Source organism: Chitinophaga sp. 01L420 (assembly GCF_056399985.1).
In genome coordinates, this window is the sequence record NZ_JBFTSK010000008.1 from 230,090 (window position 1) to 287,760 (window position 57,671).

The 57,671-nt window shown below is 45.8% G+C and carries 45 protein-coding genes (2 of these 45 running past the window's edge); 17 read left to right on the plus strand and 28 right to left on the minus strand.

The window, feature by feature from the left end:
* Positions 1-674: the start of a family 20 glycosylhydrolase gene (locus AC1DP6_RS10990; RefSeq protein ID WP_477054835.1), read on the minus strand. It extends 1,939 nt beyond the left edge of the window; the window shows 674 of its 2,613 coding nt (coding positions 1-674); its start codon is at positions 672-674; the stop codon falls past the left edge of the window.
* A gap of 302 nt (positions 675-976) precedes the next feature.
* Between AC1DP6_RS10990 and AC1DP6_RS10995 the strand changes: the two genes are divergently transcribed.
* Positions 977-2,560 (plus strand): FMN-binding glutamate synthase family protein, encoded by a 1,584-nt coding sequence (locus AC1DP6_RS10995; RefSeq protein ID WP_477054836.1) that lies wholly within the window; start codon positions 977-979, stop codon positions 2,558-2,560.
* A gap of 125 nt (positions 2,561-2,685) precedes the next feature.
* Here the strand turns inward: AC1DP6_RS10995 and AC1DP6_RS11000 are convergent, their stop codons facing one another.
* From AC1DP6_RS11000 to AC1DP6_RS11025, 6 genes are all read right to left on the minus strand, one after another.
* Positions 2,686-3,450: an amidohydrolase family protein gene (locus AC1DP6_RS11000; RefSeq protein WP_477021345.1), complete on the minus strand. Its 765-nt coding sequence runs from the start codon at positions 3,448-3,450 to the stop codon at positions 2,686-2,688.
* Between the two features lie 59 nt (positions 3,451-3,509).
* Complete coding sequence (pgl, locus tag AC1DP6_RS11005) at positions 3,510-4,235, minus strand: 6-phosphogluconolactonase (protein WP_441572765.1); 726 nt, start codon at positions 4,233-4,235, stop codon at positions 3,510-3,512.
* 85 nt (positions 4,236-4,320) lie between these two features.
* A complete protein-coding gene (zwf, locus tag AC1DP6_RS11010; protein ID WP_477054837.1) occupies positions 4,321-5,826 on the minus strand; it encodes a glucose-6-phosphate dehydrogenase in 1,506 nt (501 codons plus the stop codon).
* A gap of 24 nt (positions 5,827-5,850) precedes the next feature.
* On the minus strand, positions 5,851-7,269 hold the full coding sequence (gndA, locus tag AC1DP6_RS11015) for an NADP-dependent phosphogluconate dehydrogenase (RefSeq protein WP_477054838.1): 1,419 nt from the start codon (positions 7,267-7,269) through the stop codon (positions 5,851-5,853).
* A gap of 171 nt (positions 7,270-7,440) precedes the next feature.
* Entirely contained in the window at positions 7,441-10,020 is a 2,580-nt protein-coding gene (locus tag AC1DP6_RS11020) for a phosphoenolpyruvate carboxylase (protein WP_477054839.1), read from the minus strand.
* A 276-nt stretch (positions 10,021-10,296) separates the two neighbouring features.
* Entirely contained in the window at positions 10,297-11,139 is an 843-nt protein-coding gene (locus AC1DP6_RS11025; RefSeq protein WP_477054840.1) for an energy transducer TonB, read from the minus strand.
* Between the two features lie 812 nt (positions 11,140-11,951).
* On the opposite strand from AC1DP6_RS11025, the gene AC1DP6_RS11030 reads away from it, so the two are divergent.
* Together AC1DP6_RS11030 and AC1DP6_RS11035 are read left to right on the plus strand one after the other, a co-directional pair.
* Positions 11,952-12,206 carry a hypothetical protein gene (locus AC1DP6_RS11030; RefSeq protein ID WP_477054841.1) on the plus strand — a complete coding sequence of 85 codons (255 nt, stop codon included), beginning with the start codon at positions 11,952-11,954 and terminating at the stop codon, positions 12,204-12,206.
* A gap of 165 nt (positions 12,207-12,371) precedes the next feature.
* Positions 12,372-13,202, plus strand: coding sequence for a YitT family protein (locus AC1DP6_RS11035; protein ID WP_441572771.1), 831 nt, complete (start codon positions 12,372-12,374; stop codon positions 13,200-13,202).
* Between the two features lie 44 nt (positions 13,203-13,246).
* Here AC1DP6_RS11035 and AC1DP6_RS11040 read toward each other — a convergent pair whose 3' ends face one another.
* The gene (locus AC1DP6_RS11040; RefSeq protein ID WP_477054842.1) at positions 13,247-14,302 is read right to left on the minus strand and encodes a cellulase family glycosylhydrolase; all 1,056 of its coding nucleotides are present in this window, start codon (positions 14,300-14,302) and stop codon (positions 13,247-13,249) included.
* A gap of 186 nt (positions 14,303-14,488) precedes the next feature.
* On the opposite strand from AC1DP6_RS11040, the gene AC1DP6_RS11045 reads away from it, so the two are divergent.
* Both AC1DP6_RS11045 and AC1DP6_RS11050 read left to right on the plus strand, forming a co-directional pair.
* Complete coding sequence (locus AC1DP6_RS11045) at positions 14,489-15,610, plus strand: acyltransferase family protein (protein WP_477054843.1); 1,122 nt, start codon at positions 14,489-14,491, stop codon at positions 15,608-15,610.
* 115 nt (positions 15,611-15,725) lie between these two features.
* Entirely contained in the window at positions 15,726-16,511 is a 786-nt protein-coding gene (locus AC1DP6_RS11050) for an SDR family oxidoreductase (protein WP_477054844.1), read from the plus strand.
* 122 nt (positions 16,512-16,633) lie between these two features.
* Here the strand turns inward: AC1DP6_RS11050 and AC1DP6_RS11055 are convergent, their stop codons facing one another.
* The 7 genes from AC1DP6_RS11055 to AC1DP6_RS11085 all read right to left on the minus strand — a co-directional run bounded on the left by AC1DP6_RS11055 (position 16,634) and on the right by AC1DP6_RS11085 (position 26,591).
* The gene (locus tag AC1DP6_RS11055; protein WP_477054845.1) at positions 16,634-17,758 is read right to left on the minus strand and encodes a redoxin domain-containing protein; all 1,125 of its coding nucleotides are present in this window, start codon (positions 17,756-17,758) and stop codon (positions 16,634-16,636) included.
* A 3-nt stretch (positions 17,759-17,761) separates the two neighbouring features.
* The gene (locus AC1DP6_RS11060) at positions 17,762-18,919 is read right to left on the minus strand and encodes a redoxin family protein (RefSeq protein ID WP_477054846.1); all 1,158 of its coding nucleotides are present in this window, start codon (positions 18,917-18,919) and stop codon (positions 17,762-17,764) included.
* A gap of 29 nt (positions 18,920-18,948) precedes the next feature.
* Positions 18,949-20,367: a RagB/SusD family nutrient uptake outer membrane protein gene (locus tag AC1DP6_RS11065; RefSeq protein WP_477054847.1), complete on the minus strand. Its 1,419-nt coding sequence runs from the start codon at positions 20,365-20,367 to the stop codon at positions 18,949-18,951.
* A gap of 49 nt (positions 20,368-20,416) precedes the next feature.
* Positions 20,417-23,989, minus strand: coding sequence for a SusC/RagA family TonB-linked outer membrane protein (locus AC1DP6_RS11070; protein ID WP_477054848.1), 3,573 nt, complete (start codon positions 23,987-23,989; stop codon positions 20,417-20,419).
* Positions 23,990-24,132: 143 nt separating this feature from the next.
* Positions 24,133-25,173: a FecR family protein gene (locus AC1DP6_RS11075; protein ID WP_477054849.1), complete on the minus strand. Its 1,041-nt coding sequence runs from the start codon at positions 25,171-25,173 to the stop codon at positions 24,133-24,135.
* Positions 25,174-25,241: 68 nt separating this feature from the next.
* Positions 25,242-25,865: an RNA polymerase sigma factor gene (locus AC1DP6_RS11080; RefSeq protein WP_477054850.1), complete on the minus strand. Its 624-nt coding sequence runs from the start codon at positions 25,863-25,865 to the stop codon at positions 25,242-25,244.
* Between the two features lie 99 nt (positions 25,866-25,964).
* Positions 25,965-26,591, minus strand: coding sequence for a hypothetical protein (locus tag AC1DP6_RS11085; protein WP_477021330.1), 627 nt, complete (start codon positions 26,589-26,591; stop codon positions 25,965-25,967).
* A gap of 181 nt (positions 26,592-26,772) precedes the next feature.
* On the opposite strand from AC1DP6_RS11085, the gene AC1DP6_RS11090 reads away from it, so the two are divergent.
* Positions 26,773-28,005, plus strand: coding sequence for a glycoside hydrolase family 88/105 protein (locus tag AC1DP6_RS11090; protein ID WP_477054851.1), 1,233 nt, complete (start codon positions 26,773-26,775; stop codon positions 28,003-28,005).
* Positions 28,006-28,111: 106 nt separating this feature from the next.
* Here the strand turns inward: AC1DP6_RS11090 and AC1DP6_RS11095 are convergent, their stop codons facing one another.
* The 4 genes from AC1DP6_RS11095 to AC1DP6_RS11110 all read right to left on the minus strand — a co-directional run bounded on the left by AC1DP6_RS11095 (position 28,112) and on the right by AC1DP6_RS11110 (position 34,414).
* Positions 28,112-29,548, minus strand: a complete 1,437-nt coding sequence (locus AC1DP6_RS11095) for a SusD/RagB family nutrient-binding outer membrane lipoprotein (RefSeq protein ID WP_477021328.1) — start codon at positions 29,546-29,548, stop codon at positions 28,112-28,114.
* A 13-nt stretch (positions 29,549-29,561) separates the two neighbouring features.
* On the minus strand, positions 29,562-32,744 hold the full coding sequence (locus AC1DP6_RS11100) for a SusC/RagA family TonB-linked outer membrane protein (protein WP_477054852.1): 3,183 nt from the start codon (positions 32,742-32,744) through the stop codon (positions 29,562-29,564).
* 252 nt (positions 32,745-32,996) lie between these two features.
* Positions 32,997-33,398, minus strand: a complete 402-nt coding sequence (locus AC1DP6_RS11105) for a hypothetical protein (protein WP_477021326.1) — start codon at positions 33,396-33,398, stop codon at positions 32,997-32,999.
* A 182-nt stretch (positions 33,399-33,580) separates the two neighbouring features.
* Positions 33,581-34,414, minus strand: a complete 834-nt coding sequence (locus AC1DP6_RS11110; protein ID WP_477054853.1) for an N-acetylmuramoyl-L-alanine amidase — start codon at positions 34,412-34,414, stop codon at positions 33,581-33,583.
* Positions 34,415-34,567: 153 nt separating this feature from the next.
* On the opposite strand from AC1DP6_RS11110, the gene AC1DP6_RS11115 reads away from it, so the two are divergent.
* Both AC1DP6_RS11115 and AC1DP6_RS11120 read left to right on the plus strand, forming a co-directional pair.
* Positions 34,568-35,449, plus strand: a complete 882-nt coding sequence (locus AC1DP6_RS11115) for a lysophospholipid acyltransferase family protein (RefSeq protein WP_477054854.1) — start codon at positions 34,568-34,570, stop codon at positions 35,447-35,449.
* Positions 35,450-35,498: 49 nt separating this feature from the next.
* A complete protein-coding gene (locus AC1DP6_RS11120) occupies positions 35,499-36,530 on the plus strand; it encodes a fatty acid desaturase family protein (protein WP_477054855.1) in 1,032 nt (343 codons plus the stop codon).
* On the opposite strand, the gene AC1DP6_RS11125 is transcribed toward AC1DP6_RS11120, so the two are convergent.
* Both AC1DP6_RS11125 and AC1DP6_RS11130 read right to left on the minus strand, forming a co-directional pair.
* The gene (locus AC1DP6_RS11125) at positions 36,478-37,182 is read right to left on the minus strand and encodes a DJ-1/PfpI family protein (protein WP_477054856.1); all 705 of its coding nucleotides are present in this window, start codon (positions 37,180-37,182) and stop codon (positions 36,478-36,480) included. The two genes, AC1DP6_RS11120 and AC1DP6_RS11125, sit on opposite strands and share 53 nt — an antisense overlap.
* A 169-nt stretch (positions 37,183-37,351) precedes the next feature.
* Positions 37,352-38,248 carry an aldo/keto reductase gene (locus AC1DP6_RS11130; RefSeq protein WP_477054857.1) on the minus strand — a complete coding sequence of 299 codons (897 nt, stop codon included), beginning with the start codon at positions 38,246-38,248 and terminating at the stop codon, positions 37,352-37,354.
* Between the two features lie 1,531 nt (positions 38,249-39,779).
* On the opposite strand from AC1DP6_RS11130, the gene AC1DP6_RS11135 reads away from it, so the two are divergent.
* Complete coding sequence (locus AC1DP6_RS11135) at positions 39,780-40,733, plus strand: ADP-ribosylglycohydrolase family protein (protein WP_477054858.1); 954 nt, start codon at positions 39,780-39,782, stop codon at positions 40,731-40,733.
* A 136-nt stretch (positions 40,734-40,869) separates the two neighbouring features.
* Positions 40,870-41,721, plus strand: coding sequence for a DUF6515 family protein (locus AC1DP6_RS11140; RefSeq protein WP_477054859.1), 852 nt, complete (start codon positions 40,870-40,872; stop codon positions 41,719-41,721).
* Positions 41,722-41,828: 107 nt separating this feature from the next.
* On the opposite strand, the gene AC1DP6_RS11145 is transcribed toward AC1DP6_RS11140, so the two are convergent.
* Positions 41,829-43,526, minus strand: a complete 1,698-nt coding sequence (locus tag AC1DP6_RS11145) for a TPM domain-containing protein (protein WP_477054860.1) — start codon at positions 43,524-43,526, stop codon at positions 41,829-41,831.
* 77 nt (positions 43,527-43,603) lie between these two features.
* Between AC1DP6_RS11145 and AC1DP6_RS11150 the strand changes: the two genes are divergently transcribed.
* The 3 genes from AC1DP6_RS11150 to AC1DP6_RS11160 all read left to right on the plus strand — a co-directional run bounded on the left by AC1DP6_RS11150 (position 43,604) and on the right by AC1DP6_RS11160 (position 45,906).
* Entirely contained in the window at positions 43,604-44,128 is a 525-nt protein-coding gene (locus AC1DP6_RS11150) for a hypothetical protein (protein ID WP_477054861.1), read from the plus strand.
* A gap of 177 nt (positions 44,129-44,305) precedes the next feature.
* Positions 44,306-45,406, plus strand: coding sequence for a hypothetical protein (locus tag AC1DP6_RS11155; RefSeq protein WP_477054862.1), 1,101 nt, complete (start codon positions 44,306-44,308; stop codon positions 45,404-45,406).
* A gap of 35 nt (positions 45,407-45,441) precedes the next feature.
* Positions 45,442-45,906 carry a VOC family protein gene (locus AC1DP6_RS11160; RefSeq protein WP_477054863.1) on the plus strand — a complete coding sequence of 155 codons (465 nt, stop codon included), beginning with the start codon at positions 45,442-45,444 and terminating at the stop codon, positions 45,904-45,906.
* Between the two features lie 2 nt (positions 45,907-45,908).
* Here AC1DP6_RS11160 and AC1DP6_RS11165 read toward each other — a convergent pair whose 3' ends face one another.
* Together AC1DP6_RS11165 and AC1DP6_RS11170 are read right to left on the minus strand one after the other, a co-directional pair.
* A complete protein-coding gene (locus tag AC1DP6_RS11165; RefSeq protein WP_477054864.1) occupies positions 45,909-46,643 on the minus strand; it encodes a tetratricopeptide repeat protein in 735 nt (244 codons plus the stop codon).
* Between the two features lie 3 nt (positions 46,644-46,646).
* Positions 46,647-47,204 carry an RNA polymerase sigma factor gene (locus AC1DP6_RS11170; RefSeq protein WP_477021313.1) on the minus strand — a complete coding sequence of 186 codons (558 nt, stop codon included), beginning with the start codon at positions 47,202-47,204 and terminating at the stop codon, positions 46,647-46,649.
* A gap of 150 nt (positions 47,205-47,354) precedes the next feature.
* On the opposite strand from AC1DP6_RS11170, the gene AC1DP6_RS11175 reads away from it, so the two are divergent.
* The 4 genes from AC1DP6_RS11175 to AC1DP6_RS11190 all read left to right on the plus strand — a co-directional run bounded on the left by AC1DP6_RS11175 (position 47,355) and on the right by AC1DP6_RS11190 (position 54,022).
* Complete coding sequence (locus AC1DP6_RS11175) at positions 47,355-48,464, plus strand: hypothetical protein (RefSeq protein ID WP_477054865.1); 1,110 nt, start codon at positions 47,355-47,357, stop codon at positions 48,462-48,464.
* Between the two features lie 106 nt (positions 48,465-48,570).
* Positions 48,571-50,559 (plus strand): PKD domain-containing protein, encoded by a 1,989-nt coding sequence (locus AC1DP6_RS11180; protein WP_477054866.1) that lies wholly within the window; start codon positions 48,571-48,573, stop codon positions 50,557-50,559.
* Positions 50,560-50,584: 25 nt separating this feature from the next.
* Complete coding sequence (locus AC1DP6_RS11185) at positions 50,585-53,254, plus strand: CHAT domain-containing protein (protein ID WP_477054867.1); 2,670 nt, start codon at positions 50,585-50,587, stop codon at positions 53,252-53,254.
* 120 nt (positions 53,255-53,374) lie between these two features.
* Entirely contained in the window at positions 53,375-54,022 is a 648-nt protein-coding gene (locus AC1DP6_RS11190; protein ID WP_477054868.1) for a DUF5710 domain-containing protein, read from the plus strand.
* Between the two features lie 20 nt (positions 54,023-54,042).
* On the opposite strand, the gene AC1DP6_RS11195 is transcribed toward AC1DP6_RS11190, so the two are convergent.
* The 4 genes from AC1DP6_RS11195 to AC1DP6_RS11210 form a co-directional block, all read right to left on the minus strand.
* Positions 54,043-54,783, minus strand: a complete 741-nt coding sequence (locus AC1DP6_RS11195) for a hypothetical protein (RefSeq protein WP_477054869.1) — start codon at positions 54,781-54,783, stop codon at positions 54,043-54,045.
* Positions 54,784-54,811: 28 nt separating this feature from the next.
* A complete protein-coding gene (locus AC1DP6_RS11200; protein ID WP_477054870.1) occupies positions 54,812-55,666 on the minus strand; it encodes a tetratricopeptide repeat protein in 855 nt (284 codons plus the stop codon).
* A gap of 77 nt (positions 55,667-55,743) precedes the next feature.
* Positions 55,744-56,715, minus strand: coding sequence for an endonuclease/exonuclease/phosphatase family protein (locus AC1DP6_RS11205; protein ID WP_477054871.1), 972 nt, complete (start codon positions 56,713-56,715; stop codon positions 55,744-55,746).
* A 224-nt stretch (positions 56,716-56,939) separates the two neighbouring features.
* On the minus strand, positions 56,940-57,671 hold the 3' portion of the coding sequence (locus AC1DP6_RS11210) for a M48 family metallopeptidase (protein WP_477054872.1). It continues 75 nt past the right edge of the window; 732 of the gene's 807 nt are visible here — the last part of the coding sequence; its start codon lies beyond the right edge, outside the window; the stop codon is at positions 56,940-56,942.

Sequence of the window (57,671 nt, forward strand, 5' to 3'; positions counted from 1 at the left end):
TCCGCTTTAATAACAGGAAATGCATCCAGTACCAGGCTATTGCCGGCAGTGGTATAAGATACCGGGGTTGGAAATACCAGCGGCAACTGTGCCACCGGAATATCTTTTACTGCGGTATTCTGTTTAAATATATCCGTGGGCGTTACTACCGCTGTTTTGTCGCCGGGATAGCGCATTAGCTGTTTAGCGGTGGTAGAAGGACGAATAATATAATCTTTAATCGGTACGCCTTTTTCCGGCTGTGCATCCCAAACGAGATACAAACCTGCCGGAGCATCTGTAAAATTCACGGCCCAGGCATCGCCGGTGATCCCCAGTTTGAGGGAGTCGCCGGGAGCAATACCATTAAAGCCATCAGCGGGTGTAAAACGGTACAGGTCACCGTTAATATGTTCTACTTTCACATGACCAGGCAATTCGCCGGGTGTTACCATCCTTACAAAATTGAAATACAGTTGCCATCCTTTAGCTGGAAAGGGCTTGTTGGTGGTATTTACAAAAGTAAAAGCCGACAGGAAGTTGTCCTGCCCCTGGTAGTGGTTTTCCACCACTTCCCAGCTGGTTTTCAGACGTGAAACATCATAGGGGGATTGTTGTGCCAGTACAACTGCTACAGTACTGAACAGGAGCATACCCGTTGCTATCAACTTACCAAGATAATTGTATCTTTTCATGTTGTGGATTGATTAGAGAATTGGCTTATTTTGAAAGATAATAAAATAATTTAAAAACTAGCGGTTGATTAATTTGATCAACGGGATTTTTGGGATAAACGGAGAGAAAGGAAAGTTGGCGTGCGAGTTTGGGGATACGGCGATAAAACAATCACCATCCGGCCTCCGAAATAAAACAGATTTAACAAATTTATCTGACGTGCGTTAATTAGTTTTATAGGACAATGCAGCATAATAGATAAGGAAGTATTCAACGATCTCCCTCGGCGGGGAGCATTAAAAAATTACAAAAATCTCGTTCCATGGTTAAAGCATTTATCGGATTTTCATGTGTGAGCTTAGCTATTGTCATCGGCTTAGGCTTATTTTTTCCCTGGGTATTCTGGCTATTGATCCTTGTAGTACCTATTGTAATAATGGGCGTACTGGATATGCTTCAAACGAAACATGCCATTATCCGCAACTACCCGGTAGTAGGCCGTGCGCGTTACTGGATGGAAGCATTGCGCCCAAAAATTTACCAGTATTTTGTAGAGAGTGATATAGATGGCAGCCCGATCAACCGGGTAGATCGTTCCACCATTTACCAGCGGGCCAAGCGGGAACTGGATTCCCAACCCTTTGGCACCCAGTTCAATGTGTATGCAGAAGGTTATGAGTGGATGGCGCATTCTATTCAGCCACAGAATTTTGATAACCTGGAGAAGGACCCTCGCGTAACATTTGGCGGGAAAGACTGTAAACAGCCCTATTCCGGCAGTATCCTGAATGTAAGCGCTATGAGTTACGGATCGCTTAGTTCCAACGCCGTACAGGCCTTAAATGGCGGCGCTAAGATCGGGAACTTTGCACATAACACCGGCGAAGGCGGGATCAGTGATTTTCACCTGAAACAGGGTGGTGACATTATCTGGCAGATAGGTACTGGTTATTTTGGTTGCCGGGAAGAAGATGGTAATTTTTCTGATAGTCTTTTTGCAGAAAAAAGTGCGCTGCCGCAAATTAAAATGATAGAACTGAAAATTTCCCAGGGCGCCAAACCTGGCCATGGTGGTATATTACCTGCCGCCAAAAACACACCGGAGATTGCAGAAATCCGTCATGTGAAACCTTATACAACGGTATTCTCTCCTCCTTATCATAAAGCATTCGGCAGTCCGCGGGAAATGATGCTGTTTATACAGCGCCTGCGGGAACTGAGCAAGGGTAAACCTGTTGGCTTCAAACTATGTATAGGCCAACCGCGGGAGTTTTATTCCATCTGCAAAGCGATGGTAGAAACAGATATCTATCCCGATTTTATTACGGTAGATGGTGGAGAAGGTGGTACAGGTGCAGCGCCGCCTGAATTCTCCAACTCTGTGGGTATGCCACTGATGGATGGACTCTCCTTTGTGCATGATACGCTGACGGGTTTTAATATCCGTCATCATATGAAAATCATTGCTTCCGGCAAAATACTGACGGGCTATCATATGCTCCGTGCCATGGCGCTGGGCGCCGATACCTGCAACAGTGCCCGTGCCATGATGATGGCGCTGGGATGTATCCAGGCATTGGTATGCAATACCAATAAATGTCCTACCGGCGTGGCTACCCAGGACAAATGGTTATCCGCCGGGCTGGTAGTAGACGATAAAAAACACCGCGTGGCCAACTATCACCGCGACACTATTGAGAGTGCCATAGAACTGGCTGGTGCAGCCGGTTTACGGGACCCGCATGATATTACAAGACGGCATATTTTCCGCCGCGTATTTATGAACCAGGTGAAAACTTTTGAAGAAATTTATCCGAGTACAATGCCAGGTGCTTTATTGAACGGGCAAATGCCGGAACATCTGAAAAAAGAAATGGAAACAGTGGGGATTGATAACTGGGGATAAAGAGGAATTACGAATTACGAATTACGAATTACGGCTTTGTGAGTAGACAGTAAACACGGGTATTATCCGATGTTATCTACTCACAAAGCCGTAATTCGTAATTCGTAATTCGTAATTCTTAATTCTTAATTCTTTCCTACAGGTTTATATAATGCCAGTGCATTTTCCCTGCATATTTTCGCTGCAATATCCGTTGGAAAATTGTTAAGGATCAACTGCAGGTCTGTTGCTGCGAATGGTCGAGGAGCTCTGGTAGAAGGCAGATCTGTACCAAATAACAGTGCGCCGGCATTGATAGCGGTTATCTGGCGCATGGCCGTTAGCACGTCAAAATCACAGCGGCTGAAACCAGTAGCTTTCACCCTGGCTCCTTTTTCTACCAGTGGCAATAAATATTTGAGTCCTGCTTTGGATAATCCCAGGTGATCGATCACTACTGCGGGTAATTTATGCAGTGTGGTAGATAATCCAGGTAGCTGGCGGGAGTCCACATATAATTCCACATGCCATTTCACGAGATCATATACACGTAATCCCAGTTGTTCCAGGAATTTTACACTTTCAGAACCTCCGCGTTGCACATTAAACCTGACGGCACGTATGCCCGCGTTATGGAGGGCGATAATTTCCTCATCGGTTGTACTGGCTGGTATCTGTGTAACGCCAACATAACCGGGTCCCAGTTGCTTCAGTGCTTCCAGCAAATACGCCTGATCGAATCCCTGGAAGGAACCTGATACCACTGCACCACCTTGTATATTCAACGGCCCTACCTGTTGCTGATAGTCGGCAACAGAAAAATCTGCTGGCAAATACCCTTCGTTAGGCTGCAATGGGAACCGGTGATCAATGATATGCAGGTGTGCGTCAAATACGGGCTTATCAAACATAATCTCATCGTTGTTGTTACAGTCACAAGCTACAGAAAATAGCTGAAAGCAGAAAGCACCTAAATCTCCATCGCGCCGGCAGCCGCTTCGTCCACAAACCAGTGTAATTCACCTTCTTCCGGTCTGATGAGCTGGGAAGGGAATTTCTCCGCATCAAAAGTACCTTCAATCACATTTTTCAGTGTAATGGCCTTATTGGCGCCGGTGGTGAGAAATACTACGCAGGCTGCCCTGTTGACTACTGGTGCAGTTAAAGTAATGCGGTACATGTTCTGTGCTTCCAGGAAAAATGCTTTTACCCAGGCTTTTTGCTCCTTTACTACTGGCGTACCGGGAAACAGGGACAGGGTATGTCCATCATCTCCCATACCCAGTAATACCAGGTCAAAAGTGGTATCTTCTTTTCCGAAATAGGATTTCAGGACTTTTTCATACTCCTCCGCGGATGCTTCCGGACCAATATCTGTGCGCATCACGTGGATATTTTCAGGATTAACCCCTACTTTATCCAGCAGCTCCAGGTAGGCCATACGGGCATTATTGCGTTCATCTTCAAAGGGTACATCTCTTTCATCTCCCCAGAAAAAATGTATTTTTTCCCATGGAATAACCATGTTATAAGGGGCTTTGGCCAGCAGGCTATATAATTGTTTAGGGGTACTGCCTCCGGATAATACAAAGGTAAAACGCTCCTGTGTTTGTAGTACTTCCAGTATGTAGTTGCTGATCCATGCAGCTACGTTTTCACTCAGTTGTGCAGGATCTTTGGCGATGTGTAGTTCCATAAGAAGAATGGAATTACGAATTACGAATTACGAATTACGGTCCTTCGCGGATATCCGTAATTCGTAATTCGTAATTCGTAATTCTTTATTTAGTGGGTAAATTAATCCAGGTATGACCATCACGGGCAACGAGTGCATCTGCATCATCGGGGCCCCATGAATCTGGTGCATAGTTCGGGAAGTCCTGCGGAGTGCGGTTTTCCCATGTTTCCAGGATAGGCATAATCACTTTCCAGGCGGCATCTACCTGGTCGCCGCGCATGAACAGGGTAGCATCACCTTCCATTACGTCCAGCAGCAGTGTTTCATATGCTTCCGGTGCATGTTCGCCATTGGCGGCATCGTAGTTAAAGGTCATATCTACCGGGTCCAGTGTCATGGTTTGTCCCGGGCGTTTTGCCTGGAAGCGGATCCGTATATCCATTTCCGGCTGGATGCTGATGGTGAGCCTGTTAGGGCGCCATGTTTGTGCAGCTTCCATCGGGAAGGAATAAGGAGGTGCCTCCTTAAAGGTGATAATGATATTGGTGGCTTTCTGGTGCAGGTATTTTCCGGTACGTACATAGATCGGAACACCCTGCCAGCGCCAGTTGTCGATATAAAACTTAACTGCTGCGTACGTATCAATGTTGGATTTGGGATCCACGCCTTTCTCCTCACGATAGCCAGGCACTTTATCCCCTTTCATCCAGCCGGCAGAATACTGTCCGCGAACCGCGTGCTCATGCACCTTATCCGGTGTGATACGACGGATGGCATTCAGTACATCCACTTTTTTGTTACGCACTTCATTGGCATCGAAAGATACCGGTGCTTCCATGGCCAGGATACACATGATCTGCAGAATATGGTTCTGCACCATATCACGCAGGGCTCCTGCCCTTTCGTAGTAACCGCCACGACCTTCCAGGCCTACGCTTTCAGCAGCAGTGATCTGGATGTTATCAATGTAGTTGCGGTTCCATACGGGTTCGAACAAGGCGTTCGCAAAGCGGAAAGCCAGAATATTCTGAATCGTTTCTTTACCGAGATAGTGATCTATACGATAAATCTGTTCTTCTGTAAATTTCTTTGACAGCAGTTCGTTCAGTTCATGTGCACTTTGCAGGTCATGACCGAAAGGCTTTTCCACCACAATGCGGGTGCAATGTTTATCCGTACACAGGTTCAGCTCACCCAAACGGGTAGCAATATTAGGTACCAGTTGTGGTGCTACTGCCAGGTAAAAGATGACGGTAGGATGTACGCCCCATTCTGCTTCTTTGGTGGTAACAAAATCGGTGATTTTGCTATAGGAAGCAGGATCTTCTGCATCCATCTGCAGATAAGTAACATGATTGCTGAAATCTTTCCAGTGACCATTCTGCTCGCCCTTCCGACGGGAAAACTTACTGATCCCTTCCAACAAATGTTTATTATAATCTTCGTTGCTGTAAGGGCTACGGCCTAAACCTGCTATTGCAAACTGCTCAGGCATCCACTCATCTAAAAAAAGATTGTATAACGCAGGCGTTAGTTTCCGGTAGTTTAAATCGCCACTGCCTCCGAATATAAAAAGGATGGAAGCAGGCGGGCGTTTATGGATCTGCATAATTTTAATTAAAGATGAACATGTTTAGTGTTGCTGCCACTCCGTGTGAAAAGTGCCAGGCATATCAATACGCTGATAAGTATGCGCACCAAAATAATCGCGTTGTGCCTGTATCAGGTTAGTAGGCATACGACTGGTACGGAAAGCATCGAAATAAGACAATGCAGACATGAAGCCACCCACCGCCACACCTGCGGCGGCAGCCTGTGATACTACACTGCGGGTGTTGCTTTCTACTGACTGTACCAGGTAAGCTACGCCTTCATCCAGCAGGATATTTCCCAGGTCAGCATTTTTCTGGTAGGCTTGTGTAAATACTTCCAGCAGGGTAGAACGGATGATACATCCGCCTCTCCATACTTTCACCACTTCCGGTAATGGAATTTCCATTTTCAGATCAGCAGATGCTTCACGCAGCATGGCCAATCCCTGTGCATAGCTCAGGATGGTAGCGAAATACAGGGCATCATGCACCTGTTTGATCCACATTTCAGCAGGAACGTGCAGGGTATTTTCCGGTGCTTTGTACAACGCCTCGGCCTGTAAACGCTGTTCTTTATAACCAGAGAGCGTACGCATGGCTACCGCTGTATCAATAACAGGTACTGCCACCGGGAGTTCCATCGCATCCTGTGAAGTCCATTTGCCGGTACCTTTGGAACCTGCTTTATCGGAAATCACATCTACCAGGCGTTTGTCTGTTTTATCGTCATCCTGCAGGAAAATATCTGCAGTAATTTCTACGAGGAAAGACTGTAAAGCGCCCTGGTTCCAGCTTTTGAACACTTCATGTAACTGGTCGTTGTTCAGTCCGGCGCCTTTTTGTAACAAGGCATAGCTTTCACTGATCAGTTGCATGATGGCATATTCAATACCATTATGTACCATTTTCACATAGTGGCCGGCGCCTTCTTTACCAAGATATGCTACGCAGGGAACATCCTTTACTTTGGCAGCAATTGCTTCCAGCATAGGTTTCACCTTGGCATATGCATCGAGATCGCCTCCAGGCATAATGCTGGGGCCTGTACGGGCACCCTGCTCACCACCGGAAACACCCATACCCATAAAATGGATACCTTTCGGACGGAGTTCCTGCACACGGCGCAAGGTGTCGGTGTAGTGGGAGTTACCACCATCTATCACCACGTCGCCCTGCTCCAGCAGCGGCAACAGGGATGCGATTACGTCATCTACCGGTTGACCCGCTGGTACCAGCATCATCAATTTGCGGGGACGCTCCAGCAACTGTACCATAGTGGCCAGCTCTGCTACGCCTTTAACAGTAGTACCGGGGGTGGCGGCTGCTTCCAGTGCGCTGTTCTTGGCAGCGTCTTTATCAAAGCCGATAACGGAAAAGCCATGATCTGCCATATTCAGCAACAGGTTTCTACCCATTACGCCGAGGCCAATCATTCCAAAGTCATATAAGCTGTTTGCCATATATAGAGAAGTTACTTAAGGAGGTGTAAAAGTATGGAAGAATTACGAAATAAGAATTACGAATTAGGAATTACGAATTACGGATTTGTGGGAAGATAATAGCGGATGACCTTCGCGTTTACTATCCTCCTACAAATCCGTAATTCGTAATTCCTAATTCGTAATTCTTTTTTACGCCGAGTTTCTGCCCGCGTTAATAATACCGAAAGAACAACGCATGATGAGCTTTTCGTAGGTTTCTCTGCCATGACCGTTGTCGGCATGTGAATCCAGCTCACGGATGCGGGTAAGCGCATATTGCTGCGTAGTGAGCAAAGGCAACACAATCCTTTCCCTCATCTGAATAGAAAGCAGGTCAATAGGGCTGCCTCCCATCAGTTCAGACTCATTGGTGAGCCGGAGCAGGTATTTTTTTGCGAGTTCAAATTCACTATTGATCATCTGCCACACTTCTCCGTACTGCGGATGCTGGGCCAGGTAAGCTGTCAGCGGGAAATAACTTTTCTTCATCGCCATTTCACAGTTATCCAGCAAGGTTCTGAAAAACAGGGAATGTTTGTACAAAGCGGCTATATCTTCCCATTTACCTTGTTTATCCAACTGCTCCAGTGCACTGCCCACACCGTAATACCCTGGTACATTTTGTTTCAGCTGACTCCACGCGCCTACATAAGGTACTGCCCTCAGGTCATTGAGATTGAGTTTGGCAGAGGCATTACGTTTGCTCGGGCGGCTGCCGATATTGGCTTCCGCATAGTAACGCAGCGGACTGGCATGATCCAGGTACGCCAGGAAGTGCGGATGTGTTTTTAATTTGTTGTAAGACTTATATCCTTCATCCGCCAGTAATTGCAACAGGTCTTCTTCTGCTTTGCTCAGGGTTACATCACGGGAAGAAAACAGTTCATTGCTGATACCGGCATGAATCAGCTGTTCCATATTGAATTGTGCCGCATCCACGGTACCAAAGTTAGAGCTGATGGTCTGGCCCTGAATGGTTTGCTGAATTTCTTTATTGGCAATATTTCTACCCATAGAGGCATAGAACTGATGCGTTTTCCCACCACCACGTGCCGGAGGACCTCCCCTGCCATCGAAGAACACCACGCTGATACCATAGTCTTTGGATATTTTGGTCAGTTCCTCTTTTGCTTTGTAGATGCTCCAGTTGGCCATCAGGTAACCACCATCTTTGGTACCATCTGAGAAGCCCAGCATAATGGTTTGTTTACACTGGCGACGGCGCAGGTGCTCACGGTATTCTTTATTTTCATACAGCAGCTTCATCACCTGTCCGGCATGACGAAGGTCATCGATCGTTTCAAACAACGGTACAATGTCTACTGTGATTTCTTCCTTCTTCCAGCCGCTGAGCAGGAACATACCGTATACTTCCATCACATTGAGTACGCTGGTACTGTGACTGATAATATAACGGTTACATCCTTCTTCCCCGTTGGCAGCCTGTATTTCTTTAATGCCGGCAATGGTTTGCAACGTATCCTGGTGCAATGGATTTTCCAGCACCATCGGATCTATTGCTGCTGGAACATTTAGCAGTGCATCGATCTTTGCGTTCTCGTCAAGCGAAGTATAGTTACCTGGTAAGGCATCGGTTTTAGCGGCCACGGCTTCCAGCACAGCTTCGTGTACTGAGCTGTCCTGGCGTATATCCAGGGAGGCAAAGAACAATCCGAAGATTTCTACTTTGCTGATCAGGTTTTCCACGAGATGTACAAACAGGCCGTTGTGGTCGGCGATGATGGTACGGCGTATATCCGACAACGTATCCAGGATTTCCTGGCGGCTGATATCCGCTTTATGGCCGGGAATAAAGAGATTGCGGGATAATTTTGATTCCAGTGCAGCCACTACATTTTCTACACCTTTAAAGGTAAGGCGACGGCGCAGGTTACGTACTTCGCGGAAATAACATTTCATCACGGAAGAGCGCAGCGCGGCAGCCACTTCCAGGGTGGTAGGCGCTTTTACAAACGGGTTACCGTCCCGGTCACCGCCAGGCCAGAAGCCCATACGGATCAGGGAATTATCACTGCTGATCGCACCGGGAAACTGTGCCCGGATAGACGAGAGGATACGGCCGGCTGACTGGTAAAATATATTTTCGAGGAACCACACCAGACTGATAGCCTCATCATACGGCGTGGGTTTTTCTTTTTTGAAGAAAGGTGTTTTACCCAGCTGCTGCAGGTACATATTTACCTGGCTGGTATTTTCATCGATGAGGGCTTTAGACAGGTCGTTGATAATGCCCAATACCTCGCTCGGATAAAACTGGGTAGGATGCGCGGTAAGTACGAGTCGTACGGAAAAATCTTTCAGTTTCTGGGTCAGCTGTTCCTGGGCTTGTTCCTGTATTACTTCTGATTGCAGGTGGCGCAGGGTTCCGGCGCCTTGCAGGTCGCGGATATTACGGAAGGCTGCATCTTCGAGTGCATCAAATAATACGACTTGTCTTTCTGCATACTGCACAAAGCGGAATAACAGGTCCGTCCGCTGTTTTTCTTCGGTATAGGTAGTATACTGCTGAAAAAAGGAATCCATAATTTCCTGCGGGCTGTTGCCCTTGGCGTATCCTTCTTCGCAGTGAAGCAGGAACAGGGACAGGAAGATACCTGTCTTTTCCACCCGGTGGAAAGGCAATGAGGTGAAGAGACTATTATACAGCTGAAACTTTGTACCAACGAGGTTTTTGAACTGTTGCAGCGAATTATTTACCGGCGCTTCCATACTAATTATCCGTTTATAGTGCTAAAGAAGAAGACTAAGCGGTCGTGAAATTAATAATTATTACGGTAATTTTTGAGTTTTTTGATTTTTGTTTGATATATATACAGAAAGTTTGAATATTATCAAATAAAATGACCTAAAAAAGCCAATCCCGGCCACTTTTATGTGAGCCGGGACTGGTATCAGGAATTAGAATGCGCAGGTTAAATGGATGTAAGCCGGATTAACAGGAATAAAAATTAATGTGTTGATAACATAGTCATCGCGTAAAGGCCACTATTGATTGAGCTGAAACCGGATCGGCAGGTTAAAGAATACGGCCACATTTTGTCCGTTTTGTCTGCCAGGTTTCCATTTGGACATATTGCTAACTACTCTTATTGCTTCGTCTTCGAGGCCACCACCTTTGGGAGCACCTACTGTTTTCACATTGCTGATGCTACCATCGCGGTTCACCACAAACTGAACAAAAACGGTTCCCTGTATTTCATTTTCCTGGGCAACATGAGGGTACTTCATATTTTTGCTAAGATATTTCATCAGTGCGGTTTCTCCACCAGGATACTCCGGCATGATTTCTACGAAAATCATAGGGCCGCTTGCATCAGGTGCCACTGCTTCAGATTTTACAACGCCTGTTCCACCACGGTCACTGGTGCCCAGATCTATATTATTGATGTCTCCATCTGCACCTTCTCTATTTTCAACAGCGATTGCTTTGTTACCGATATCAGCCATCCGTGGAGGCATTTCCTCCGGCGCAACATCTCCGGCAACAATCTTTGGATCTACATAACTAACTGCAGCTACTGCTGGTGGCGGTGTATTCTGAACTGGTGGTGGCGGTGGGATTACCGGGTCAGGATCAGGTAATTTTATATCATCCAGTTTGATTACCTCCTTAGTAAACACCGGAGGATGTACATTTCCGGCAGCCATCAATGTGTTGTTCAACACATAGCCACCAATCATTACTAACATAATAGAAGCGGTACCTATTATTGCATTGCGAACGCGTTTGTCGTAACGACTGCGGAGTTCATAGGCCCCATAATCTTTATTCCTTCCATAGAAGAGAATGTCGAGGAATTCATTCCCCGGGATCTTAGTTGAGTCCATAGTAATTTGTTTTTTAATTAGATGTTACAGTGAAATACTTTCCATAAGGTTTATGAAAATATTTTTTCCGGGAGAGGGGAAACGCAATGGTGTATATAATATAAGCGCGTGTGGACCGCAGTAGTTAGCAGGGCGCAACCATATATATCAGAAAGATGAAGAAAACAACAGTGATGACTATACGGCAAATGAAAAATAAAATGGTATTATAACGTCAATGGATATATGATAATTAATAAAAACGGGCAAACAAATCATACAGGGTATACCCAAAATAGAAGTCCCGACACGTGTCGGGACTTGCTGGCACTGGGGACCTTACCTGGAAACAAGTGGTTCCTTCTATTTTAATTAGGCTTTCCGAAAAAGGTATAGACGTACACGTTACTTCGTGTAGGTTGACCGCTCCCGGATGAATGTCTTGAATAACGGTTGGTTGGGAAGCAGTCTTAAATCAGTTTATATACTTCAGTTTTCGGGGCCGCCACCAACAAAACCCACCAGAATTGTTTGAGGCAACGCCCCTTTGAACTGAAGTCGATCGTTTAATTTCATTGGATAGTAACGAATGCTATTCCGTTCCGGATACAAGCACAAAGCGTGTATCCGTAAACGTTATATTATCTTTCATGGCTGTTTGACCTGGCTTACCCAATAAGTAAGTCATCATTAAACAACGGTTATATAGTTTCATATTAAATACAATGAGAGAGGTAATGATTAAGATTCCGGTTGAAAATGCCAGGAGGATGCGGGTAAGTACGTTGCGGATAAATTTACCACCAATAAATTTTGCAATATACCGTCCCCGCATGCCAGGCCAGGCACTCTATTTACAGCTTACAGAACGCAAGATTTTGTCATCAACAGCAGCTACTACAACAGGAGCGGGCCGTTTGGATGTAACGGGAACAGGTGATATTTACCACGTTTTTTTGCGTGTGGGAACGCATTCCACTAGTCAGCGTGTGCCTTTTCATAGTGTATTTTTATTTACACGTTTTTTCAATAATGATGGCAGCAACACCTTGCTGGTGGATCAAAGGATGCCGGAAGCGTTTGCCTGATGCTTCCCTTATAGTGGTAGATTTTATTAGTCTACTGAATTGGTAGACAAATATACATCGAGTTTTATTAATTCCAAATTATTGAATGACTTTTTTGTACTTTTTTTTTCTTTACCCGGGATACCGCCGGTGATGAGGAGTAGGACAAAAGCGTATTTTTGCGGCATGAAAGAGCATGTGAAAAATATTTTACTCATTGTGGCAGGTGCCCTGATCTTCGCGGTCGGCATCAACTACCTGGCTATCCCCAACAAATTATCCGAGGGGGGCGTAATTGGTATTACCATTGTGACTTATTACTACTGGGGGTGGTCACCAGGAGTTACGAACCTTATTATTAACGCCATCCTGATCGTTACCGGCTATAAACTGCTGGATAAACGAAGCATGGTATATACGATACTGGGCATCTTTTTTTGCTCCCTGTTTCTGTATCTCACCGAAAACAAACTAACACCCGTTACCACCAACCCTTTACTGGCTGCTATCTTCGCGGGGCTCCTGGTGGGCATCGGCATAGGACTGGTATTTTTGTCGGGAGGCACCACCGGCGGCTCTGCTATTGTGGCGCGGTTATTCAATAAATACCTGGGCTGGACACTGGGYAACGCCATGCTCATTTTTGATATCGTAGTGATACTGGCATCTTCCTTTATTATTGGTATAGAAAAAACCATGTATACTTTCATTGCGGTATACATAGGCGCCAGAACAGTCGACTATATCGTGGATGGGTTGAATACCAAACGTGCAATTACTATCATCTCCAACCATACAGATGCTATTGCGCAAAAGATTACCGGTGAAATGAAACGCGGCGCCACCGTATTACACGGACATGGCGCCTATACACACGATCCCAAAGAAGTGCTGTATGTGATCATTGGTAAACAGGAGCTGATGCGCCTGAAATCACTGGTGCAGGAAACCGATTCCGAAGCCTTTGTGGTAATACACGAAGTGCATGAGGTATTAGGGAGAGGCTTTTCTAAATAATAATATATCGGCATTCGGATAGGGACATCACCCTATCCGAATGCCTACTTCGCTGTTAGCCCTCGTATCACTTTCACTTCTGCCTCATTGTAAGGCGTTCCATCTTTCCGGAAAATATCATGATACCATAGCTCAGGTTCACTCCCGTCCGGTACCGGCATCCCCTGTGCATACATGGTATTGGTTTTACCGGCTACCAATCCCCAGCTATAGGCGCCAATATTTTCCTTTTTCAGTAATGGCATAATATTATCAAAACGGCTGCCCAGCAGACGGGCCATGTATTCTGTGCAAAGCAGCGGCCGCGCAAACGATCGCAGGTTGTTGATATCCTGCTGATGCATGTCAGGCGGCAGATAGTTGTGATAGGTAATCACATCGGAATGTTCCTCCTGGAATTCGTTCAATACTTTCAGGTCCGGGTTCCAGATGCCTACCGTTAAAGGTTGTGCGGGGTTTATCTCCCGGCTCCAGCGAAACACTTCTTCCAGAAGTGGTAAACTTTTAGTCCCCGCTCCAAAGCTTCCGGGTTCATTATACAGGTCCCAGAGTAATACCCGTGGATCTTTACCAAACGTGCGGAGTATATCTTTTACATATCTCTCCAAAGTATCTGCCAGCGCAGGATTGGTAAAGATGGCAATTCCCGGATCCTGCACCCAACGGGAATTATGTATCCCCGGAATGGGCGGCGGTTGCTTGCCGGCATCATACACATTATTCCAGCAATCATCAAAAAACACCAGTGCAGTGGACATATGGTGCCTGTCTGCAATAGAGAGGTAAGTGCGGATACGTTGTTTAAATCCGGCGGCATCTTCCACCCAGGGCAGGTGGTGGAGGTATACCCTCATCGAATTCAAGCCAATACCTTCGGCATATCCCAGTTCCCGGTCAATGGTAGCGGAATCAAAAGTGGCCGCCTGCCACATTTCCAGCTGGTTGACCGCCGTACTTGGAATAAAATTACATCCCCGCAACCAGCCTTTGGACGCATACCAGTTGTTGGCTTTTTCGGGCGACCAGGTATCGGTGGGTGTTTGTTTACAGGCAGTGAGTAACAGGGTTAAACCACATACTGCCATCATCATGTTGTGCATAGGGCAAGGTTTAAGGGGCTATCTAAAAATAGTCAATTTTCCCGTCCGGGGGTAGTCATTATGACCGCTCATACATTTTTCTTCGACATTTCATATTTGGATTTTGATTTTTAGATGTATATATTGTAGGCGCTCAACGCTCTTTTTTCATTCCTTACCATCTTATCAACCAATAATTAAAGGGAAATGACACAAAGCTCTCAACGCTTTTTACCGCTGGACGTATTCCGCGGCATGACCGTTTGTTTCATGATCATAGTGAACACAGGCGGTACAGGTGGAACATACTGGCCACTCGATCATGCTTCCTGGCATGGGTGGACTCCCACCGACCTCGTTTTCCCTTCTTTTCTCTTTGCTGTAGGCAATGCCATGAGCTTCAGTATGAGAAAATATGAACAACTGGGAAATTCAGCGGTGCTTGGAAAGATTTTCAAGCGCACCCTGATCATTTTCCTGCTGGGATACCTGATGTACTGGTTTCCTTTTGTTCAACAAACCGATCACGGCATCGAATTCAAACCTTTTGATCATACCCGTATCCTGGGTGTACTGCAACGTATTGCCCTTTGTTATGGTATTGCCTCCCTGTTAATCCATTACTGTTCAAAGAAAGTGGTATGGGGCGTCAGCGCCCTGTTCCTGCTGGGCTATTGGGCCATACTATGGTATTGCGGCACACCTGGTGATCAGTACGGCATTAACGGCAACGCCGGTATACTGCTCGACAAACTGGTGCTTGGTGATAACCACATGTACCACGGCGAGGGCATTGCCTTTGATCCGGAAGGCCTACTCAGCACCATTCCTGCGGTGGTGAATGTAATAGCGGGTTATTATACCGGACTATTTGTACAGCAGCAAGGCAGAACAAAACCAGGGCTCATGCGCATGATCATGGCCGGCATCATCCTCTTTGCCCTGGCCTACGCCTGGAATACGGTGTTCCCTATCAACAAAAAACTCTGGACCAGCTCTTATGTACTGCTAACAATAAGTATAGATCTGTTCCTGTTATCCTTACTCATCTTTGTGATTGATATTATCGGCTTTACAAAAGGCACCGGCTTCTTTACCGTATTCGGTAAAAATCCACTGTTCCTTTACCTGCTATCGGAAATCATGGCCATTCTGTTTGGCGTGTTTACTGTTGGCGGCGCCACCCTTTATCAATGGATCAACGATACGATCTTTCAACCACTCTCACCCGGCAAGTTCGGGTCACTGCTCTTCTCGCTGGCCTTTATGCTCACCTGCTGGCTGGTAGGGTACATACTGGATAAGCGTAAGATTTACGTGCGGGTGTAGTTAGAGAAAATACATTACTCAAAAGCAGCGAAGCAGGTGTATCCTGTCTTCGCTGCTTTTTTTTGCTGCTGACCACTGTAAAAAAATCCATTAAATTGTACACAAAACATATCCAATGGACCTCTCACTGAAAGGAAAAACAGCGCTGGTGTGCGGCAGCTCACAGGGCATAGGATTAGCTACAGCAGAAGAACTGGCGTTATTGGGCGCCACCTGTGTGTTATTAGCCAGGAATGAAGACCGGTTGAAAAAGGTGTTATCTACCCTGAGCACCGCTCATGAACAACAACACCGTTATGTGATAGCCGACTTTTCAGATGTAGCGCAGGTAACGGCTGTTGCGGCCAGCGTAGCCGAACAGGGACCCGTTCATATACTCATTAATAATACCGGCGGACCTGCTGCCGGACCTATTATAGAAGCCAATGCTGCTGCCTTTACCGCCGCATTTTCACAACACCTGCTCTGCAACCAGGCATTGGCGCAGGCATTAGTACCCGGCATGATGGCCGCCGGATATGGCCGCATTATTAATATTATTTCTACTTCCGTAAAAACACCGATAAAAAACCTGGGCGTATCCAATACTACCCGCTGGGCAGTTGCTGCCTGGTCTAAAACACTGGCTACAGAGCTGGCCCCATACGGTATTACCGTCAACAATGTGTTACCAGGTTCTACCTCCACGGCAAGACTGGAAGGATTATTCAACAGCAGTGCTGCTGTCAGAAATGTTTCCAGGGAAGTAATTGAAGCAGAGTGGCTGAAAGAAATTCCAATGCAACGATTTGGAGAGGCCCGCGAAATAGCTGCCCTGGCGGCGTTTCTCGCCTCCCCTGCTGCTGCATATATTACAGGTACCAGCACCGCAGTAGATGGTGGTAAAACTCCGGTGATGTAAAGAGAATTACGAATTACAAATTACGAATTACGGATTTGTGAGCAGATATATGCGATGCTGACCTTCGCGTTTACTATCTACTCACAAATCCGTAATTCGTAATTTGTAATTCGTAATTCTTCTTATTTCAATACTTCAGCCAACTTAGCGGCCAGTTTATCTCCGCGCAGATTTTTTGCAATAATGACGCCGTTAGGATCCAGTAACAGATTCTGTGGCACTGCTGTAACGCCGTAGGCCTTTGCGACTTCATTGTTCCAGCCTTTCAGATCACTTACATGCAGCCATGGCAACTGATCATCGTTAATCGCTTTGATCCAGGGCGCTTTTTTTTCATCCAGGGAGATGGCGATAATCTCAAAGTTTTTGTGGTGGTATTCCGCATAGGCTTTACGTACATTAGGATTTTCTGCTCTGCAGGGTCCGCACCAGCTGGCCCAGAAATCTACCAGCACATATTTACCTTTGAGAGATGCCAATGTAATCGCCTGCCCGGTTGTATCGGCCTGCGTAAACGGCAAAGCGGCATGACCTATCGCCGTTTTTTTGGCGATATCCAACTTGGCCGCCAGCTCCTTTCCTCTCACTGAATTACGGAAGCTCGCATCCAAACCATTGAACAATGGTTCGAAAGTATCCGGGTTAATGATGCCGCCGCGTTCCTTCACCAGGTGCCAGCTTACAAAAGAAGCCGGATGCGCTTTGATAAACGCCAGCTCTCCTTCTTCCACTTTATTAAACAAAGGCAGACAAATTTTGCGGATGGAATCCACCGCCGCATTATTTTTCTGGAGAAACTGCTTTTTCATTTGTACCGTTAGCGGCTCCAGCTGATCTGTAACTGGTTTCAGCTGCTGCTCCAACAACAGGAAATCTGTTTGAGCGGCGGCACCCTTGATCACCGCATGACTTATATTGCCGTTACCGGTTACTGTAAAATCTCCTTTTTCCAGGAAGAATTCCTTCTTGTCGGCAAACAACATTTTCTCGATAGAAAAAATGCCATCATMATCCAGGGCTTTGAGTTTGAGCGTAGCATTAGCCGGTTCTCCAATGGTGCCCTGCATTTCAAAAGATCCGTTTTTTGTGATCGCAGAATCTTCTACTGAGGTTTTATCAATACGATAACTGAGCATCACTTTTGTTTCTTTATCAAGACCGCTGATAGTCCCTTTGATGGTATACTTCCCCTGAGCGGCCACTCCCGTAGCAGCGAGCAGGGAGGCCATTGCAATGATATATTTCATGTGTTATTTTTTAAAGAGCCCTGTTAATTTTTCTGTTAACCCTTCTGCTTCCTGCCMTACATATCTCCCTATAATTTTACCTTCTTTATCCAACAGAATTTTAGTGGGGAAAGCGGTTATACCGTAGGCTTTTACAGCGTCAAACTTTTCTATCCCGATGTTATTAAGGACCTGTATCCACGGAAGTCCATCTTCTGCGATGGCTTTTTTCCAAACGGCAGTAGCATCATCGCCCTGTTCCTGTGCAATACCTACTATTTCAAAACCGGCGCTTTTGTATTGGTTATACAATTCTTTCAAATGCGGATGGCTTTTACGGCAAGGGCCGCACCAGCTACCCCAGAAATCGAGCAACACATATTTTCCCTGCAACGCCTGCAGGTTTACCGGATTGCCGTTGATATCTGTTTTATTCAGCGGAATAGCCGTTTTACCTATGCTGGTTGCTTTGCTGGCAGCCAGTTTATCTTCGATTCTTTTGGCGTATTCAGAAGTTTTATGAGCAGCATCCAGCTGGTTGTAAGTGGCCTCCAACTTTGCCAGGTCCAGGCTATTTACCATATTAGCCAGGAAGTAAATGCTCACCAATGATTTGGGGTGAGATTGAATAAAGGTCGTTTGCAGTTTATCCTGTTCCACGCTGAGTTGTTCCCGCAGTTCACGGCTTTGGGCTTTTAGCGCCGGCTGATGGGCAGCAACCGTATCTTTGTAAGACAGCAATGTAGCCTGCCAGTTCCGGTCTGTAATCGCCGCTTCCTTTGCTTTAATGCTATTCCAGTCGTTATTCTCCTGTCCTCCTTTTACGGAAGCTTTATAGATAGCGTTCGCGTCGCCGGTAATGCGGATAAGATCATTGGAAAGAAAGAATTCCAGCCCTGGCGAAGGAATATAACCATGATCAGTTTTTATATTCAGCGCCATGTTACGCGTAATAAAATGGCATAGTACCGGATGATTCACTTTCCCTTTAAAAGTAACCACGCCTTTTTCGGTGGTGTAATTGCTATCTATTACAAAGTCTTTCCCATCCATGTAAGCCATCAGGAATTTAGCATCCCCTGCATTTTTCAATGCGGCCTTAATGGTATATCCCTGCTGGGCGCTGGCATACAGGGAGCCCGCCATGAGCATCAGCGCTCCTGCTATCTTTTTATAATTCATATGTTATGATTTTCTCTTTAAGCCATTGATTAAGGATTGTTTTCCATTCCCGGATTCAGCATTAAAATCTTAGGTGGTATTTTGAGGGTCAGACGTTCTTTCGGTAAAGTAAAAGTAGCCGTACCCAGTTGATGGGTATACGTTACATTTTTAAACAGTGGATCAGTAGAAAGACGGCGCATATCAAACCAGCGCACTCCTGTACAGGCGTATTCACGCAGGCGCTCATCGATCACAAAGCGTATCAGGTCATCTTTGGTAGTAGCATCCACACCTGCTTTGGCAGCAGGTAAGCGGTTACTGCGCAGTGTAACCAGATCGGTGGTAGCGCCGGTCAGATCGCCGGTACGGGCTTTACATTCCGCCAGCATCAGGTATAAGCCGGGAAGAGAAGGCCCCATATTCACGCTAAATGGAGAATTATGCAACGGATAAGGCAATTTAGTCCCACCAGTAAAATAGTCTGCCGCATAATAAAACTTCAGGCGCTGATCGGCCGGATCAAATTTTGCAGCAGCCGATGGGCTGATCATACCTGCGTTTGAAAAAATAAAATTCAACAGGCTCACCTGTTTCAGATAAATATTCTCCTGATTATCAAATGCCGTAGGCATATTAAAAGCGCCAAAACTCGGCATCACCGGCGAGGTCCACAACGGCATCACTTTGTTATAGTCGTAAAACTGGATAGGCACTGTACTATTGGCCAGCGATGTTTTACATTGTTGTAAAGCTGCCAATGCCAGGTCGTATTTGCCCATGTTTAAATACACTTGCCCAAGTATATAATACCCGGCAGATTTGCCCATGCGCAGGCGCATAGGCGTAATCTCCGGCAGGTCTGGAATGGCGGATACCAGTTCATTTACCACAAAATCATATACTTCCTGTACACGCGCTCTTTTAAATCCGGAGGCTACTGCATTGGCGGTTGTCACCAATGGTACCCCCGGATCTGTGGCTGCTGTGGCCGGATCATAGGGTTTTGCAAAATAATTTAACAGCATAAAATGCATCAATGCACGCCCTACTCTTGCTTCTGCCAATAATTGTTTTTTCTTTTGCAGATTATCATCTGCAACATCCATTACATGATTAGCGATCACGTTATACGTATAGTTCTGCCCGTAGAAAGCGCCCCATTCTATGGCATCGGCGTCCGGCAGGTAGACGTTATTTTTCCAGGTATAGCCGTTAAGGTAAGAAAGATCCAATAGCGACAGGTACCCTGAATCTGTGATCATATCATCTCCCATCATCACACACATATCGGCCCCTCCTTTGATAATATAACTACCATCTGCGTTCTGCGCCACATCATTATAGTTAATCAGGTTGGTGCTGTTGAGCAATCCGTTATACTGGTCAAGTGTTCGCGGCGTATCCTTTCCTTTGGGCACTACCTCCAGGAATTTGGTACACGACGCCATCATCATGCCACCTGCCATCAAGGCTATATATATGCTGTTTGTTGATCATGTTACTTGGTTTTTACAATTATTTAAACCTGACGTTTACCCCTACAGTAAAGAAAGGCTTCATGGCAGGAGCTCTTGTGGCATACATCAGTTTGAAATACTCCGGATCTATATCGTCCTTATTCGCCTTCCATAACATCACATTGTTTAACTGTGTATAGATGCGGAAACTCTCCATTCCGGCGTGATCGACAACACGGGCAGGCAGGTTCCAGGCCAGCGTGAGGTCGCGGAGCTTAACGTAGTCTGCACTCACAATATTGATATCTGCCTTGTTATACAGATCAGTGGACCTGCGGGCGATATCCTGTGATCCCAGGGCCACATAAGCAGGAATATTTGTTTTAGCTTCATCTCCCGGCTGTTTCCAGCGATCTTCAAAAGAAGTCGGAATGTTGGCGGTGAGCCTGCCGGAATAAAAAGTATTCACATCTCTGCGCATCTGGTAGCCCAGGTTATAGATAACCAGGAAAGACAAATCAAAACTTCCGTAACGGAAGCTATTGGTGATACCACCATACCAGGCTGGCTGTGATATGCCGGCATAATTAAGATCTGCGGCTGTAATACCTGAAGTATTTTTCAGCGTTTTACCATTGGCGGTAGTTATCTGCGGATCGCCCGTAGCATCCAATCCCGCCCATTTATATGCAAAGAAGCTGTAAGCAGGATATCCTTCTACAAATCCTACGTTTGCTTTATTAGAAGGAGTCAACGGGCTGGTACGGTTTAACTTCAGCACTTTGTTTTTATTATAGCCCAACGTCAGCAAAGTATTCCAGGAGAAGCGGCCCTTGGCGATGTTGCGGCTGTTGAGCTGCACATCAATCCCTTTGTTCATCATATCTCCCAGGTTGGCATATCCATAGTACCAGCCAGCCGTTCTGTCTAATGGCTGTGAGCCCAGCAAGTCAATGGTTTTCTTTTGATATACATCTATAGCACCACTTAAGCGGCTGTTAAACAAGTCGAAATCCACACCCACATTCACCATTTTTGTACGTTCCCAGGTCAGCATTTTATTCCCCGGCAGCAAAGGACGGTAACCTATTCCCATGCCATTAAACAAAGGGCTGCTTTCTGCTATTACAATATCCTGCGAGCTACCTGAACCAGGCAGAGGTGCGTTACCGCCTAAACCATATGTCAGGCGCAGGTTCAAACGGTTCACCGATTTCACCGCAAAGAAAGCTTCGTTACTGATAATCCAGCCGGCCCCCGCAGACCAGATAGGTTTATACTGCTGACTTTTTTCTGTGCCAAAAAGATTGGACTGGTCCATACGTATGCTACCATTCAGGTTGTATCGTTGTTTATACGTATAGGCGCCATTGGCATACAGCGAGAAAAATCGGGTTTCAATTTCACTGACCGAAACAGGCTGGCTGGTCAATGTACTTTTGGTCGCGCTGTTATTCCCGATCACCGGATTAGTGACACCATTTAACTGTAATGATTTCTCATCATACACATTATACGTCTGGGTTTGAAAATCAAATCCACGGCGGGTAGAGGAAAAAGAACGGGTACGGTCGCCACGCACTTCGGTACCGGCTAGGAAGGTGAGCTGATGCGCTTTAAAACTATTGTCATACATCAGTTGATTACGTACCGTCCAGGAAATATTCTGTGAATTGGACGATTGATATTGACCACCTGATTCAGGAAGAAAATATACCGGTTTAGCTCCGGGCGTAGTAGGTGCCTGTGTGAAGTGTACCAGCTCATACCTTGTCTGATATGATTTCTGGTCATAAAACGTATATCCGTTATTATTAACCTGCTGGTATTGGAAACGACCATCATAGGTTAACCCTTTTGCTAATTTTATATTCAAACCGGTGTTTACCCGCACAGCTCCTGAAGTAGTGGCATTATTGCTGGTGTAGCCGGATTCTTTCAACGGAATATAGTTGAGGTTCAGTGCACTTTTCGTTTCCGCGGTTTGGCGATAGGGCTGATACATTTTCAAATACGCCTGGGATAAAGGCGTTCCATCGGCATCCGCCAGCATAGCATAAGGTAAATAGGTATTCAGGTCGGGAAGAGTAGGAATGATGAAACGGGTGTTCTTCTGTTGTGACAGGTTCACCGTCATATCTGCTTTCACATTTTTACTAAAAGCGAAATCCTGACGCAGGTTCATCTGGTAACGGTTCAGGGAAGACTTATCGTTATTCTGTTGGTTGGTATAAGCCAGTGAACCGTAGTAGGAATGAAACTGACTACCGCCGGTAAAAGACAAACTATGATTCGTCAACAGCGCCGGCTGTTGCAGGTACTGATCAATCTGGCCACGATTATTCAGTGAAGCCAACGAATCCATCCTGGCATCTGCAACTGATTGCGGAATAAAGCCATTACTCAGATCGTATAATATTCGCTCATGTGGATATACAATAGGATCTGAATTACCAACACCAGGTGTGGTAACCGTCTTCCAGGGATAAGCCGTTGCATTAAATATCTCTTTTGCGGCATTCATGAACTGAGTGGAATTCATTTTATGCTGGTAATCATAATCCGGCAATCCTTTAAAAGAAACGAAACCATCATAATTCATTTTGATGCGGCGGTTCAGATCTTTCCCTTTGCGGGTGGTGATTACCACCACACCGTTAGCAGCGTTGGCGCCCCAGATAGAAGCAGCCGTAGCATCTTTTAGGAAAGTGATACTTTCAACATCGTTGGGGTTAACAAAGTTGGTAATATAATCATTGGACATGGGCACATTATCGACTACAAACAGCGGCATTCTGCTGGCGTTTACACTGGAGACACCTCTTATCAGGAATTTATCCGCACCGGTACTGTTGTTCACGGCAAACCCCGGTACAAGGCCTTCCAGGCGGTCTACCACACTCATACTCCCCGATTTTTGCTGTAGCTGTGCGCCCTCTACTTTCGTAAAAGATCCCGCACTTCTTTCTTTTGAAATAGTTTGGTAACCGGTAACTACTACCTGCTGTAACAGGGAGATATTGGGTGTGAGAATTATTTCCAGGTAAGACTTGTCTCCCACCTCCAATGTTTTAGGCATAAACCCCATACAGCTGATCAGCAGTATGGGATTGCTTTCTGTAACCGCCAATGTAAATTCTCCTTTGGCATTGGTGTTGGAACCTGCCTGCAGATTTTTCAGCATAACTGTTACGCCTGGCACCGCGTTATGGGCTTCATCAAATACTTTTCCTTTGATAATGCGTTCCTGTTTGGCAGGAGCAGGTTGCTGATTAATTACCACCAGGTTGGTTTCCGTACTGCTAAATCCGAGTCCGGTACCCAGCAGAACTTCTTTTAGTACATCCGTTAACGTTACATTGTCCACATCAATGGAAATGCGTTTGTCTGCCGGAATAATATTATTCCCATATACAAAGCGCAGATTCGACTGTTGTTCAATGGCGCTGAAAACCTTTGTCAGCGGAACTTTCTTCAAGTGTAGGGATAAACGGATGTTTTGATGAAGCTTGGTAGCGAAGGCGTGAATACTACAGAGTAACAGCAGCAGCATGGTCATTTTGGTAACACGACAAATAATGCTCCTGCCGGAATGCACCATACGTGCAGTCCGTGGACTGATTTTTTTCATACATTTAGTTGGTTAATGTCCATAATGGGAAACAGACGCCCGGCAAAAGCCCTGTTTCCTTTACTTAACTGGAGGGAGCGCTCAGGCGTTCCCTTTTACTGTTTAGAAAATGGTTGGTCTTGATAAGTTGTCATCTTCTTTTTTTATTGGCTGATAAATATTTCATTGTTCTCAATTCTGTAATTAAATGGCACAGAGGCTTGCATGGCCTTCAATGCCTGTTCTACTGTTTCTTTCTCAAACGTGGCGGTATACCTGTATTTATTAGCAATCGTACTATCGACTTTAATTTTCACACCATACCATCTGCTCATTTCCACGGCGGCAGTACCTAACGGCATATCAGTAAGTACAAGGCGATTGCGCKTCCAGGAAGTTTCTACCGCAGCACTATCGCGCGGACTCAGCACCACATTGCCGATGGTGGCCGATGGTGCGGTAATATGACTCGCTGCCACCACCCCGATCACAATTTTTTGCGTCGGTTGCAGGATGATTTTCCGGTTTTGTTCACCGTGAATGGTGACTTCCACTTTTCCCTTGATCAGGGCGGTTTCTACCACTTTGTCTTCCGGGTAGGCGCGTACATTGAAAGAAGTTCCCAGTACGCGTATATCCATTTTCTTTGTGTGTACAATAAAGGGCTTGTTAGCCGCTGCTGCTACGTCAAAGAAGGCTTCCCCGACCAATGTAACTTCGCGGGCTTCTTTATTAAAATGTTGGGCGATGGTAATATGACTATTGGCATTCAACATTACGCTGGTGCCATCCGGGAGCTGAAAAGATTTTCTTTCGCCAGACAGACTGCTGTAATTCCGGATGCGGTTTTGTTTTTTGTATTGGTATACTGCAAATCCTGCGATATTGATCAGCAGAGCTATCACTGCGGCGCGGGCCAGTATTTTCCACACCGGCGATATCCTTCTGACAGGCGTTGTAGCCAGGTGTTGCTGGAAAGCTTGTTCAAAACGCTGGCGTTGCTGCGAGAAAGATTGGGCCGTAATATTGCCGTTCAGCATATAATATAAGGCTTTCGCCTCTTTCACTGCTGCCTGTTTTTCCGGATGTGCTATGATCCAGGATTCCCAGAAGCTGACAGCACGGGCATCTGTGCCGGTACAGTACCGGCAGAAAGAAGGCTCCTGTAAAAAATCTTCACTATGGTAGTCCTGAAAATCAGACATAAAACATCCATCCTTTTTCTATAGAGAACACGGGTTGTTCTTTTTACTACTGTAAAACAATATTTTTTTTATTGAAGGGTCAACATGAATAGAACAAGGAGGGGAATGCTGTACAGATAAGTATAGTCCTCGCCGTCGGTACTGAGTTCTGCCCTCAAAATTTTGATGGCATCGTGGATACTATTATAGACGGTTCGTTTTGTTACATTACAAATAACAGCTATCTCATCATAATCTCTGTCTTCAAAATAGCGCAGGCGCAGCAGCTCCAGTTGCCGGGGAGCCAGTTTGGCCAGCGCTTTTTCCAGACGCTGTTTCAATACTTTATCGGATTGTGCGGAAATCAGCAGCTGTTCATAAGCTACTTCTGTTTGTTCCCGGCCGGCTTCAAAAGCGTGGTGTCGCTGTTCCCGGCGGCGGTCGGCTTTCATTTCAGCCATCAGTTTATGACGGATGCAGGTGAGCAGGTAGGCGCGTACATTTTCTACTTCGGGCAATGTGTTGCGTTTGTCCCACAGGTCCAGCAATACCTGGGTAATACATTCTGAAGCCCGTTCCCGGTTGCCGGTGAGCTTCACCCCATAATTAAACATGCCTATATAATGCGCATCATATAACAGCAGCATTGCGGCCTGCTGGCCGTTCAGCAGCATTCTCCATGCACCCTCCATATGTAACCCTTCCGAAAGCATTATCATCAAAAATAAGGAAAGGAATCACGATTTGTTCACCTGGAACAAAATATCCGGAGATGTATCAGCTTTTGAAGATGCGGTTGAGGCGACCCGTTATTAACAGGGAATAAAGTTCACCACGCGTGCCAGCTTTCCGTTTTCGAAATATAGCTGCACGCTGCTGTCGCTGTCTTTACTATAAGAGTCCCGGAGGGTAACCATATCTGATTTTCCTTCATTTTCCGCCTGTAATACGGCATTTGGAAACATTTTTTTCACGTCTTCCCAGGTGGTATTACGGGAGAAGGATACCTTACCCAAAGTCAGTATCTGATTCGTTGTAAACACGAATTCCTCGCAGGCAATGGAATCCCTGCAGAGTTCAAACGTAGAACCTTCTTTATAAAAATAGCTGAAGTCCTCGTCGAACTGTGACCCGCAGATGTCTTCATTCTGAGTAGAAACAATACTGTCTGCCGCTCCGATGCTGCTTTCCAGGCGTTGCCGGTTAGTAAACAGGGGCACTTTGTTATTGATCAGTGCCTTTGAAAACTCGAATACTTCCACCTGCTCCCAGGAAATGTTACGGCTGCGGTGGGGCTCCTGCATAGAGTCATCTGCTGCGGTGAGTGGTTGAATGGTTTCTGAGGGTGCTGCTACCGGCATCGTATCCGGCTCTTCCGGTTTATTCTGATGACAGGCGGACAGGATGGTTACCGTTAGGAATAAAAATACGCTTTTCATGATCGTTACTTCTTCGTGGGGTCAATACCGTTTTTTCAGCATGACCCGATTAAACTAAAACTAATCATTCTCAAACACATAATTAAAATAATTTATATAGATGACCAATTATTTTTTATGCAATCGTTTGCACAAATGATGAAAGCGCACTATATTGTTAAGCATAAACCACGTACTATTTATGAAAAAACTGACATTCCTGTTATACCTGGGACTGGCCACACCCTTTGCCGGCCGTACGCAGGACAACTCCGCAGATGCTGCGGTGGTAAAAAAAGTAGCAGATTACGCCATTGCACACGCTGCCTTCAAGTTTACAGGTGATAACAACCAGAGCTGGAATACCAGCAAGGAAATTCCGGACGGCGTCAAAGCCTCCATCTCAGATCACCTGAGTGAATGGCACTACCCCAATGGCGTATTAAACATTGCCATGATAGATTTGGGTAATTACCTCAAAGACGAAAAATACAATGCGTTTGCGCAGAAACATGTGGCATTTGCATTCGACAACTATGCTTATTTCGAAGCACTCAGCAAAAAAGGCGTGAAATACAAAAACTTTCCATTCAATCAGCTGATCAATACCCGGGTGCTGGATGATTGCGGCTCCATGGGGGCCAGTCTGCTGGATGTATATAATACCGTAAAAAGAAACGATTACAGGGCCTATATCGACAAAGCAGCCAATCATATCAGCAAGATACAGGAAAGGCTGCCTGATGGCACGTTATGCCGGCCAAACCCCTATAAATGGACCTTGTGGGGAGATGACCTGTATATGAGTGTGCCCTTTCTCGCACGCATGGGAAAGCTCACCAACAACAACGCCTACTTTGACGATGCGGTAGCGCAGATCAAACATTTCACCCACTACCTCTGGGATACCCGCACAGAATTATATGTGCACTACTATTACGAAGATCTGAAAAGACAGGGCGTGGCTCACTGGGGTCGTGCCAACGGCTGGATCATGCTGGCCAAAGTACAACTACTGAATAGCTTACCAGCTAATCATCCCGGCAGAAACGAAGTGATCGCCGACCTCACCCAACAGATACTGGGTGTGGCAAAATATCAGGGCGCTAATGGACTGTTCCACCAGGTACTGGATCGCACGGACTCTTACACAGAAACTTCCTGCACTGCGATGTTTGTGTATTCCATTGCCCGGGCTGTAAATGAAGGCTGGCTCGACAAACGCTATATCACTATTGCGGAACGTGGCTGGGAAGGATTGGTAAAGGAAAAAATACAGGAAGACGGACAACTGAAAGATGTATGTATCGGTACAAATACCTCTGCCGATCTTTCTTTTTACTATAACCGCCCAACGGAGTTAAACGATTTTCACGGCATAGGTCCCGTGATAGAAGCGGGTGTTGAAATTATGCGCTACAGGGCGAAAAAATAAGAATTACGAATTACGGAGTTGTGAGAAGATAAAAGCAAATGTCGATCATCGCGTTTACTATCTTCTCACAACTCCGTAATTCGTAATTCATAATTCGCAATTCCTGTTAGTACACATCAAACCACACCTTAGTGGTTAGCAGATCAGCGCCCTGCCTTGCTACTGCAGCTTTATAGCTATTTCCATTCAACGCCTGCTCACTGGAAGGATACGTTAAACGCAACGGCATTTTTCCTTGCAATGCACCGGTATAAGCAGGTGTAAGTTGTGGATAATCCAGTCTTCTCCACTCTGCAAATGCTTCCAGACCTTCGCTGAAAAGCGCCAGCCACTTCTGTTCACCGATTGATTTCTTATAGTTATTCGCATCGTAAGCAACGGCTGCCTGCGCCAGGTAATCGTCTACCGGTTTGCCAGTGATGCCGTATTGTTTGAAAGAAGCGCGGATAGCCTGTGCATACAGATCTGCAGCATTGCCACTGATGAGGTTACGCTGCGCTGCTTCTGCCAGGATAAACAACTGTTCTGAATAAGTAAATAACCATGCCGGTGCCAGGGTAGCAGTGAATACAGCACCAATATCGGAGGTCTTAGTGAAACCAAGTCGGGAAGCAGAATCCGCTGTCAGACCATTGGTAACGCCCACATAGTTAGTAGAACCTGGTTCTGTTGGTAATGCGGCGTATATACTTAAGCGTGGGTCGTTCAGTCCTTTCAATTTATCCACCACTGTTTTACTGATGCGATAATCATTTCTTGTTTCCCTGTTTCTTCCTACCGGATTCTGGTTAGGAGAAGCCAGGTAATTCAGTTTTATCTCAGGGTCGTTAGGCCCCAATAAGAAGTTGCCTTCTGCCGCCAGCTCTGCAAATACCGCTTTAGCTGCTTCCGGATCACGATCTGCAATACGCAGTGCAATACGGGAACGTAAACCGTTGGCGAATCTTTTCCAGCTTTTCAGATCGTTCTGCAACAGCACATCACCCAATATGGGATTATCTGTAGGAGAAATGATCTGTACGGCTCCTTTTAGTTCCGCTAACAAACCTCTGTACACTACCCGCTGACTATCATATGCAGGTGTAAGATATTTCTCAATATTACCAGCCTGAGAATAAGGAATATCTCCATACAAATCTGTTAACTGCTGAAATATCCAGCTACGCATAATCACGCCTACAGCCCTATAATTGGGATTATGCAGACTATCACCCAACTGCACCAGCGTGGTAAAATCCTGTACTCCCTGTGCGTAAAAATTGCTCCACACGGTTTGTATGCTGGTAGATGCTGGTTTATAACTGTCAGGATCAGGATACTGGATTTTTGCCCAATACTGCACATACAGCAAGGATGTTTCCATAGTGGCATCAGGACCCCAATAGGTATCCACATTGGATTTTATTCCATTGCTCAACAGGTAGTCCGGTTGTGCGGAGGTAGGTTCATTTGGATTTTTGTTGGTGCGCTCCAGCTCCTTCTGGCAACTGGCCAGTAAGGTAGCAGCAAATATGATATAGAAAGGTATCAACAACTTTTTCATGATCGGTCAATAGTTAAAATGAAACATTCAGGTTAAAGCCAAAGCTGCGCGTAGTAGGAATTTGCAATGTTTCCAATCCCTGGCCATTACCGGTGTTAAATGCCGTTTCAGGATCGATATTGGGCGCATGTTTTTGCAGGTATCCCAGATTCCTGGCCACCAGCGCAATATTCACCGCCTGTAATCCCCATCTGCCTACAATAGAGGCGGGYAGTGTATACCCAAGTTTAATTTCGCGCAGCTTGATAAAGGACGCATCGTATATCGCGCTCTCATTCAGATTGCCGCTGTATACTGCCTTGTAGTAGCTGGCTGCAGGAAGAATGGTGGTATTCTTTTTACCATCTGCGGTATAACCATCAAAGATGATCCCATCATGTTTTACCGCTGCACCACCCGGTGCGGTAGCGTTATGATCCGGTAACGGAATATTATTTTTGCCCTCTACGTAGTAAGGTAACCCACCATTTTCCTGGTCGCGGCCCGGCATAGTAGCTGCCAGTACACCTGTAGTCATCCCGGTAGAATTGGTTCCGGACCAGATAGATCCTCCCTGTTTGGTATCTATCAGGAAGCTCAGATTAAAGCCTTTGAAAGTAAAGCTGTTATTAATACCACCTGTCCATTTTGGTGTGTAGTAACCCAATATTTTTTTGTTGGGATCTACAGATGGCGTGCCGTCTGCATTCACTAATATCCTGTTCTCACTATCTCTTTTGTAGGCAGTACCATATAATGCACCATACTGCTGACCTTTACTTGCCAGTACTTGTATATTGCCGGAACTACCCAGTACATAGTTGGTCAAAAATCCATCTGCATCCAATGCTAACACTTTACTCACATTACGTGCGTAATTCACATTCACATCCCAACGGAAGCCGGAGCGTGTAGTGATGGGCGTTAGTCCCAGCATTACTTCTACCCCATGGTTACTGATTTCGCCGGAGTTCAGTAATTTTTTCAGATAGCCGGTGGTAGGACTTACGTCCGCCAGCAGAATCTGGTTGCGGCTATTAGAGCTATAGTAGGTGACGTCCAGTCTTAACCTGTTATCCAGGAAACCTGCTTCCACACCAAATTCTGTGGAGGTAGTAATTTCCGGTTTGAGGTTTTTATTTAAAAACTTATCTGATACTGTCAGCAGTGGATTGGCACCAAACGGTTGATTGAAGGGGAATGTATTTACCAGTTGGTAAGGATCTGTATCCTTTCCTACCTGTGCCCAGCCACCACGTATTTTCAGCAGGGTAAGCGCCTTGCTTTGTATGTGCAGGGCCTCTGTGAGCACCACGCTGGCGTTGGCTGAAGGATAAAAGTAGGAGTTGCTACCGGGCGGTAAAGTGGAAGACCAGTCGTTACGTGCCGTTAAGTTAACGAAGGCATAGTTGCGGAAGCCTATCTGTGCTGCTGCAAATCCGCTGTATACTTTTTGTTTGTTGAGCAAGCTGGTAGATAAAAACGGATCGCGTGAATTATTCAGTGTATACACATCTTTCACGGCCAGCTTAGGCGCCTGTTGGTAGTTCTGCTCCAGTTGATTGGTACGCAGGTTGGCGCCGGCCAGGATATCGAAATCAAAATCGCTGCCTATTTTTTTCTTTGCGTTCAAGGTGAATTCGCCATTGGTTTCATTCACCGTGTAAGCATCTTCCGTGTAGGAACCAAATGGTGTACCATTGGTATAGTAAGCGATTTTATACTTACGTCTGTCGGTATAATAATCTGTACCAACACGCAGATTAGCGGTCAGCCAGTCAAGTACCTGATAGGATAATCTGGCGTTACCGAGGAATCGGTTACGCAGCATGCCCACCGTATTTTCATTCTGGATCCAGTAAGGATTGCTATAGTAGCTATGGTTCCAGTTAAAGTCGGTACCATCTGCATTTTTATAGTTCTTCAGTTTGCTCACATCCACCTGACGGCCGAACCAGATAAACTGAAGGGTTACGCTGTTACCGCGTCTGCCATCTACACCAGGCAAATTATCGGCGGCGCTGCGCACGTAATTGGCATAGGTGCTGAGGGTCAGCTTTGGTGTGAGGCGGAAAGTATTGCTGGCTGTAAAAGTATTACGGGTAATACCTGTGTTAGGCAAAATACCTTCTTGTTTGGTGTTGTTATAAGAGAAGCGATAGTCCAGTTTTTCATTGGAGCCACCAACGGATAAACCGTTGTTCAACGTATAACCGGTTACGTAGAAATCCTTCACGTTATCCGGATGTGCTACAAACGGTACTGCTTCTCCATTAGAAAAGAATTGCGGAATAAGCCGGCCATCCAGTTTTGGGCCCCAGCTTTCATCTACGCCATCGTTGATACCGCCGCCTTTACCATCTTTATAAGAAAACTGTCCGCCGGAACCTTGCCCGTAGGAGTTCTGAAAATCAGGCAGGATCAATAATTTATCGAAGGTAGCACCGGAGTTAACTGTTACGCCCATACCGCCTTTGGTATCTTTTCCGGTTTTTGTTTTAATAACGATTACGCCACTGGAGGCGCGTGAGCCGTATAATGCCGCTGCGTTAGGGCCTTTCAGCACGCTGATAGACGCCACATCGTCCGGGTTAATGTCGGAGATGGCATTGGCAAAATCGCGGCCGGTACCTATTCCCAGCTGACTGTTATCTACCGGTACACCATCCAGTACAAATAATGGTTGGTTATTACCTGCAATCGAAGTCTCACCACGGATCACAATACGGGAAGAGCCGAGGTTACCCTGACTGTTGGTCACCTGCACTCCTGCTATTTTTCCGGATAAAGCGTTTACCAGGTTGGTTTCTTTGGCTTCAGAAATATCTTTCGATTTTAATTCCTGTACCGCATAGCCCAGTGATTTTTTCTCCCTGGAAATACCGAGTGCTGTTACAACTACTTCATCCAGTTTCCGGTTGCTGTTTTCTAAGGAGATATTAATGACCCGGCTGTTGCCTACTACTACAAATGCGGTCTGGAAGCCAAGGGACGAGAATTGTAATGTGTCATTTACATTTGCGCTGATGGTATATTTCCCATCCGGATCTGTTTGCGTACCATGACTTTTTCCTTTCAACTGTATGATGGCGCCGGGTACACGCTGTGCATCGGAGCGGGAAGTAACGACTCCGCTGACCCTGATTTCCTGGGCAATACTCTGCTGCAGCCACAGTAAAACTGGCAGCAGGCATAACAGCCTTTTTACGTAATTCATGCTTAGTACTTGGTTTATATATTGACTTAGATCTTTGCGGAGAATGGTTATCCCGTTACACCCGTTTCCGATTTTGGCATTTAGTTGTTGGCGTATGATGATTGGTGTGATATCGAGGCAAAAGTAAGGCACTATTATTAATCTACAAAATTTATAGACTAAATAGATTTAAAGAATGCAGGAGGAAACAAGAGGAAGTAATGCGAGTAAATAAAACACCGGGAGATGTAATATCTCCCGGGCATGGTTGGTTTATTTCGTTGCAGCAGTTTGAATATTCAGCAGTTTTTTCAATTCTGCTTTACAGTCTTCAATATTTTGCCAGATTTGGCGATCCTGGCAAGCAGTGCCTTTGTATTTGATAGATACTTTGGTTTTGCGCAATATCACCTGGTAGTATTCCGGCGCGCCGGGAGAATTTTCCCAGGTAATTTTACCGCCTTCTTCAATACCGCCGGCGAGTTTGTCTTCAATAACGTCATTCACTTTTTTATGCATATTATCTGCAAAATCATAGCTCACCTCGGTTTTCACGAGGCAGGAGGAGTCTTTTGAGAGTATGCTGTGTGCGGCGTTAACATGGTGGCGGGGAATACAGAGCAAAAGGGTGCTGGCTGCCAAAAGCAGTAACGGGAATTTAATTGTACGCTTCATAACAAGTATAGATTAAGATAAGGGTTGGAGAATAGGTATATAACAAGTCCTTATTAGATGATCTCTTTGATTTTGGTTATCGTGCTAACTCATTATTAAAATAACATATTTATCTCATTCCACAAAATAAACTCTGTGGTTCGCGTAGGGGTAAAAGTAAAGTAGGGTGTCTTCCTAACAGGTCATTGATATTGCTGCTGCAGATTGAGTAGTATTTTCTTTCCGGCATCGCTCAGACCCGGCAGGCTGTCCGTTGGCATAAAGTGGCGTTTAAAGGCCATGATGGCGGCGGAAGAATCTTTTATATCGTATCCGATGATGCGGAGTGCCAGTAATGTGTTAAAAGATTCAGGCACTGCGGTGGCGGTGGTGTCTTTATACCAAAGGCCAAAGCCTTTTTCTGCGAGTTGTTGCCAGGGAAAGAAAGCACTGGGATCTACTTTCCTGCCGGGAGCAATATCACCATGACCTATAAAGTTGGCAGTGGGAATATTGTAGCGATGCTGCAGCGTATCGAGCAATACGAGCAAACTGCTGATCTGGGCGGGATCAAAAGGTTCCTTTCCGTTATTGTCCAGTTCTATCCCGATGGAAGAAGAATTGATATCCGTGAGGTTGCCCCATTTGGCAACACCGCCGTGCCAGGCACGGAGATAGTCGTTCAGCATATGATGAATGGCTCCATTGCGGCATATCACATAATGGGCGCTTACCTGTGTTTTTTCCATGGTAAACGTCTTCAGTGTTTGTTCACATGAATTCTGAGCTGTATGATGAATGATAACTATGCTGGGTTTACGCATATTAAAATTGACCGTACCCACCCACAAGGGAGCAGCTACGCCATTGGCGCCGGACAATTCCCCGGGTTGCTGCCGCAATGCTTTCGCATAGGATTTGGCTTGCTGCCTGTACACCTTATTGGTACTGGCATATGGGTTACGCGCGCAATAAGCAAAGCCGCCAATCACTGCCAGCAGGCAGCAGTATTTTATAAAGGGAAATATGGTCTTCATTTGTATCTGTTAAAGTTTACACAAGACTACTTGATAAAGATACTAAATGAACCGATGCATCGTTTTTTTCATAGATACTATGAAAAGTGTTCTTTAAAATATATATTTACGTTTTCAATAATACTTTTAGGAGTATCAAAAACCTGTGCCACATTGTCTGCAATTGCCTACTACTTACTGTTACCACTGATTTACGCGCTGTCGCTACTGCCATTCCGTGTACTTTACCTGGTGTCTGACGCAGTATATGTGTTGTTATTTTATGTGATGGGCTACCGTAAAAAGGTAGTACTTCAAAATTTGCGCAATTCTTTTCCTGAAAAGAGTGATGCGGAAATTAACCGCATCTGCAAAGATTTCTATCATTACCTCTGCGACCTCTTCCTGGAAACATTTAAAACGCTCACCATCAGCAAAACGGCTATGGTAAAGCATTGCAGCTTTACACCTGCTACCCTGGAGCTGTTTAACAAGCTGGAAGCGGAAAAAAAGAGCGCCGTGCTGGTAATGGGACATAAGGGAAACTGGGAATGGGCTGGCAATACATTCAGTATATTGTGCCGTCAACAGCTATATGTCATCTATCATCCGCTGGCGAATAAACATTTTAACGGTCTGATGTACCGCATGCGCACACGCTTCGGCACCAAGCTGATTGCCATGCAGGATACTTTCCGGGATATGGTACAAAACCGTGGTGAAGTAAATGCAACTGCTTTCATCGCGGATCAGGCTCCGCAGCCTAAAACCGCCCAATGGCTCAATTTTCTGCATCAGGACACCCCGGTATTCAAGGGTACTGAAAAAATAGCGCAGAAAATGAACTATCCGGTAGTATATGTAACAGTGCAACGTGAAAAAAGAGGCTATTACACGGTAACAGCAGAAATGCTGACTGCCACTCCGGCTGAAGAAAAAGACGGAGCGATTACAACGGCACATACACGTAAACTAGAGGAAGATATTGTTGCTCAGCCTGCAACCTGGTTGTGGTCACACAAACGGTGGAAACATAAACGTCCTGCTGTTATTTAACATTCAATCATACATCAACAAACATTAGATAAGATTATCCTACAACGATATGCTGGAAGGTAAAGAACTGATACTGGCTACCAAGCCATATGCGCGCGAAGAGAGAGCCAAAAGCTGGCTTTTCACATTATCGACATTATTACTGCTGGTTTTATCACTGACAGGCACACTGGTATTTCCTTACCTGGTATTAAGAATTCTTGCCAGCCTCCTTTCCGGATTGCTGATAGTAAGAATGTTTGTTATTTATCATGATCATCAGCATCATGCTATCCTGCATAAATCGAAGGTAGCGGAAGTGATCATGGTCTTTTTTGGTGTATATGTACTGGCCCCATCCAGTATCTGGAAGCGTTCTCACGATTATCATCATAAGCACAACTCAAAACTTTTCAGTGCCAGCATAGGCTCCTACCCCATCATTACACGCAAGAAATTTGAATCCATTACGCCGGCAGAAAGGCGCACTTACCTGTTCAGCCGCCATCCAATAACCATTGCGGCAGGCTATTTATCGATGTTTATGCTCGGCATGTGTGTACAGTCATTTGTGAGCAGTCCGCGTAAACACATGGATTCCTTACTAGCCCTGATTATCCACCTGGGTGGCAGCGTAGCAGTAGTGTATTTCCTGGGATGGGAAAGCTGGTTGCTGTTTATTTTAATCCCTTTTACCATCGCCTGCGGACTGGGCGCCTATCTCTTTTATGCCCAGCATAATTTTCCTGGTGTCACCTTTAATGTAAACAAGGAATGGTGTTATGACAAGGCTGCGTTGCTTTCTTCCAGCTATATGGTCATGAATCCTGCCATGAAGTGGTTTACCGGCAATATCGGTTATCATCATATTCACCATCTGAATGCACGTATTCCTTTTTATCGTTTACCGGAAGTAATGCATGCTATACCGGCATTACAAAATGCCAAAACCACCACCCTGAGTTTCCGGGATGTGCGCGCCTGTTTCCGCCTGAAAGTGTGGGATCCGGAACAGGATAAGATGATCAGTTTAAGAGAAGTACGCGCAATCAGGTCAGCCCAATTGATGAGGAAGCCTGATCCTGTAATAGTTGCCGGATAATCTTCTTTCTTACTTCCAGCGTCAGCTGGGTCATTTCTTTTGTTTTTTGCAGTACCGGTAATCCGGCAGTATGTGGAGATCCAGCCCTGAACGGAGGCGCCGGGTTATATTCCAATTGCAGCTGGATCACTTTTGCCAATTCTTCTCCGCCTATTAATGCGGTCAGCACTAATCCGAAATCGATGCCGGCGGTAACACCCCCACCGGTAATACGATTGCGATCCCGTACCACCCGCTCTTCCAGCGTTTCCACACCAAACATCCGCAATAATTCCAGTGAACGCCAGTGGGTAGTAGCTTTATATCCTTCCAGCAGACCAGCGGCAGCCAGCACCAATGCGCCAGTGCATACAGATGTAATATATTTTGCTTTCATACCCTGGTCACGCAGAAACTGCAACAGTGGCTGATTGGTGAGTAATGAATTGATACCGCGTCCACCCGGCACAAAAATGATATCCAGCTGAGGGCAATCAGCCATCGCGATATCCGGTTGTAGTGATAGTCCACCCTCCGCGCGGATCGGGCTTTTGCTGAGTCCTACAATCAGGACTTCAAAGCAGGGGGCTTTAATAAATACATCATAGGGACCAGTGAAATCGAGGATGGTCAATTCAGGAAAAAGTAACATCCCCACCTTTAATTTTTGCATACATGGAGCTTTAAACGCGGTACAATAATAATGCAGCAGCCTGTAAACAGGGAGCAGGTAAATGAATTACGAATTGAGAATTACGAATTACGGAGTTGTGAGAAGGTAAGAGCGAATACCGGTCATCGTTTTTACGATCTTCCCACAACTTCGTAATTCGTAATTTTTCTTAACGGTGCTGATCATACCTGTTTATGGGAACGACCTGCTGTAATGCGGCTATTTCTTCCGACTGTAATGCGGGCGCCTGCGCAGCGCGGAGTGCATCTTCCAGTTGCGCTGCCGTACGTATACCTACAATAGAACTGCTGACAGCTGGCTGCTGTAATACAAAGCGCAGCGCTGTTTGTGCCGCATCACGCGCCGGGGTACTGACTTTTTTAATCGCAGCAGCAGCGGCCGCCACGGCTGTTGCTGTATAGTTTAGATAAGGCGCAGCGGGTTTGTTCACCAGCAATCCTTTGGCCACACTTCCCCTGGCCAGTACGCCGATGTTGTTTTCCAGCAACAGTGGGAAACTGCTTTCTTCGGGGCGGCGATCCAGCAGACTATATTGCATCATCACGCTCACTATATGGGAGCGCTTTACATATTCACGGATCACATTGGGCCGGATCGAAGAAATACCATAATACCTTATCTTTCCCTGCTGTTGCAGGGTTTCAAAGGCAGCGATGGTATCATCTATCGGATCTTCCAGGGTACCACCATGCAACTGATACAAATCAATATAATCTGTTTGCAGGCGTTTCAGACTAGCTTCCACAGCTGCTATAATATACTCTTTACCCGGATTCCAGTTCCATCCACTGCCATCTTCTTTCCATTGATTGCCTACTTTGCTGGCAATGATCACGGCTGATCGTTTCGCCTGCAATGCTTTTCCTACCGTTATTTCATTCTGTCCGTGTTCATACAGGTCTGCGGTGTCAAAGAAATTAATGCCCTGGTCAAGTGCATGGTGAATAAGACGTGCATTGTCTGCATCCTCTTTGCCAAGCGACATGCAGCCAAATCCGATTTCACTGACAGAGAGGTCTGATTTTCCGAGGAGACGATATTGCATGATTTCCGGGTTTTACTACGTTTTTTATCACCTGCTATCAGAGAAGTGATCATAACGAAGTTATAGCCAAATCTTTCATTTTTCATATAAACCCGGTTTAAATAATGGGCCGTCTTGATAAACAGCCCCCTATATATCGATTTACGTCCACCTCAAAAATGAGCTATGTTGCAGTAACCGCTGCCATTGACAGTGTTACCATGGTAGTTATGGAATGGGGCCGCCTGGAAAAACAGCCCCCGTTTTTTAGTATGTCCGATCCATCGTATGTCTCTTCCCGGCAAGTGATTAGGGAGGTTTAAATAAGGACCATCTAAAAAGATGGTCCCTTCCTTTCCCAAATCAAATTGCACTCATGAAAAACGTTTTATATAATTGAAGACTGTGGTAGCAGTCTGGGTTTTAAAATAAGGGACCGCCTGGAAAAACAGTCCCTGATTTCCGAATCAATCGCAGCATAAATGATCTTGCATTATTTATACTGTGAGGGTTAACATATGGCGTTTACTACTTTATATTTGAACAATATGCCTGTATGCACCTGCATATTGATGATGTTGATAATGTGGGACCGTCTAGAAAAACAGTCCAGTGTATAAAGCTTCCATCGTGTATGTTGCACTCCAATATTTTTTGCATATTCTTTTTTTGTTGATGACAGCAATAAGGGGGGACTACCTGAATAAGTGGTCCCGTTATGCAAGTGTCGCAAAGACGTCAACTAATAATTCATCTCATTTATCAATGAAAACCGGACTGTCTGGATAAACAGTCCCCTTTTTCTGTATGTACTATCACCCCATTAGTGAATAGCTGTAAAAGTTTAACTGTAGATAACAAACTGTGTACGAAGGCGCTGCCTCATATTTAATTCGTTTGATGGCATACCTCTTCCCTTACCGGCAGTACAGCGGATAATACATGACAGTTTTATCACAGAGCCGTGGCTGAAACAATGCAGTTACTCACTCCCTTACCTGGAAAACAGGYGATCACAAAGCCTTGCCGCTATTACACAGTTACTGCGTATCTAATTCAGCACAAAAAGAAAAAGCTGGTGGTGATAATGCCCGAGAAATGTGCAGGTTTGAAACTGCCGGTTGAACAAAAAAGATTGCATGTGGGTTAAGTTTCGTTGTTAACAAATGGACACTATCAATGAGTAGTAAGTAACTTCATTGCGTGATAATGTCTGGTTAACCTTTCTCTTATGTATCCAGGGTTAACTGTTACGGAAAAGTTATTTACAAAGGCTCAGACAGATTAAAAAACGGATTTCGGTGTAATCTTTCAACGATCAGTGATCGTTATAATGCAAAGGTAGGGAACAGTTATTTACGAAAAACACGTTTATCGCCATTATCATAATGAACAAGAATGAACAAACTTGAGAAGCACTGAATGAAAATGAACACGCGAAAATCAAAAAAATTATTGTATGAAAAACATAGTCTGTTTATCAAAATTGATAAATCAACCGTATATTGAATCAGACAATTTCATACAGACTTTAACGTTAGTTACCTATCCCATGCAACAACAAATAACAGGGGCCTTTTATGGTATTGCTATCGGCGATGCGCTGGGCGTACCGGTAGAATTCAAAACGCGTAGCTATCTTTCAGAAAACCCCATAGACACCCTTACCGGCTACGGGTGCTGGAACCAACCTGCTGGGACTTTTTCAGACGATTCCTCTCTTACTTTCTGCACGGCAGAAAGTCTTATTACCGGATATGATATTGCCGCTATGTCGCAAACATTTGTGCGTTGGACGCAGGAAGGTTACTGGGGCGCACACAATGAAGTATTCGACATCGGGCATACTACCCGCCGGGCCCTGCAAAGAGTGGCTACCGGCACCTCCCCGCTGATCAGTGGAGGTTTCGAAGAGTTTGAAAATGGTAACGGCGCGTTAATGCGTATGATGCCGGTCGCCTTTTTCCTCACAAAAGAAAATGATATCCATCTCCGCTACCAGACGGTGAAAGAAATTGCCGGTATCACTCACCAGCATTTACGTTCCGTACTGGCCTGTTTTATTTACGTAGAATTCCTGCGTACGTTATTGTCAACCGGCCATTTGCAGGAGTCCTACCTCCAGATGCAAAGGGCGGTCAATGCTTATCTGAATACACAGTCATTTAATCCTGCAGAAGTAAAACACTATGAAAGGGTTTTACTGCAAAATATAGCGGAAGTCCGGGAACAACAGATCCATAGTTCCGGCTACGTACTACATACCCTGGAAAGTTCACTCTGGTGTCTGTTGAATACCAATGACTACGCCACCTGCGTACTCCGCGCGGTAAACCTGGGCGGCGATACAGATACTACCGGCGCAGTGGCGGGTGCCGCGGCAGGATTACATTACGGAATAAATAATATTTCTCCGCAGTGGGTCGGCCAGGTGGCTAAATCAGCAGAAATCGGGCAACTCGCCAATCGCTTTATGGCAGCCATTAACAGCACCAGTACCCAGTAAATTTATCCTCCCGGGAAACCGGCCGCATTTTTGCATATTATAGTTGTTCCGTTAAACTTTCAAGTCCTTTTACCGTCTAATAAATAGTTGAAAAATAGCGGAATTGATAAGACGAGTACAACTTAATGTTACAAAAATGAAAAACAGATTTTATATACTGTTTGTGCTGATTGGCCTCCTGGGCACATTTACAGTTAGCAGCGCTTACGCACAGAGACACGGTGGTGGAGGTGGCGGTCACTTTGGTGGCGGCGGCCGCGTCAGCGGTAGTCATTTCGGAGGAAATGGCGGAGGACGAATATCTACGCCACAGCATATATCTTCACCAAGAGTAGCGCCACCTGTTAACAGAGGCTATTATCGTGGTGGGTACCGTCCCGGCTACTACGGCCATGGCTATGGTTACTACGGACGCCCTTATTACAGGTACAGACCTTACTATAACCCATTTTATCCTCCTTTAGGCATATACGTTTCATCTCTGCCTTTCGGTTACTTCTCACTAGGAGCCTCCTTTGGTCCAATGTACTATTACGGAGGTGCCTATTATGAATCTACCGGCAACAGTAGAGGCTACAAAGTAGTAGAAGCACCTTTGGGTGCTGCAGTTCCTAACTTACCGGAAGGTGCACAGGAAATAACAGTAGATAGAAACACCTATTACGAATTAAATGGCACCTATTACCAGGAAACGATGACAGATAACGGCAGACGTTATATAGTAGTTGGAAAGAACGGTAAAATAGGCGACAAAACAGTGACGATTACGGACGACCAGGGAAACCAGGGGAACAACGCCCCAAACAATGATCCCGGCAACGACACAGACAATATGATTACACAGTTGCCGGATAATTGCCGCACCGTGAATATCAACGGTCAGCAGCTCTTTTTATCACCAGACGGCATGTATTATCAATCTGTTTTAAACAGTGATAACACCATAGCAGGTTATAAAGTGGTGGGTAAAATGAATGCCGATAATTAAAGAAAATAGTTATTCAGATTAACAGGGAGCCGGTTTTTAACCGGCTCTTTTTTTGTGGCAATTTTCCCGTCAAACAAGCCCGTTTCGGCGCTTATTAAAGGTACTACCTACCAACTGCTACTGGCGCCTCCACCTCCGGAAGAACCGCCTCCCCAATCCGAAGAAGAAGACGAGGAAGAACTTGAAAAACTACTCGAAGAAGACGAGGAAGACGATGATTCCACTAATTTGGCGATGGTAAACCGATACTCATGCTTAAATCCACAGGCCATACAAGCATATTTGGTGACACCCCAACCTGCTGAAGAATAAGTAGCAGCACGCTGCGTAATCATTCCACCGTTTTTATACGTCATATGTGCACAGGAAGGACATTGCGCCATCTGCGTACGCATATTCGTGTAGTTCAGAATTATTTTATTATCGCAGGTATCACAACCCCATACATCATAATCCACGGAGTCCAGTTCTTCTTCTATCACCTGCTTCTTGTCCAGGAATTTATTATCTGCCGCCTCATCAAGCTTATGCATTGGCTTCAGACAGTGATGACAATCATAAGGATCATTTCTCAGATGATCCAGGCGTTTCTTTAATAACGCCAGGTATAACCAGAGATAAGGAAGGGGAAAGACATAACGCGCACGACCAAAATCCCGCAATAATATCTCCAGGCGAAGCCATTTTTCATGCCGGTCTTTTCCTGTCAGCAGCATCCCTGAACGCATCATGATGATCAGCACAGCCAAATGCATAAACACTACCCATGTCACATAGTATATTACAAATGTTTTTATAAATCCTACATCTGTATGCCGCTGATGGGCGATATAATAAATACAGCTAAAGGCTGCCAGATGCAATAACACCTGCCCCATCCAGCCTGGATGCAGAAATTCATTCGGGTAAGCTGAAACAGGCACCGGCTCAGGATCGGTAGTCCCTGCTTTCTTATTTTTTTTGCCGAAGAAAACCCGCACCATCAACGCTGACGCAATGATCCAGAAAATCAGGCCAATGAAAGAGAAATCACCCGTGTAAGAATAAGAGTTCCCCGAAGAGGAAGTATCTGCAAACTGTTGAGGGTCGGCATACACCACGTTGTTATCTAAGGGTGGGTTATCCGTTGTTGCATCTACAGGTGTAGCGGAGTCCATCGCGGGCGCCGCCATTGGTACCGGATTATCCGGTGAAATATTTATGGCCACCGCGGTGCTATCAGCAGCCATCAGGGAAGGATCTGATGCCGGCATATCCGGTAACTGATTGTATGCGTAGTTGCCATTATTAAACAGCGAGGCTACCGACAAGAGCCCATCGGTAAAGGCCCCATCATAGTTATGTTCCTTGATACGGGGAATCATATATTCCTGTTGGATACGGAAACAGATGATATCAGGCATATCTGCCTCAATGCCGGTACCTGTTTCAAATTCCAGCTTACGCGCATCTTCTACCATCAGGATCAGCAATCCGTTATTCTTCTCCTTATCCCCTATTTTCCAGTAATTAAACAGTTTATGTACAAAATCGCGGGACTCGTTTTCGCCGATGCTATGCAGGACCACTACCGCCACCTGCACTTTGCCGGTATTATCCAGCGCAGCTATTTTTGTATTCAACTCACTTACTGCCTGATCAGAAATCAAATGATCGGGATTACTGACATAGCCACCTCCCGTTTTTTTGGGGTCCGGAACATCTGCCACAGTAAACTTTTGTTGTTTACTTTTGTCACATGAAACAAAAAACACCAACAACAAGGCCAGCAAAACACTTTTCATAAAATATGAACGTCGCTTCATTTGGGATACATTATACCCCTCTAAGATATGTTTATTTAACTTTTCATTTAAACAGAAAAAAGTATTTTAATCCGCTCATGAAGCCCGCATTCACGATATGGCTACTTCTCTTATGCTTTACAGCAACCCGCAGCTTTGCGCAAAACAAGGCTAAAGACACCACGGTTACACCACCGGTGCAACTGAAAACCGTACATATCATCCAATATAATTTTTTCAAAGATTCCCTGGCTTTCCGGGAAGAATATGGGAAGGCGCTTAATTTCAGGCGCCCCAAATGGTATGAGGTCTACCAGGGGCTGAGTGTAAATATCAACAACCTGTATAAGGTAACACAGTATAAAAAGAATAAGAAGAAGATCACCTTCCGGCATATGTTGCTCAACAAGGAACAGGAAATGTATGTAAACAGCGTTTATACGCCATCCCTTGTAAATAAGGTGACGCAACTGGATGGTGACAGTCTTCAACTTTTCATGCAACGGTATACGCCCGAATATTCGTTTTTAAAAACCGCCTCGGATTATGATATTTACCTGGAAATAAAAAAGCAATACCAGGCGTTTCTCAAAACCCGCGACAGTCTGCCACCTCAACCATAAATTCATTTCTTTGCAGCAGGCTGCCTTTAAAAATACTATATTTCAGTATCCATACGTTTTACTAATTACCGCCATAATTGGGCAGTTATAGTAACGGTGTTGATAAGATTACATAAATTAGTGATCTGAAACCAGTTAACGTTGTTATTAGTTTTAAAGATGATCAATACAGCTCACATGAAAAGGTTTTTCATATTGGTTGCCCTCTTCGTTCCGGTATTACTGAACGCACAAGCGAAACTCAGTCAATCGGTGATAGACGATTTCTCCAACAGGGTGGCTGCGCACTACCAACTGCCCCATGACTCTATCTCAGGCTATATTGCAGAACAGCTCACCCGTAGTGGTAATGCCGGTTTGGATATAGATTCTACCGTTTTTGACCTGAAGAAAGACCAGGTAGCCCTGGACGCCGCCCTGAAATACCTGTATCAGTACAGTGATTGCAACAGGCAGCGATTTATTGCCAACCTGCGTAGCCTGGACCTGCAAACCAATAGCGTATTTCCTATTGCAACATATACCGCCAATAAATTTAAAGGCGAGGTGAAGGCCCTGCTGGACGATAAAAAAGATTTTCTGACTACCTATACCGGCCCTGTTACCGGTAAAAAGCCTCCTGCTACCATTGCAGAAGTAGCCGCCGCCAACCAGGCCGCAGCTACCGCACCGGCTAATACCAGTACCAGTGCCCAGGAAAACACCGCTGCCACCACAGATGGCAGCACCGCTCCCGTTGCTGCCACGGCCCCGGCTACGGATACACGTAACTGGGAAGTACGTCCCCTGTTCCAGGTACGCACCCCGGAACAACTGCTGGAAATGTACGGTGCCAGCAATGTTACACAACATGACGCTATAAACCTGGCTGGCGATAAAGAAGGGGAAGCTTACCTGATCTACCCGGATACAGATAATGAGCTGGAAGTACAGTTTGATGGAGAAAACGGCAATATCCTCACCTTTTCCCACTATCCTTCCAAATGGAAATCGCCCTACGGCATCAAAGCCGGCGATCCCCTGGATAAACTCATCAAAGTGAACGGCCGTCCATTTAAACTCAACGCTTTTGAGTGGACCAACGGCGGCATGGTATCCAGTTGGAATGGTGGCGCCCTGGAAGGTAAAGGGGTAATCATTGTGCTGAAAGCCAATAATACCGGCGATCCCAAACAATATGACCAGGTAACGGGCGATAAAACGATCCGTTCTGATACCCCTGCACTGAAAAAACTGGACGTTATTATTGAATCTGTGGCGTTTAAGGCAGCCAACTAGTTGCACTTATCAATCCGGGTGATTATCTTGTTCTTATGAAACAATTCTTATTATCCGGATGCCTTTTGCTCCTGGCACTCATCGGCATTTCCACTAACATGAATGGACAAACGAAGAAGTATCCGTCATTAAATCATATGGCGTTGTACGTGGTAAACCTCGAACGCAGCACTACTTTCTACCGCGATATTATTGGGCTGGAATCTATGCCTGAGCCATTTAAAGATGGCAGACATAGCTGGTTTAAGGTAGGCGAACATGCCCAGGTGCATGTTATTTCAGGGGCAGCGCAGGCCACTACGCATGATAAAAACACCCACCTGTGTTTCAGTGTTCCTTCTATGAAAGATTTCCTGGAAGTGCTGAAACAGCATAACATCGATTTTGAAGACTGGCCTGGTAAAGCAGGTGCGGTGACCAAAAGGGTAGATGGCGTAAAGCAGATCTACCTGCGTGACCCCGATGGCTACTGGCTGGAAATCAATGATGACAAATACTAAGCTTATTTCAGGTCTTTTTCCAATGCGGCGGCTTTAGCTGCGGCGGCGGCATCAGCAGGGATTAATTTCAGCCAGGACAATGCTTCCTTTTTGTTTTGCTGCTGTGCGTAATAAAGCGCTATGTAAAATGCCGCATCGTATTTAAAAACAGATTCCCCTTCATATACTTTTTTAAGGTCTGCCAGTCCTCCGGCGGTTTCACCGGTATGGGTGGCAGCCACTCCCCTATAATAGAGTGCCATCTGGCTGCTGCTGTCGGTTTTGAGATAAGTATCCAGCAAAGGAATCACTTTTGTGTATGCCTTCTCGTTAAAATAAAGGGCGGCAGACTGTAACAGGCTGTCCGCATTATTTCCCCGTTCCGCGGCTACCTGCATTTCAATGTTGCCATATGTTTCCATATAGTTGGTATCATGTGAATAAAAGCGGAACAGCAATACGCCGGCCAGTATAGCTGCGGCAGCGCCTATAGCGGTGAGGTATTTTCTGATACTGATCACTTTTACCTTACGGCTGAAATGTGCTTGCCGCTGTTGCTCTAAAGTAGCTTTCAGTGCTTCCCGGCTGGTATCCGGATGCAAACGGTCAGACAGTGTGGCTGTTACCTCCCGGTATTGTGCCAGTGCGGCTGCCAGTGCAGCATCTTCCTGCAACGCGGCCTCAAACTGCAACCGTTCTTCCGGCAGCATGTCCCCATCTTCGTAACGGATAATATCTTCATTATTATAAGCAGCCATACACTAAATTTTCTGAGCCTGAATATATGATAACAACGTAGCCATGCACTCGGATTTCTTTTTCCGGAGATAGCCATAAGTGACGCCCATTGCTTCCGCAATTTTTTCCTGGGCCTCGCCGGTAAGCGATTGCCGGAGTATTTCCCGGCACTTCTCTCCCAGCCTTTCAAACTGAGTCAGAAACATACCTGCCTGCGCCTCTTCTTTCAACACCTGCTCCGCAGCAGCAAATACATCTTCCCCTACTTCATATAAATCATCCAGTCTTTTTGTTACCGGCTGACGGCCTCTTTTTTTTATTTCATTCAGCCATTTCCTTTTACAGATCAGTAAAAAGAACGGCTCAAAGGGACAGGTGAGCTGCAGCTGCTTATATTTTGCCTGGTTATATACATCTATAATAGACTCCTGGAAAATATCTGCCGCATCATCTTCCGTACCCTGATGCTGCAGGATATGGTGTTTAATCTTTCCGGCGAAGCGCTCATATATCTCCTGTACCAGCCGGGTATCGTTCCTTAGCAGGCCATCAAGGTATCGCTGATCGGGGTGAGTACTCATCTGGGATTGATTTGCATTGGTTGATAGGAACATGCCATGACTAAAAATACATCTTTCTAAAAAATTATTCTCAAAAGGGGGTAACAAAATAAAAGAGGTGTTGATCTACTATCAAACAAGCGAAAACATTACTCAACAAAAAATACTTTTATGAAAACTATTTCCTTAAAAACAATTACCTGCTTAGTAGCCACCGCCATAACCATTTCTTCCTGCAAAAAGAATAATAGCCAGGAAGTGGCACCTGATAAAGGACTGGACGGAAAAATGCTGTCAGAACTACTCAGCACTCATGCCCCTAAATTTGAACATTTTAATATAGATGCTGCTGCCGGTGGTATGATCACCACCACCAAGGGCACAAAATTTACGATTCCTGCGAATGTTTTTATTACCGCTACCGGAGCGGCTGTAACCGGTGCTGTAGATATCAGTATCAAGGAGATGAGAGATGTGAGCGATATGATCTTGTCGGACAAGCCTACAGTGACAGCGGATGGAAAGATACTGGTGTCTTATGGGGAGTTTTTTGTAAAAGCAGTGCAGAACAATCAGGACCTTTCCCTGCGACCGAAGAATGACACCGGGAAAGGCATCCGGGTACAGGTGCCCGCCAAACCACGTGACAATGTAGGAGGCCCTAATGGTATGAAAGAAGTACCAATGTGGAGCGGAGATACCACTGTTACCTTCACTCAAAACGGTTTCAATTACATTAATCAACCTGTAAGTATTACCAAACAACAATCCGTTTCCAAAGGTGTACTCTGGAACCAGGTACAGAGCAGCTATGCCTTGTTTAATTCGGCTAACGGTACCATGGACTTTCGTCTCGATAGCCTCATCCGGTGGGTGAACTGCGATGGACTGGCATCTATGCCTAACCCAAAAACTACTGTGATGGCTTATTTCACCAATTACTTTAATGCAGAAACCAGTGCCAGCTACGGTGGAGAACAACCCAGCATGCTGTTCTTCAAACCTAAGAACTTCAATACCCTGGTGAAATTCTATAACGTAATTATGACGCCGCCAGCAGGCAAGGAAGGATTCCACAGCTACCAGACTTCGATCCCTGTAGGAATAGAAGGTACTTTCCTAGCTATCAGTGCTATAGGCGGACAGTTATACGCTGAACAAAAAACGACTACCATCGGCACACCTGCCGCAGGTGACAACTATACGACCGTAAGCTTTAACCTACAACCAGTTGATGCTGCTACGCTGCTCACACTGATCACCAGCATGAATTCCAAGTAACGGCCTGTTATCCGTTTACAATTACTCCAAACTGAAAAGCAATAAGTCAATCAACCCGGTTGACTTATTGTTCATTTTATATAATATTTATTTATATTTATGTTATATGCAACACGCTGCCCCTGTCCTGACACTGTTCCTTTTTTTTAGTAGCATCTGTATGGCGCAAATGCCTTCCTCTCCTGCTTTTCCGCAGGATACTGTACCTGCAGAAATTGTGGTACAGGGAGCAGACGACAGTCTGCAACTGATAGCAAAGCTGCGCCCACTGAGGCAGATAGCTGGCGCGCCCACCTCCTTTTACACCTACTTCTGGGAACTGGGAGATGGATCTTTTAGTTTCAGTAAAACACCGGAACTGCATTATAAAGATACCGGTACCTACCAGGTACGACTATACGCTACTAACAACTATGACGATGGTAAGGCCCCGCCTACCAAACCCCGGCCCATTAAAATTAAAAAGCCGGTGAAGAACAGTGCCTGGGCATCTCATTTTTTTCATGGCGCCGGCAATATAGAAATGAAGATCAACCGCAATCCCAAGCCGGGAGAAGATTTCATGGCCCTGATTGGTTATAGAAATGTAGCTGGAGACGCCGGCAGCGGCACCCTTCTGTTATTTTACAATGAGAAGCAGTTTGGCCATTCCGGGTTTGATCTCACTGAAAAAAGAAGCTATCATGGAGAAGACAGCAGCTCTTTATCCAGCCTGTTGACAAAGCTGGAAACACCGGAACAAAGTCCGGACATGGCTTTCGCCCATGGCCCTTACGCAGCGCCAGCAGCAATTACCAGCAATGCCGCTACCAAAGCATTGTTGCAGTCCATGCAAAGTACTTACAGTAGTCATCACGTATTACACTACAGCAATACCAATAAAACAGACGAACAATTCCTGTTTCTCAATATGCATACCCTGCCGGAAATGATACAGGATACCAATGCTACTGTTACTATGACAGCCATGCTGGTGCCCGACAACGCATTGATGGCGCCGGAAGTATATGAGCTGGAAATGGCCGTGGTAGCCTCTCATGATCCCAACCGGCTGCAACTGAAAAAACACCGCATTAACTATCGTTTTATGGGTAAGAAAAAAGAACTCACCTATAAAATTCAATTTCAGAATACCGGCCCCGGTCCTGCTAAGAGAGTCGCCATCGGCATTGCAGTCCCCCGGCAACTAAACACACAAACAATACAGTTAAAAGAAATCAGTCCTGCCTGTATTGCCTGCGACTCTGCCTATCAGCTGCAAAGCTGCATTGACACAGTACGCACCAAAGACAGCATCTACTTTGTATTCCGCAATATCTACCTACCCGGATTGCAACAGGAAGGTGTAACAGATGAAGATTCTACCAAAGGATTTGTGCGGTATAGCATTTTATTTAAGAAGAAGCCCAGGAAGATTCCTTTCAGCAGCCGCGCTGCCATTATATTTGACAAAAACGAACCTATTTATACCAATCGTGCTACTGCAAGATTCATCAAAGGCTTTTCACCGGGTATCGTAGCCGGCTATACGTTTTCACCGAACAGTGGAGATTATACGCTAAAAGGCCCCTTGCGGCTCGGCGCCGTATTAGCACCTTTTGCCCCCGACCGGCCTTACTTCCAGGTGGAAGCCTATGCCGGGATACTGGAAAAAACATCGTCAGAAACAACCATTGTGCGCGACAAACGCGACACGACCATCAACGGGCAGGTGTATTTAATCGGCGGCAGAAATCAACTCATTACCACCTCCCGTCAATCGATGCAGCTGGTGCCCCTGCACTTCCGTTACAACATCAATAACTGGGTAGGCGTGGGCGTAGGTGCACTGGCACAGATAAATATCGCTTCCACTACTACCACCGAATCGAAAGTATACCTGACCACCGCGCAACAACCAACCGTCATCGCTAACACGGTGAGCAAAACCATAAAAGATGATACGCAATGGTTTGCCAGCCTGAATGCCGCACCATTCGCAGACATACAGGTAGGGAAAATAAAAAGTGGTCCGGCTATAGGATTCCGTTACCTGCACCAACTGAGTGGTGATACCAGGGATCGTTTCTTTCTTTACGCCATCTACAAACTATAATTAATCCTATCTTCAGCTATTATAAATGGCTGAAGTCGGATCATATATTGCCCTGATCAAGAACAGGCTGCTGTTACTGGCAGTAGCAGGGCTTTTTATCTGTTGGCAGGACCCGGATAGCACCGTCTTCAAAAAATACAGGGATAGTAATCAGCTAACGGCCTGGATCTATGCACAGATTCAATATCCTGCTGCTTCTCCCTCTGCCAAAGCCTTACAACTCAAACAGGCGCAGGGAAGTGCCTGGCGCGCGCCTGCCAGTACCGATGAAATACAGGCCTGGCAGGATCTCCTCATTAACCAGGGATATACTTTACTCCAAAGCGGGGATATTATTTCTTCTACAGATGCCTATCAACAGGCATTTGAATGGGGACGGCAACATACTGCCATCACAGATCCCAGCCTGGTACTGGAATATATTCTTAAGCCTTTAGGCAATAATTATACAAGGCTGGGTGACTATGAGCAGGCGTTATTCATTCATCGCATGGCACTGGAATTTGCCCGTGAGCTGGAAGATAAGCAAGCCATAGCAGCCACTTACAGCAACCTGGCTAATACCGCAGCCAATATGGGACAGCTGCAGCAATCGCTCATATACTGCCGGGAAGGCGCCCTGCTGGCAGATAAACGCAGTGCAACCTACGGGCTACTACTATCCGAACAAGCCGATGCCTGCCAGCAACTGCAACAATACGCCGCTGCCAAACAAAGCATACAACAAAGCATTGCCATACTCCGGCAACAACCTGTCACCAACCAGGAAGCAGCGCACTGGCTGTTTATGGCCTATCAGCAGGCAGGCGATATTTATCTCTCCACACCCACCATTGCTGCACAATACTACCAACAGGCGGCCGCTATGCCGGAAAGCAAACGCGTACTACGCAGGCGGGAACAAGCCCGGTTGTTTTTACGGATGGGTAAACTACAGCTCTCGCTGCAACAACCCCGGCAAGCCCTGGCATGGCTGGATAGCTGCGCCAACATTCTACTACCGGGAAAGAATATACACCATTTGAACAACAGGGATATTTATGGGGAATACACCCTGCTCGATCTCCTGTTCACTGCAGCTACTGCCTGTCAATCGCTGCAGGAGTCTGCAACAGCACTCTCCTTATATCGTTTATGCTTTGCCGCCGAAAGAGAATTACGGCATCAATATATTTCCTCTTCTGCCAAAGAAACAGCTATTTCAGATAGCCGTTATCGTTATGAAACGGCTATTTCTCTGGCGTGGCACTGCTGGCAAACTACCCACGACAAGCAGTATCAACAGGCGATGCTGCAGTTTATGGAAAACAGCAAATCACAACTGTTGTGGGAGGAAATGCAACAGCAAACCCATTACACCGGCAACGACTCTATACATAAACGTATACGGTTGCTGGAACAGGCACAGTTGTATTACCGTAAAGAAGCGTTGCAATCCGGTCGTAATGATAGTTTACTACAAGTGCGGGAACAACGGGTAGCCTGGGACCTGGCCACGCTACGCAAAAAAATCCGCCCTGCTCCCGGCGCTGAAACAGATGTATTGCCGACAGACAGCATTCTGCGCTTGCTGGCGCCGGCACAACTGATCCGCACATTTTTCACCGGCAGCCATACTTTGTATACAGTAGAACTGGACCGGAATGGTATCCGCTATGTAGACAGCAACGCCATTGACAGAGATGCTATTGCGCATTTTAAGCAGCTATATTTCGAAGCAGGACCACAGGCTATGCTCAACAACCCTAAAGCCTATTACAACGCTGCCTATGGCCTCTATACGCTGCTATTTGCGCGTCATCCTTTGCAGCCACACAATACTTATCTGCTGATGCCAGACGGCGTACTGAGTACATTGCCCATGGAGGCACTGGTAACTGATGCCACTTACAAACCGGCCATTGGTAAATGGCCATTCCTGGTGAAGCTAGCCACCATTTCATACGCCTATTCATTACGTACCTGGCGGCTGCAGATGCAGGTACCTGCCAACCGGCAGGGTTTCAGCGGCTTCTTTGTTTCGCAGCAACAAGCCGGATTATCGGACCTGGAAGGAGTGAAAAAAGAAAAAGAAGGCATGATGCCCGCTATCACCAACGGCAACTGGTATGTAAATGAACAGGCCAGCAGCGGGGAGTTCCGGCAAGCATTGATGCAGTCGGCAGTGGTACATATCAGCACGCATGCGTTTATTAAAAAAGACAGCGCCGATGCACCGCATATTATGCTGTATGATGCACCGTTTTATTTATTTGAACTGAATGGCCTGCAGCAGCATCCGGCAATGGTAGTGCTGAGTGCCTGCAAAACCGGTGATGGACGTCTGGTAACCGGAGAAGGTATACAAAGTATGGCGCACGCATTCATGGCCGGAGGAACCCCGGCAGTAGTAGCGGCTTCCTGGAATGTAAATGATGCCACCGCACCTTTATTAATGCAGCAGTTTTATACACAGCTGTCGAAACAAAGCAATGCCGCCGTAGCGCTGCAACAGGCCAAACTCAACTGGCTGCAGGATGCCGGGGTATCAGATATCCACAAACTCCCCTATTACTGGGCGGCACTGAGTTTCCAGGGCAATACGCAGGCGGTTGTTTTGTATGCCTCCCCGCATTACTGGTATTGGCTGCTATTACTACTGCTGGTGTCTGCCGGTATATGGCTACTGAAACACAAAAAAAAGCCCAGCCCCTGATTTCCACATCACTACAGCACTGCTATATGATGAAATTCTAAAGACTTGCTTCCGCATATCAGAATCCCCCGATTTTTTCTTAAATTCAGGGAAGAGAGTCCTTTAGTCATACCCTGCATTATGTCATTACTACTGAATGTTCCCTTAGCGGAAAAAGAGAATGCTATATCAAAGGGCGCCCAATGGGATCAAGTCGCCCAGGCCTGGTTTTTACCGGAAGATCAATACGATCGGCTCATGGAAGTAGACCAGTGGATTCCGGAAAAAAATCCGGCTATTATCCTGCCGACTGAAATTACCATTGTACATGCGGACAGGCCCTGCTGGAAATGTCAGCAGCAAAATCGCATTATAGCCATTGCCGGGAATTATTTCTATGAGAAAGATATCAATGACCGGGATGAGCCGGTATGGCTGGCACAGGACTTCTTTACCGTATTTCAACAGATTTCCGCTGTATCCGGCAACCTGCGGACTTTCCTTCAGGATAACTACCCTCATTACAAACCGGCCTCGTCTCCGTCTACAGAAAGTCCCTACTGGCTTAATCATTGTGTCTCCTGCAGCAGCATACAGGGAGATGGATTTCTGTTTGAAGAAGCAGGCGTATTCAGCCCGGCAGAGAAAGAAGCTGCTAACAAACTGCAACTCAGAAATTTCAGCCTGAAATATGCACCTTTGATTGATGCCGTTTACTCCCTGGGAGATCACCTGCGGCTAATCAATGAATTTGCAGAACGGGGAGACATTTCAGAAGAAGATGCCTGAAACGACTCCCCTCACTAGATTTATTCAGAAAGTGAATACGGCATCCCTGCATCAAAGCGCACCCGTTTCAACACCGGCTGGCTGGCAGTTTTAAAGATAACATGACTGATTCCCGGATCCCCTTCTCCTTCATATTTTTCAATGGTATATTGCAATGCCTGTCGCTCCACATCCACTACGTTACGTATAGCCGTATCTGTTGTATTGGCGACATAATACCATACTGCAGCTTCTATTTCAATTTGTCCTTCAGGGCTTATTTCTTTGTCGTCATAATGCCCCTGCAGCAAAATATTGGTCTTCTTCAGCAGCGTTACTTTCCCCGGCTGTAATAAATGATAATCCACTACATATTCTTTAGGGTAAGGAAACTCAGGGTCTCCGGCAGGTTCATATACCTCCATTTTCCACTGCAATATAATCCGGTCGCCATTGTTGAGTGCAGGGTCCTGTACGCCACTGTTAAAGATCAGGGATATGGTGTCCTTACCTTTCACACAACTAAATAGTGCATCATCGCCAAAGTCGTTGAAACCAATATAAGTAAGGGTATCTGAATACACCTTCCCTTTTGTCAGGATCTCTCCTTTTCTAAAGTGGCTGATAAAAGCCGCAGCAGCAGTGTCTTTTAATGCAACCGGAGCAGCAGCTACTGTACTATCGGGTTTCACCAGCGTACTATCGGTAAGGGTGTTGTTTTTGGAGCCGCCATTACATGACCATATCGCCAACAAACAAAGAAATGGGATAATCGTTTTCATCTGTATTTTTTGAAATAAATGGGTAAACTTATAATTCTACCCGTGCTTTTAAAAAGTCGAGGTACCGGGGATCTTCTTCTGTAAAAATCTCTGCCCCTTCCAGCATATAAGCCCGCAGCAGATGTTCCAGGGCTTGTTCCTCCTGTTTCAGTTCATACAGGCATTCTCCCAAACGCAATTGCACAAAACCTACAGCTTGTGCATCGGGGCCGTTTAACGCATCAAAAAAGCTATTGGCGGCAGCGGAGTAATCGGCTTTAAAAAATAACATATCACCAATGCTGGCATTGAGCCAGGTACTGGCTWCCCATTCGTGTTTGGGCTCAGGCAGCAACTGCAATGCTTCCGTGAACTTTGCCAGTGCAGCATCGTAGTTCTCTTCATCGGCGAGTACATTGCCCTCTTCCGATAATGTTTCTATTTTCTCATACACTTCATCCGGAAGCGATTCTTCCACTACGGAGGCCAGGCCCTGGAATACGTGCAGGTATTTTTCATCAGCGCCTTCAAATACGCGGCCACCGGATTTTTGCATGGCAATGTTCAGATACTGCTCTGCTTCCGTCATGGACCCGTTTTCATAAAAGGCCTTGCCCAGCATAAATTCCCGGTCACCATCGTCAGCACGCTCCAGATCACACTGTTGCAAGGTTTTAGCCCATCTGAGCATAGCCGGAAAATCTTTTAATTCGAGGTAGGTTTCCGCGATGCTTAAAGCAAGATGGAAGCTATCATCATAACTGGTTTTGGGGGAGGGCAACAGGTCCCAGGCCTCTTCCAGTTTTTGTGCATACCTGGCGAGGTCGTTTTTTTCAAACAACACTTCTGATTCCTGCCAGATGGCTTCTATTGCTGCGATAATTTTTTGATCCCGTATTTCCATGTCTCCGTATTAAAAAGTCAAAGTGCAGCGGTTGGCTGCACTTTAACAAAAATAGGATGGAATATTTTAATTAAGCATTATAAGCCCATGTTAAATATGCTGAGGACCCCTTTATGGTCTGTTGGCCAGGTACCGGAAGGAAATAAAAATTTATCCTGCCCCTTTTCTTCTTCCCGCTGATTTCTTACAATACTGCCAGAAGGTCCTACCACAATACTTTTCAGCAGTTGCAGTTTTTTGTCCGGGTAGAAGTATATATAATCTATCCTTTCTCTTTCATCGGCATCCGGCGCCCAGGCTAGTTTTTTCACTTCTACTGCTTTATTATCTGCCGGAAAGGTAAATCCGGGATTTTTTTCGGGGAATGGATACCTGACGCGGTAGCTGTCTTTATATCCTTTGCCCTGCAGCATCACGGAACAGGTCCATGGTACAATCATTCCATGATGATCGAACAGGTCTTTGGTAGATGCCGTCCAGTCGAGGTGGCTGGCTTCGTTGAAATCTCCGCCCAGGAATACCAGTCTTTTTGCCCGGATATCCTGATCTGCTGCCTGTATAAATGCAGCGATGCCTTCGTCTCTTTTAGACGCCAGGTTGGATGCCATGATGGTATCCAGGTTAGTGCAGGGTGCCGCCATCTTTTTCCAGGTAACGCCATCATATCCGCGAGGCAGGTACACCGCATAGTTCAGATAGTCGAGGTGAGCAGAATACACCGCTACTTCCCGGCCATGCACATTTGCGATCAGCTTGCAGATCTCTCCGTTTTCACTGAATATCACGGCACTGTCGGTGATAGGATAACGGCTCAGCAGGCCCGAACCCTGGCTGAAAAAGGAATAATACYTTTTACCTTTCTCCGCGAGAGAGGCCAGTAGCCGGTCACACAAACGAGTGTCCTTATAATTCCTGACTTCACTTAAGGTCACAAAGTCCGGATCTATGGTAGCAATTTCGTCTACAATCCCCTGGTAACCGCCTGGCACCATGGTACCTTCCTGCCAGATATTTAGTTGCAGCACAGATAAGCGTATATCTTTCGCCATTCCTTTAGTTGACAGCCCAAGAAAACATGCGAAGAGCAGCAAGTGCGATTTTAAATGTCTCATAAAAAAATAAATGGCCATGCAGGCCTTAAAAATTGCAGAAAGTATTTATCATGTTCACTGCCAGGGAAAATACTAATAAAAAACAAAACGGCACATAAGTAACGGCAAAAAAAATCCCGGTTATCTTTTGCAGGACAACCGGGAACTCTTATTTTAAAAAATTATTTCGCTGCCACTACCGGCTTTTCATATCCGTCTTTCTTTGCTTTCTCCCCCATTGTATTCATTCTCTTTTCCGTGTCAGGATGAGAAGAAAACAGTTGAGATTTCTTCTTTTTATCACCGCTGTCTTCCTGAGAAGCTTTCCATAATTTTTCGAAAGCGGTAGACATGCCCCATGGATTGAGCTTTGCTGCTTTCAGGAATTCATAACCATAGTTATCTGCCTGGCTTTCCTGGTTACGGGAGTAGGCGGAATTCGCTACTGCTTCACCCAGTTCTCCCAGTTGTGAATCGCTTAATGTACCGGCGGTGCCACCTTGTGAAGAGGCGCCGTCTTTCAGTGCGGAAGTCAGTAACGCAGTTTTAAATGCGTCTTTGGAGTCTTTGTTCTTCACATGACCGATTTCATGGCCGATAACGCCCATTACTTCATCATCTGTCATGGTTTGCAGCAATCCGGCGCAAACACGTACACTACCATCTGCACAGGCAAAAGCATTGATATCTCTTACCAGGTACACTTTGAAGTTCAGGTTCAGTCCTTCGTAATTAGTTGCCTTGTCGGTGAGTCTTTTCAAACGCTGTGCCATGGCATCATCTGCAGGGGCTACCGGGTTGTGTGCGTCCATCCACTGAATATACTCTTTGGTATACTTAATGACATCGTCATCGGTGAGTGTAACAGCTTTCACCGCCTTGGCGCCGGCTCCCAGCGTTTTAGTATTTAACTT

Coding starts and splice junctions, on each gene's coding strand:
- AC1DP6_RS10995 (WP_477054836.1), top strand. CDS start 977: ATGGTTAAAGCATTTATCGGATTTTCATGTGTGAGCTTAGCTATTGTC.
- AC1DP6_RS11000 (WP_477021345.1), bottom strand. CDS start 3,450: ATGTTTGATAAGCCCGTATTTGACGCACACCTGCATATCATTGATCAC.
- pgl (WP_441572765.1), bottom strand. CDS start 4,235: ATGGAACTACACATCGCCAAAGATCCTGCACAACTGAGTGAAAACGTA.
- zwf (WP_477054837.1), bottom strand. CDS start 5,826: ATGCAGATCCATAAACGCCCGCCTGCTTCCATCCTTTTTATATTCGGA.
- gndA (WP_477054838.1), bottom strand. CDS start 7,269: ATGGCAAACAGCTTATATGACTTTGGAATGATTGGCCTCGGCGTAATG.
- AC1DP6_RS11020 (WP_477054839.1), bottom strand. CDS start 10,020: ATGGAAGCGCCGGTAAATAATTCGCTGCAACAGTTCAAAAACCTCGTT.
- AC1DP6_RS11025 (WP_477054840.1), bottom strand. CDS start 11,139: ATGGACTCAACTAAGATCCCGGGGAATGAATTCCTCGACATTCTCTTC.
- AC1DP6_RS11030 (WP_477054841.1), top strand. CDS start 11,952: ATGCCAGGCCAGGCACTCTATTTACAGCTTACAGAACGCAAGATTTTG.
- AC1DP6_RS11040 (WP_477054842.1), bottom strand. CDS start 14,302: ATGCACAACATGATGATGGCAGTATGTGGTTTAACCCTGTTACTCACT.
- AC1DP6_RS11045 (WP_477054843.1), top strand. CDS start 14,489: ATGACACAAAGCTCTCAACGCTTTTTACCGCTGGACGTATTCCGCGGC.
- AC1DP6_RS11050 (WP_477054844.1), top strand. CDS start 15,726: ATGGACCTCTCACTGAAAGGAAAAACAGCGCTGGTGTGCGGCAGCTCA.
- AC1DP6_RS11065 (WP_477054847.1), bottom strand. CDS start 20,367: ATGGCAGGTGGCATGATGATGGCGTCGTGTACCAAATTCCTGGAGGTA.
- AC1DP6_RS11070 (WP_477054848.1), bottom strand. CDS start 23,989: ATGAAAAAAATCAGTCCACGGACTGCACGTATGGTGCATTCCGGCAGG.
- AC1DP6_RS11080 (WP_477054850.1), bottom strand. CDS start 25,865: ATGCTTTCGGAAGGGTTACATATGGAGGGTGCATGGAGAATGCTGCTG.
- AC1DP6_RS11085 (WP_477021330.1), bottom strand. CDS start 26,591: ATGAAAAGCGTATTTTTATTCCTAACGGTAACCATCCTGTCCGCCTGT.
- AC1DP6_RS11090 (WP_477054851.1), top strand. CDS start 26,773: ATGAAAAAACTGACATTCCTGTTATACCTGGGACTGGCCACACCCTTT.
- AC1DP6_RS11095 (WP_477021328.1), bottom strand. CDS start 29,548: ATGAAAAAGTTGTTGATACCTTTCTATATCATATTTGCTGCTACCTTA.
- AC1DP6_RS11105 (WP_477021326.1), bottom strand. CDS start 33,398: ATGAAGCGTACAATTAAATTCCCGTTACTGCTTTTGGCAGCCAGCACC.
- AC1DP6_RS11110 (WP_477054853.1), bottom strand. CDS start 34,414: ATGAAGACCATATTTCCCTTTATAAAATACTGCTGCCTGCTGGCAGTG.
- AC1DP6_RS11120 (WP_477054855.1), top strand. CDS start 35,499: ATGCTGGAAGGTAAAGAACTGATACTGGCTACCAAGCCATATGCGCGC.
- AC1DP6_RS11125 (WP_477054856.1), bottom strand. CDS start 37,182: ATGCAAAAATTAAAGGTGGGGATGTTACTTTTTCCTGAATTGACCATC.
- AC1DP6_RS11130 (WP_477054857.1), bottom strand. CDS start 38,248: ATGCAATATCGTCTCCTCGGAAAATCAGACCTCTCTGTCAGTGAAATC.
- AC1DP6_RS11135 (WP_477054858.1), top strand. CDS start 39,780: ATGCAACAACAAATAACAGGGGCCTTTTATGGTATTGCTATCGGCGAT.
- AC1DP6_RS11140 (WP_477054859.1), top strand. CDS start 40,870: ATGAAAAACAGATTTTATATACTGTTTGTGCTGATTGGCCTCCTGGGC.
- AC1DP6_RS11145 (WP_477054860.1), bottom strand. CDS start 43,526: ATGAAGCGACGTTCATATTTTATGAAAAGTGTTTTGCTGGCCTTGTTG.
- AC1DP6_RS11150 (WP_477054861.1), top strand. CDS start 43,604: ATGAAGCCCGCATTCACGATATGGCTACTTCTCTTATGCTTTACAGCA.
- AC1DP6_RS11155 (WP_477054862.1), top strand. CDS start 44,306: ATGAAAAGGTTTTTCATATTGGTTGCCCTCTTCGTTCCGGTATTACTG.
- AC1DP6_RS11160 (WP_477054863.1), top strand. CDS start 45,442: ATGAAACAATTCTTATTATCCGGATGCCTTTTGCTCCTGGCACTCATC.
- AC1DP6_RS11165 (WP_477054864.1), bottom strand. CDS start 46,643: ATGGCTGCTTATAATAATGAAGATATTATCCGTTACGAAGATGGGGAC.
- AC1DP6_RS11170 (WP_477021313.1), bottom strand. CDS start 47,204: ATGAGTACTCACCCCGATCAGCGATACCTTGATGGCCTGCTAAGGAAC.
- AC1DP6_RS11175 (WP_477054865.1), top strand. CDS start 47,355: ATGAAAACTATTTCCTTAAAAACAATTACCTGCTTAGTAGCCACCGCC.
- AC1DP6_RS11180 (WP_477054866.1), top strand. CDS start 48,571: ATGCAACACGCTGCCCCTGTCCTGACACTGTTCCTTTTTTTTAGTAGC.
- AC1DP6_RS11185 (WP_477054867.1), top strand. CDS start 50,585: ATGGCTGAAGTCGGATCATATATTGCCCTGATCAAGAACAGGCTGCTG.
- AC1DP6_RS11190 (WP_477054868.1), top strand. CDS start 53,375: ATGTCATTACTACTGAATGTTCCCTTAGCGGAAAAAGAGAATGCTATA.
- AC1DP6_RS11195 (WP_477054869.1), bottom strand. CDS start 54,783: ATGAAAACGATTATCCCATTTCTTTGTTTGTTGGCGATATGGTCATGT.